Annotated in this window: 51 protein-coding genes, 3 tRNA genes and 1 pseudogene; 17 read left to right on the top strand and 38 right to left on the bottom strand. The window is 66.9% G+C overall.

Going from position 1 to position 53,913, the window contains the following annotated elements; genetic code table 11:
- The 22 genes from ftsZ to RSW2DRAFT_RS14205 all read right to left on the bottom strand — a co-directional run.
- On the bottom strand, positions 1 to 1,389 hold a 1,389-nt coding region (gene ftsZ, locus RSW2DRAFT_RS14310), incomplete at its 3' end, for a cell division protein FtsZ (RefSeq protein ID WP_008032166.1).
- 219 nt (positions 1,390 to 1,608) lie between these two features.
- A complete protein-coding gene (gene ftsA, locus RSW2DRAFT_RS14305) occupies positions 1,609 to 2,943 on the bottom strand; it encodes a cell division protein FtsA (protein WP_008032164.1) in 1,335 nt (444 codons plus the stop codon).
- Positions 2,940 to 3,899, bottom strand: a complete 960-nt coding sequence (locus tag RSW2DRAFT_RS14300; RefSeq protein WP_008032162.1) for a cell division protein FtsQ/DivIB — start codon at positions 3,897 to 3,899, stop codon at positions 2,940 to 2,942. The genes ftsA and RSW2DRAFT_RS14300 overlap by 4 nt, the downstream gene beginning before the upstream one ends.
- Positions 3,887 to 4,810 (bottom strand): D-alanine--D-alanine ligase, encoded by a 924-nt coding sequence (locus RSW2DRAFT_RS14295; RefSeq protein WP_008032159.1) that lies wholly within the window; start codon positions 4,808 to 4,810, stop codon positions 3,887 to 3,889. Before RSW2DRAFT_RS14295 ends, RSW2DRAFT_RS14300 begins: the two co-directional genes overlap by 13 nt.
- 26 nt (positions 4,811 to 4,836) lie before the next feature.
- A complete protein-coding gene (murB, locus tag RSW2DRAFT_RS14290; RefSeq protein ID WP_008032157.1) occupies positions 4,837 to 5,787 on the bottom strand; it encodes a UDP-N-acetylmuramate dehydrogenase in 951 nt (316 codons plus the stop codon).
- A 48-nt stretch (positions 5,788 to 5,835) separates the two neighbouring features.
- Positions 5,836 to 6,186: a hypothetical protein gene (locus tag RSW2DRAFT_RS14285; protein WP_008032155.1), complete on the bottom strand. Its 351-nt coding sequence runs from the start codon at positions 6,184 to 6,186 to the stop codon at positions 5,836 to 5,838.
- 72 nt (positions 6,187 to 6,258) lie between these two features.
- Positions 6,259 to 6,513, bottom strand: a complete 255-nt coding sequence (locus RSW2DRAFT_RS14280) for a DUF2484 family protein (RefSeq protein WP_008032152.1) — start codon at positions 6,511 to 6,513, stop codon at positions 6,259 to 6,261.
- Between the two features lie 2 nt (positions 6,514 to 6,515).
- Positions 6,516 to 7,955, bottom strand: coding sequence for a UDP-N-acetylmuramate--L-alanine ligase (murC, locus tag RSW2DRAFT_RS14275; protein WP_008032149.1), 1,440 nt, complete (start codon positions 7,953 to 7,955; stop codon positions 6,516 to 6,518).
- On the bottom strand, positions 7,952 to 9,064 hold the full coding sequence (locus RSW2DRAFT_RS14270) for a UDP-N-acetylglucosamine--N-acetylmuramyl-(pentapeptide) pyrophosphoryl-undecaprenol N-acetylglucosamine transferase (protein ID WP_008032147.1): 1,113 nt from the start codon (positions 9,062 to 9,064) through the stop codon (positions 7,952 to 7,954). Before RSW2DRAFT_RS14270 ends, murC begins: the two co-directional genes overlap by 4 nt.
- Before the next feature lies 1 nt (position 9,065).
- The gene (locus RSW2DRAFT_RS14265) at positions 9,066 to 10,232 is read right to left on the bottom strand and encodes a peptidoglycan glycosyltransferase FtsW (RefSeq protein WP_008032144.1); all 1,167 of its coding nucleotides are present in this window, start codon (positions 10,230 to 10,232) and stop codon (positions 9,066 to 9,068) included.
- Between the two features lie 261 nt (positions 10,233 to 10,493).
- Positions 10,494 to 10,955, bottom strand: coding sequence for a GFA family protein (locus RSW2DRAFT_RS14260; RefSeq protein ID WP_008032141.1), 462 nt, complete (start codon positions 10,953 to 10,955; stop codon positions 10,494 to 10,496).
- A gap of 3 nt (positions 10,956 to 10,958) precedes the next feature.
- The gene (gene murD / locus RSW2DRAFT_RS14255; RefSeq protein WP_008032139.1) at positions 10,959 to 12,359 is read right to left on the bottom strand and encodes a UDP-N-acetylmuramoyl-L-alanine--D-glutamate ligase; all 1,401 of its coding nucleotides are present in this window, start codon (positions 12,357 to 12,359) and stop codon (positions 10,959 to 10,961) included.
- 132 nt (positions 12,360 to 12,491) lie between these two features.
- A complete protein-coding gene (locus RSW2DRAFT_RS14250) occupies positions 12,492 to 13,913 on the bottom strand; it encodes a hypothetical protein (RefSeq protein ID WP_008032137.1) in 1,422 nt (473 codons plus the stop codon).
- Positions 13,914 to 14,123: 210 nt separating this feature from the next.
- Complete coding sequence (locus tag RSW2DRAFT_RS14245; protein ID WP_008032135.1) at positions 14,124 to 14,342, bottom strand: hypothetical protein; 219 nt, start codon at positions 14,340 to 14,342, stop codon at positions 14,124 to 14,126.
- Positions 14,343 to 14,449: 107 nt separating this feature from the next.
- Positions 14,450 to 15,532 (bottom strand): phospho-N-acetylmuramoyl-pentapeptide-transferase, encoded by a 1,083-nt coding sequence (mraY, locus tag RSW2DRAFT_RS14240; protein WP_008032134.1) that lies wholly within the window; start codon positions 15,530 to 15,532, stop codon positions 14,450 to 14,452.
- Entirely contained in the window at positions 15,533 to 16,969 is a 1,437-nt protein-coding gene (locus RSW2DRAFT_RS14235; protein WP_008032132.1) for a UDP-N-acetylmuramoyl-tripeptide--D-alanyl-D-alanine ligase, read from the bottom strand.
- The gene (locus RSW2DRAFT_RS14230; RefSeq protein WP_008032130.1) at positions 16,969 to 18,450 is read right to left on the bottom strand and encodes a UDP-N-acetylmuramoyl-L-alanyl-D-glutamate--2,6-diaminopimelate ligase; all 1,482 of its coding nucleotides are present in this window, start codon (positions 18,448 to 18,450) and stop codon (positions 16,969 to 16,971) included. Before RSW2DRAFT_RS14230 ends, RSW2DRAFT_RS14235 begins: the two co-directional genes overlap by 1 nt.
- Before the next feature lie 11 nt (positions 18,451 to 18,461).
- Positions 18,462 to 20,249 (bottom strand): peptidoglycan D,D-transpeptidase FtsI family protein, encoded by a 1,788-nt coding sequence (locus RSW2DRAFT_RS14225; RefSeq protein ID WP_008032128.1) that lies wholly within the window; start codon positions 20,247 to 20,249, stop codon positions 18,462 to 18,464.
- On the bottom strand, positions 20,246 to 20,599 hold the full coding sequence (ftsL, locus tag RSW2DRAFT_RS14220; protein ID WP_008032126.1) for a cell division protein FtsL: 354 nt from the start codon (positions 20,597 to 20,599) through the stop codon (positions 20,246 to 20,248). The genes RSW2DRAFT_RS14225 and ftsL overlap by 4 nt, the downstream gene beginning before the upstream one ends.
- Positions 20,599 to 21,603 (bottom strand): 16S rRNA (cytosine(1402)-N(4))-methyltransferase RsmH, encoded by a 1,005-nt coding sequence (rsmH, locus tag RSW2DRAFT_RS14215; protein WP_008032124.1) that lies wholly within the window; start codon positions 21,601 to 21,603, stop codon positions 20,599 to 20,601. The genes ftsL and rsmH overlap by 1 nt, the downstream gene beginning before the upstream one ends.
- Positions 21,600 to 22,106, bottom strand: a complete 507-nt coding sequence (locus tag RSW2DRAFT_RS14210) for a division/cell wall cluster transcriptional repressor MraZ (RefSeq protein ID WP_008032123.1) — start codon at positions 22,104 to 22,106, stop codon at positions 21,600 to 21,602. The genes rsmH and RSW2DRAFT_RS14210 overlap by 4 nt, the downstream gene beginning before the upstream one ends.
- Before the next feature lie 571 nt (positions 22,107 to 22,677).
- Positions 22,678 to 23,739, bottom strand: coding sequence for an Mrp/NBP35 family ATP-binding protein (locus RSW2DRAFT_RS14205; RefSeq protein ID WP_008032121.1), 1,062 nt, complete (start codon positions 23,737 to 23,739; stop codon positions 22,678 to 22,680).
- A gap of 288 nt (positions 23,740 to 24,027) precedes the next feature.
- Here RSW2DRAFT_RS14205 and RSW2DRAFT_RS14200 point away from each other — a divergent pair, with 288 nt between their 5' ends.
- Together RSW2DRAFT_RS14200 and RSW2DRAFT_RS14195 are read left to right on the top strand one after the other, a co-directional pair.
- Positions 24,028 to 24,243 carry a DUF1127 domain-containing protein gene (locus RSW2DRAFT_RS14200; protein ID WP_008032119.1) on the top strand — a complete coding sequence of 72 codons (216 nt, stop codon included), beginning with the start codon at positions 24,028 to 24,030 and terminating at the stop codon, positions 24,241 to 24,243.
- A gap of 466 nt (positions 24,244 to 24,709) precedes the next feature.
- The gene (locus RSW2DRAFT_RS14195; RefSeq protein WP_008032117.1) at positions 24,710 to 25,867 is read left to right on the top strand and encodes a benzoate/H(+) symporter BenE family transporter; all 1,158 of its coding nucleotides are present in this window, start codon (positions 24,710 to 24,712) and stop codon (positions 25,865 to 25,867) included.
- An 88-nt stretch (positions 25,868 to 25,955) separates the two neighbouring features.
- Here RSW2DRAFT_RS14195 and RSW2DRAFT_RS14190 read toward each other — a convergent pair whose 3' ends face one another.
- On the bottom strand, positions 25,956 to 28,508 hold the full coding sequence (locus RSW2DRAFT_RS14190) for an ATP-dependent helicase (RefSeq protein ID WP_008032116.1): 2,553 nt from the start codon (positions 28,506 to 28,508) through the stop codon (positions 25,956 to 25,958).
- A 197-nt stretch (positions 28,509 to 28,705) separates the two neighbouring features.
- Here RSW2DRAFT_RS14190 and RSW2DRAFT_RS14185 point away from each other — a divergent pair, with 197 nt between their 5' ends.
- From RSW2DRAFT_RS14185 to hisH, 5 genes are all read left to right on the top strand, one after another.
- Positions 28,706 to 32,167 carry a pyruvate carboxylase gene (locus RSW2DRAFT_RS14185; protein WP_008032114.1) on the top strand — a complete coding sequence of 1,154 codons (3,462 nt, stop codon included), beginning with the start codon at positions 28,706 to 28,708 and terminating at the stop codon, positions 32,165 to 32,167.
- Between the two features lie 82 nt (positions 32,168 to 32,249).
- Positions 32,250 to 32,324, top strand: a tRNA-Gly gene (locus tag RSW2DRAFT_RS14180).
- An 87-nt stretch (positions 32,325 to 32,411) separates the two neighbouring features.
- A tRNA-Gly gene (locus RSW2DRAFT_RS14175) sits at positions 32,412 to 32,486 on the top strand.
- A 102-nt stretch (positions 32,487 to 32,588) separates the two neighbouring features.
- Complete coding sequence (gene hisB, locus RSW2DRAFT_RS14170) at positions 32,589 to 33,176, top strand: imidazoleglycerol-phosphate dehydratase HisB (RefSeq protein WP_008032112.1); 588 nt, start codon at positions 32,589 to 32,591, stop codon at positions 33,174 to 33,176.
- 3 nt (positions 33,177 to 33,179) lie between these two features.
- Positions 33,180 to 33,827 (top strand): imidazole glycerol phosphate synthase subunit HisH, encoded by a 648-nt coding sequence (gene hisH / locus RSW2DRAFT_RS14165; protein ID WP_008032111.1) that lies wholly within the window; start codon positions 33,180 to 33,182, stop codon positions 33,825 to 33,827.
- On the opposite strand, the gene RSW2DRAFT_RS14160 is transcribed toward hisH, so the two are convergent.
- From RSW2DRAFT_RS14160 to RSW2DRAFT_RS14145, 4 genes are all read right to left on the bottom strand, one after another.
- Positions 33,824 to 34,063: an Ada metal-binding domain-containing protein gene (locus RSW2DRAFT_RS14160; RefSeq protein ID WP_008032108.1), complete on the bottom strand. Its 240-nt coding sequence runs from the start codon at positions 34,061 to 34,063 to the stop codon at positions 33,824 to 33,826. The two genes, hisH and RSW2DRAFT_RS14160, sit on opposite strands and share 4 nt — an antisense overlap.
- A gap of 72 nt (positions 34,064 to 34,135) precedes the next feature.
- Positions 34,136 to 34,519 (bottom strand): DUF2147 domain-containing protein, encoded by a 384-nt coding sequence (locus tag RSW2DRAFT_RS14155; RefSeq protein ID WP_008032106.1) that lies wholly within the window; start codon positions 34,517 to 34,519, stop codon positions 34,136 to 34,138.
- A 75-nt stretch (positions 34,520 to 34,594) separates the two neighbouring features.
- On the bottom strand, positions 34,595 to 36,064 hold the full coding sequence (locus RSW2DRAFT_RS14150) for a sodium:solute symporter family protein (RefSeq protein ID WP_008032103.1): 1,470 nt from the start codon (positions 36,062 to 36,064) through the stop codon (positions 34,595 to 34,597).
- A gap of 4 nt (positions 36,065 to 36,068) precedes the next feature.
- A complete protein-coding gene (locus RSW2DRAFT_RS14145) occupies positions 36,069 to 36,266 on the bottom strand; it encodes a hypothetical protein (protein ID WP_008032100.1) in 198 nt (65 codons plus the stop codon).
- A 169-nt stretch (positions 36,267 to 36,435) separates the two neighbouring features.
- Between RSW2DRAFT_RS14145 and hisA the strand changes: the two genes are divergently transcribed.
- Positions 36,436 to 37,155, top strand: a complete 720-nt coding sequence (gene hisA, locus RSW2DRAFT_RS14140; RefSeq protein ID WP_008032098.1) for a 1-(5-phosphoribosyl)-5-[(5-phosphoribosylamino)methylideneamino]imidazole-4-carboxamide isomerase — start codon at positions 36,436 to 36,438, stop codon at positions 37,153 to 37,155.
- Between the two features lie 62 nt (positions 37,156 to 37,217).
- Here the strand turns inward: hisA and RSW2DRAFT_RS14135 are convergent, their stop codons facing one another.
- A complete protein-coding gene (locus tag RSW2DRAFT_RS14135; RefSeq protein ID WP_008032097.1) occupies positions 37,218 to 38,129 on the bottom strand; it encodes a hypothetical protein in 912 nt (303 codons plus the stop codon).
- Positions 38,130 to 38,273: 144 nt separating this feature from the next.
- Between RSW2DRAFT_RS14135 and hisF the strand changes: the two genes are divergently transcribed.
- Together hisF and RSW2DRAFT_RS14125 are read left to right on the top strand one after the other, a co-directional pair.
- Entirely contained in the window at positions 38,274 to 39,035 is a 762-nt protein-coding gene (gene hisF / locus RSW2DRAFT_RS14130) for an imidazole glycerol phosphate synthase subunit HisF (protein WP_008032096.1), read from the top strand.
- A complete protein-coding gene (locus RSW2DRAFT_RS14125; RefSeq protein ID WP_008032095.1) occupies positions 39,032 to 39,343 on the top strand; it encodes a phosphoribosyl-ATP diphosphatase in 312 nt (103 codons plus the stop codon). Before hisF ends, RSW2DRAFT_RS14125 begins: the two co-directional genes overlap by 4 nt.
- A gap of 53 nt (positions 39,344 to 39,396) precedes the next feature.
- Here RSW2DRAFT_RS14125 and RSW2DRAFT_RS14120 read toward each other — a convergent pair whose 3' ends face one another.
- Positions 39,397 to 39,816, bottom strand: coding sequence for a CoA-binding protein (locus RSW2DRAFT_RS14120; protein ID WP_008032094.1), 420 nt, complete (start codon positions 39,814 to 39,816; stop codon positions 39,397 to 39,399).
- A gap of 160 nt (positions 39,817 to 39,976) precedes the next feature.
- Complete coding sequence (gene rlmB / locus RSW2DRAFT_RS14115; RefSeq protein ID WP_008032093.1) at positions 39,977 to 40,774, bottom strand: 23S rRNA (guanosine(2251)-2'-O)-methyltransferase RlmB; 798 nt, start codon at positions 40,772 to 40,774, stop codon at positions 39,977 to 39,979.
- A 121-nt stretch (positions 40,775 to 40,895) separates the two neighbouring features.
- Here rlmB and RSW2DRAFT_RS18055 point away from each other — a divergent pair.
- Positions 40,896 to 40,979, top strand: a tRNA-Tyr gene (locus RSW2DRAFT_RS18055).
- Positions 40,980 to 41,040: 61 nt separating this feature from the next.
- Positions 41,041 to 41,835 (top strand): dimethylarginine dimethylaminohydrolase family protein, encoded by a 795-nt coding sequence (locus RSW2DRAFT_RS14110; protein WP_008032092.1) that lies wholly within the window; start codon positions 41,041 to 41,043, stop codon positions 41,833 to 41,835.
- 86 nt (positions 41,836 to 41,921) lie between these two features.
- On the opposite strand, the gene RSW2DRAFT_RS14105 is transcribed toward RSW2DRAFT_RS14110, so the two are convergent.
- Positions 41,922 to 42,335, bottom strand: a complete 414-nt coding sequence (locus RSW2DRAFT_RS14105; protein ID WP_008032091.1) for a hypothetical protein — start codon at positions 42,333 to 42,335, stop codon at positions 41,922 to 41,924.
- 82 nt (positions 42,336 to 42,417) lie between these two features.
- Here RSW2DRAFT_RS14105 and RSW2DRAFT_RS14100 point away from each other — a divergent pair, with 82 nt between their 5' ends.
- A complete protein-coding gene (locus RSW2DRAFT_RS14100) occupies positions 42,418 to 43,416 on the top strand; it encodes a hypothetical protein (RefSeq protein ID WP_008032090.1) in 999 nt (332 codons plus the stop codon).
- Positions 43,417 to 43,419: 3 nt separating this feature from the next.
- On the opposite strand, the gene RSW2DRAFT_RS14095 is transcribed toward RSW2DRAFT_RS14100, so the two are convergent.
- Both RSW2DRAFT_RS14095 and RSW2DRAFT_RS14090 read right to left on the bottom strand, forming a co-directional pair.
- Positions 43,420 to 43,995 carry a dual specificity protein phosphatase family protein gene (locus RSW2DRAFT_RS14095; protein WP_008032089.1) on the bottom strand — a complete coding sequence of 192 codons (576 nt, stop codon included), beginning with the start codon at positions 43,993 to 43,995 and terminating at the stop codon, positions 43,420 to 43,422.
- A 102-nt stretch (positions 43,996 to 44,097) separates the two neighbouring features.
- Entirely contained in the window at positions 44,098 to 44,793 is a 696-nt protein-coding gene (locus tag RSW2DRAFT_RS14090) for an SIMPL domain-containing protein (protein WP_008032088.1), read from the bottom strand.
- Positions 44,794 to 44,953: 160 nt separating this feature from the next.
- On the opposite strand from RSW2DRAFT_RS14090, the gene RSW2DRAFT_RS14085 reads away from it, so the two are divergent.
- From RSW2DRAFT_RS14085 to RSW2DRAFT_RS14075, 3 genes are all read left to right on the top strand, one after another.
- Entirely contained in the window at positions 44,954 to 47,518 is a 2,565-nt protein-coding gene (locus RSW2DRAFT_RS14085) for a hypothetical protein (RefSeq protein ID WP_008032087.1), read from the top strand.
- Positions 47,461 to 48,084 (top strand): hypothetical protein, encoded by a 624-nt coding sequence (locus tag RSW2DRAFT_RS14080; RefSeq protein WP_008032086.1) that lies wholly within the window; start codon positions 47,461 to 47,463, stop codon positions 48,082 to 48,084. Before RSW2DRAFT_RS14085 ends, RSW2DRAFT_RS14080 begins: the two co-directional genes overlap by 58 nt.
- Positions 48,085 to 48,240: 156 nt before the next feature.
- The gene (locus RSW2DRAFT_RS14075) at positions 48,241 to 50,130 is read left to right on the top strand and encodes a monovalent cation:proton antiporter-2 (CPA2) family protein (RefSeq protein ID WP_008032085.1); all 1,890 of its coding nucleotides are present in this window, start codon (positions 48,241 to 48,243) and stop codon (positions 50,128 to 50,130) included.
- Between the two features lie 81 nt (positions 50,131 to 50,211).
- On the opposite strand, the gene cobT is transcribed toward RSW2DRAFT_RS14075, so the two are convergent.
- Positions 50,212 to 51,228 (bottom strand): nicotinate-nucleotide--dimethylbenzimidazole phosphoribosyltransferase, encoded by a 1,017-nt coding sequence (gene cobT, locus RSW2DRAFT_RS14070; RefSeq protein ID WP_008032082.1) that lies wholly within the window; start codon positions 51,226 to 51,228, stop codon positions 50,212 to 50,214.
- A gap of 81 nt (positions 51,229 to 51,309) precedes the next feature.
- Here cobT and RSW2DRAFT_RS14065 point away from each other — a divergent pair, with 81 nt between their 5' ends.
- Positions 51,310 to 52,071 (top strand): adenosylcobinamide-GDP ribazoletransferase, encoded by a 762-nt coding sequence (locus RSW2DRAFT_RS14065; protein WP_008032081.1) that lies wholly within the window; start codon positions 51,310 to 51,312, stop codon positions 52,069 to 52,071.
- A 57-nt stretch (positions 52,072 to 52,128) separates the two neighbouring features.
- Here RSW2DRAFT_RS14065 and RSW2DRAFT_RS14060 read toward each other — a convergent pair whose 3' ends face one another.
- From RSW2DRAFT_RS14060 to RSW2DRAFT_RS18385, 4 genes and pseudogenes are all read right to left on the bottom strand, one after another.
- Positions 52,129 to 52,638, bottom strand: a complete 510-nt coding sequence (locus RSW2DRAFT_RS14060) for a CarD family transcriptional regulator (RefSeq protein WP_008032079.1) — start codon at positions 52,636 to 52,638, stop codon at positions 52,129 to 52,131.
- A gap of 306 nt (positions 52,639 to 52,944) precedes the next feature.
- Positions 52,945 to 53,283, bottom strand: coding sequence for a ferredoxin FdxA (fdxA, locus tag RSW2DRAFT_RS14055; RefSeq protein WP_008032077.1), 339 nt, complete (start codon positions 53,281 to 53,283; stop codon positions 52,945 to 52,947).
- 54 nt (positions 53,284 to 53,337) lie between these two features.
- On the bottom strand, positions 53,338 to 53,640 hold the full coding sequence (locus tag RSW2DRAFT_RS14050) for an RNA-binding S4 domain-containing protein (protein WP_008032073.1): 303 nt from the start codon (positions 53,638 to 53,640) through the stop codon (positions 53,338 to 53,340).
- Positions 53,641 to 53,649: 9 nt separating this feature from the next.
- Positions 53,650 to 53,913: pseudogene (locus RSW2DRAFT_RS18385) on the bottom strand (hypothetical protein); the annotation flags it as partial.

Genomic DNA, 53,913 nt, shown 5'->3' with positions numbered 1-53,913 from the left:
TTGCGGCCGGGCGCCGGGGTTCTTGCTGACGGCGGCTTGCAGGCGGGCCATCGCCTCGGGCGACGGTGTGCCCATCGGCCGCGGCCGCGGTGCCACGAAAGCGGCAGCGTCCTGATCAAGGGCGGCGGTCAGCGGGCGCGGTTGCGGCGCCGGGGCGGCAGCTTGCGGGCGATAGGCGGGCGGCGGCATGTCGTCTGCCTCCGGCGCGTCGTCATACTCGGGCTCGGCATAGTCGGCCTGCGGCGCAGCCAGCGCCTGCTCCATGCCGTCAAACAGGCTGGGCGCCGGGGCGGCGGGGGCCGCAGCCTCGTGGCGCGGCTCTTGCCGCAGTTCCAGCCGGGCTTCCGGGGCGCTGAACACCGCCGGTTGCGTCATGGTCGCGGAGCGGCGGGCCACGGCGGGCTCGGCCCGGTTGGCCTGATTGGCGTCGATGCCGGTGGCCACCACGGAAACCCGGATGGTGCCTTCCATCGCGGTATCCAGCGTCGAGCCGACGATGATGTTGGCGTCGGGATCGACCTTTTCGCGGATGATGTTGGCGGCCTCGTCCAGTTCGAACAGCGTCAGGTCATAGCCGCCGGTGATGTTGATCAGCACGCCCTTGGCGCCATGCAGGCTGATCTCGTCCAGCAGCGGATTGGCAATCGCCTTTTCGGCGGCCTGCACGGCGCGGTTCTCGCCCGAGGCCTCGCCGGTGCCCATCATCGCCTTGCCCATCTCGTCCATCACCGCACGCACGTCGGCGAAATCGAGGTTGATCAGGCCGGGGCGCACCATCAGGTCGGTGACACCCTTGACGCCCTGATACAGCACATCATCGGCCATGGCGAAGGCTTCGGTAAAGGTGGTGCGTTCGTTGGCCAGCCGGAACAGGTTCTGGTTGGGAATGATGATCAGGGTATCGACGACCTTCTGCAGAGCCTCGATGCCGTCCTCGGCCTGCTTCATCCGCTTGTTGCCTTCGAACTGGAAGGGCTTGGTCACCACGCCGACGGTCAGCACACCCAGCTCGCGCGCGGCCTGCGCGATGATCGGCGCCGCCCCGGTGCCGGTGCCGCCACCCATGCCGGCGGTGATGAAGCACATGTGGGCGCCGGCAAGCTGGTCAACGATTTCCTCGATGGTTTCCTCGGCGGCGGCGGCGCCAACGGTCGGGCGGGCACCCGCGCCCAGACCTTCGGTGGCTTTCGGCCCCATCTGGATGCGCGACCCGGCCCGGCTTTGCTGCAACGCCTGCGCGTCGGTGTTGGCCACCACGAATTCGACACCCTCAAGGTTCTTGTCGATCATGTTGTTGACGGCGTTGCCCCCCGCCCCGCCGACACCGAATACCGTGATGCGCGGCTTCAGATCTTCGCGCTGCGAGGTCATCGTCAGATTAAGTGCCATTGCCTGTCCGCCTGTTGTTTTTTGATTGCCGCCAAAAGCGCCGCCAAGGTGCCGAATTTTCGGTTTGCATACCTGTCCCGGGCTGCAAATCACGACTTATCCCGGATTCTATCCACAGATCGTGCCGAGGTCACGAAAAAAACAAGGATTGCCCACAAAATATGGGGCATACCCCGCGATTTTCAGCGGGATTTCGCCACAGACGCAGGATATTGCGGGTTACCAGTTGTCCTTGAACCATTTAAGCGCCCTTTTCAGTGACCGCGCCGGGTATCTTTCGGCGGGAATATCGAAATCCCACCACTCGTCTTGCGGGTGTGCCGCAAACAAACACAACCCTACGGCACTACTGAACGCCGGTCCAGTCACCGCTTGCGGCAATCCCTGCACCCGCAAGGGCCGCCCCAGCCGCACCCGCTGGCCAAGGATTCGCGCGGCCAGCCCGTCCAGGCCGGGGATCTGGCTGGCACCCCCGGTCAGCACGATCTGCTGGCTGGGCAGATGCTCGAACCCGGCCGCATCCAGCCTTGCGCGGGCTTCCTCCAGAATTTCCTCGACCCGTGGCCGCATGATGCCGATCAGCTCGGTGCGGCTGACCTGACGGCGGTCCTTTTCCCAGTCGCCGCTGTCGCCCCCCGTTTCGATCATGTCGCGGTCATCCATGCCGGTGGCCTGCACGCCGCCATGCTTGGTCTTGATGCGTTCCGCCACCGCCAGCGGCACCGACAGCCCCTTGGAGATATCCGAGGTCACATGGTCGCCGCCCATCCGCACAGAATCGGCAAAGATCATGTGCTTTTTCATGAAGACCGACACGCCGGTGGTGCCGCCGCCCATGTCGATGCAGGCAGCGCCCAGTTCCTGCTCGTCCTCGACCAGGCTGGAAATGCCCGAGACATAGGCCGACGACGCGATCCCCGCCAGTTCCAGATCGCAGCGCTTGATGCAGTAAAGCAGGTTCTGCACCACCGAGGCATCGACCGACAGCATGTGCATGTCGCAGGCCAGCCGGTTGCCGATCTGCCCACGCGGATCGCCAAGGCCGGAACGATGGTCCAGCGCAAAGTTCACCGGCTGGGCGTGCAGCACCTCGCGGCCCGAACCGATATCGGGCACGTCGCAGGCGGAAAGCACGCGGGCCACGTCCTGCTCGGTCACCACCGAATCCTGCAAGTCCCACTCGCCCGCCAGCCCGTAGCTGCGCGGCTCCGCCCCCGAGAAACAGGCGATCACATGATCGACCCGCACGTTGGCCATCTTCTGCGCCGCCTGCACGGCGGTGCGGATGGCGCGCTCGGTTTCATTCATCACGGTGATTTCACCGAAATTCACCCCGCGCGAGCGGGTGGTGGCGGCCCCGATCACCCGGAAACTGGATTGCCCGGCCATCGGCCCGACGCCATCGACCTCGCGCAGTTTGGCCGCCCCGTCGAACCGCAGGATCAGGCAGGCGATCTTCGACGATCCCACATCCAGAATGGCGATCACGCCGCGCTGCATGGCGGCCCGGCGCATGTTGCGCATCGCCCGCTGGGATTGGTAAAGATCGGTCATAGGGAACTCTCCACGGTTTCAATTCCATTGGCGCGGCGCATTTCGCGCAAGGCGTTGGGGGCAAGGCGCAGCACCGGGCGTTCCTGCAAGCGCAGATCGACCGTCAGAATATCGCGCGCCAGCAGGTTTTCGGCCTTGTCCAGCGCCAGGATGCGCTCCAGCGCCTTTACCGGATCGGTGGCTGGCAGCAGGATGCGCTGGTCACGGTCCAGCACGATGTCCCAGCGCCGGTCGCCCATCCGCACCAGCCCGCGCAGGCGCGGCACCAGCGGCCCGGCAGCGGCGATGATCTGCAAGGCCTCGGGCACCGCCTTGGCAGCCCCGTCGCCCGCCAGCAGCGGCAGATCGGGGCGGTCGGCCCGCGCCAGCACCAGCGCCACCCGGTGCCCGCTGGCATCCAGCAGTTCCAGCGCATCGGGCTTGCGCAAGACCACCGCTGGCACCCGCTCGGTAATGCGGATTTGCAGCACCCCGCCCGATTTCACCCGCACATCGGCGGTGGCCACCGCATCCAGCGTGGCAATCCGGTCGCGCAGCGCCAGCAGGTCAATGTCGAAAGAGCTTTTCGGCAGCGGCACCGCCGCCACCTTGCGGATCGCATCGGCCAGCGCCGGGGTGGCACCGTCGATCGACATCAGGCTGACCATGAATTCCGGCCGCTGCTCCAACGCGGCGCGCAGGTCGGTGAAATGGCCGGTCAGGGCGGCGCGGCGGTCGGCATTGCCCAAATAGAGCCCAAGCCCCATGACGATGACAAAGGCCGGCAGCCCCACCCGCATCAGCGTGCGGAATAGCGGCGTCAGCCACAGCCGGTGCCAGCGATAGGCCGCCCGGCTGGGGGCCGGGTCGCGGCGCGGCGCTTCGGCTTTGGCCTCGGCGCGGGCGGGGGCGGGGGCGGCTTTGCTGGCGACGGCGCGGGTGGCCACAAGCCGCGGCGGGGCGATCAGCGGTTGCATGAGGCGTCCTCCACCATCCAGCGGCACAATTCGGGGAACGAGATGCCACACTGCGCCGCCTGTTCCGGCGACAGCGAGGTGGGGGTCATGCCGGGCTGGGTGTTGGTTTCCAGCAGGATCAATCCCGCCAGCCCCCGGCTTTCGTCCCAGCGGAAATCGGTGCGGCTGAGGCCCCGACAGCCCAGCGCCCGATGCGCCCGCAGGGCGTATTCCAGACAGGCTGCGGTGATTTCCTGCGGCAAGTCAGCCGGCACCACATGCCGCGAGCCGCCGGGTTTGTATTTGGCATCATAGTCATACCAGCCGGTGGTGATGATATCCGTCACCGCCAGCGCCCGCTCGCCCATCACCGAAACCGTCAACTCGCGCCCCGGCGCATAGGTTTCCACCATCACCACCTCGGGCATGTCCGCACCCAGTTGCGGCGGGCTGTTGGCCGCGTCCTGCACCAGATAGACGCCGACCGAGGAGCCTTCGTTGTTGGGCTTCACCACATAGGGCGGCGGCATCACGTGGCGCGCCTTCACCTCGGCGGTGCAGGCCAGTCGGCTTTCGACAATCGGCAATCCGGCAGCGCGGTAAGCCTCCTTGGCCCGCGCCTTGTCCATCGCCAGAGCCGAGGCCAGCACCCCCGAATGGGTATAGGGCAGGCCCAGCCACTCCAGCATGCCCTGGACGCAGCCATCCTCGCCCCAGCGGCCATGCAAGGCGTTGAACACCACATCTGGTTGAATTTCGCTCAGGCGCGCGCACAGGTCGCGGTCGGCATCGACCTCGATCACCTGAAATCCGGCTTCCCGCAGGGCTTGGGCACATTCGCGCCCCGAGACCAGCGACACTTCCCGCTCTGCGGAAAGCCCACCCATCAACACCGCCACACGGGAGCCTGTCTTGCCCGACATGCCCGCCATCACTGCCTCATCGGACCTTTGGCCCGTTATTCTTGTTTTTCGTCGTCTTGTTTTTCCGCGAGCCGTTCACCGACCCGCATGATTTCCCACTCTAGCGTCAAACCGCTGGTTTCGAAAACCCTTTTTCGCACCGCCTCGCCCAAATCTTCCAGATCGGCGGCAGTGGCGCCACCGGTGTTGATCAGAAAATTCGAGTGCATCGGGCTGATCTGCGCCCCGCCAAGCCGCGCCCCCCGCATCCCGGCCTCGTCGATCACCTTCCAGGCCTTCAATTCGTGGCTGTCATCGGCCCGGCCCGTCGAGGAATGGCCGACCGGATTGCGGAACGTCGAGCCCGCCGAGCGGTCCTTGGTCGGCTGGCTGGCGTCGCGCTTGGCAATCTGCTCGGCCATCCGCGCCTCCAACGCCGCAGGGTCGGCCTTTGCCGCCCGGAAGGTCGCCCGAGTGATGATGCAGCCCTCGGGCAGATCGGACTGCCGATAGCGCAGATGCAGGTCGGCGGCGGGGATGGTGATCACCTCGCCCTGCCGCGTAACCACCTGAATTTCCACCAGATGATCGGCAACATAGGCGCCATAGCACCCGGCGTTCATCTTCACCGCCCCGCCAATCGCCCCCGGAATGGTGCGCAAAAAGGTCAGATCAACCCCCGCCTCCGCCGCCCGCCGCGCCACATGCCCGTCCAGCGCCGCCGCCCCGGCGATCACGGTGCCATCCTGCACCGCAATCTCGTTGAACCCCCGCCCCAGCCGCACCACCACCCCGCGCATCCCGCCATCCCGCACGATCAGGTTCGAGCCGACGCCAATGGGAAACACCGGCACGCCCGGGTCAAGCTCCGCCAGAAACCCCCGCAAATCCGCCAGATCGGCCGGCTGAAACACCCACTCCGCCGGCCCGCCGACACGAAGCCAGGTCAGGTCGGCCAAAGGCTTTTTGGCCGTCAAAGTGCCGCGGGGAGTGGGAAGCTGCGTCATGCCCGAGGGATAGCCGCAGCGCCGGGTTCGGGCAAGGGGGTGGGCACGCTACCCCGCCACCAGCCGCAGCATATGGAACACCGCCAGCGCCACGGTGCTGCCGAACAGCGCGGCGGCGGCGGTGGTCAGGCGGAACAGGCGGATCGGGTCGTCCTCGGGCGTGCGGCGGGCTTTCAGGGCCAGCGGCAGCGAGATCGCGGCGGCCAGTGCCCAGATCAGGTAAAGCAGCGGGGTGGACAGGGCGGGGATCAGGCTCGGCAGGCCCAGGCCAAGCCCCGCGCCGCCGCCCAGCAGGATCAGCCGGAAGGCGGCGATCAGCACGATGTTGGGCTTGCCGGGCTGCGGCTGTGGCAGGATCCAGCGGAACAGGCGCAAGGGCAGCGACAGGGGCGGGGTCATGCGGGCAGGCTCCGGGTTGATGTGGCGGCAGCATGGCCGAAGTCGCGCGGCTTGGCCATGCGACTTGCGGGCTCAGGACGGGCGGGTGGGCGTGGCCCGGCCCAGCGCGCGTTTCAGCAGATACATCAACGGCTTGCGGAACATCGAGCCGAAGGCGAACAGCCCGAAGGCGGTCCACCAGATGCCATGCGTCAACCCGATCCAGACCAGCAGCACCGGTGCTGCAAGGATCAGCGCCAGACCCGGAACCATCTGCCGTTTCATCGGCAGCATGGCGGTGATCGCCGCCGCAATCACCCAAAGGCAGCCCAGCACCAAAGGCGTCATCGCTATGCCGCCGCGCCCAGCAGCCTTGCGGGCAGGCCGTTGGCCCAGGCGGAAATTGTGCCCGCGCCAAGGCAGACCACCATGTCGCCGGGCCGGGCCTGCTCGCGCACCAGCCGTTCCAGATCGTCCTCGTTCAGGATGGCGCGGGCGTGGCGGTGGCCGTGGGCGATCAGCCCCGCCACCAGATCGTCGCGGCTGGCCCCGGGGATCGGGTCTTCACCGGCGGCATAAACCTCGGCAATCGCCACCACATCGGCCTCGTTGAAGCAGGTGCAGAAGTCGTCGAACAGGCTGTGCAGCCTTGTGTAGCGGTGCGGCTGATGCACGGCGATCACCCGCGCGCCGGGGGTTCCGGCGGTGGCCTGACGGGCTGCGCGCAGCACGGCGGCAATCTCGACCGGGTGGTGGCCGTAATCGTCGATGATGGTGACGCCGTTCACCACGCCGACCCGGGTAAAGCGGCGGTTGACCCCGGCGAAACCGGCCAGGGCCTCGCGGATTTCCGCCTTTTTCATCCCCAGATGCCGGGCCACGGCAATCGCGGCGAGGGCGTTGGAGACGTTGTGATCGCCCGGCATCGGCAGGGTGCAGCCCTCGATCACCGCAATCTTCCCGGTGTCGTCAGGGCCTTCGCCTTGCAAGGCCACATCGAAATGCGCCACACCGGCGTCATAGGTCAGGTTGATCGCCCGCACATCGGCCTGGGCGTTGAAACCGAAGGTGACGATGCGGCGGTCCGTCACCCGCCCCACCAGCGCCTGCACTTCGGCATGGTCGGTGCAGCACACCGCCAGCCCGTAGAACGGGATGTTGGAGACGAAATCGTAGAACCCCTTGCGCAGGTTTTCGAAGGTGCCCCAGTGCTCCATGTGTTCAGGGTCGATGTTGGTGACGATGGCAATGGTGGCGGGCAGGCGGTTGAAAGAGCCGTCGGATTCGTCGGCCTCGACCACCATCCACTCGCCTTCCCCGGCGCGGGCGTTGGAGCCGTAAGCATGGATCACCCCGCCGTTGATCACCGTGGGGTCAAAGCCGCCTTTATCCAGTAATGTTGCAACCATGGTGGTTGTGGTGGTTTTTCCGTGGGTTCCGGCGATCGCAATGTTCGATTTCAGCCGCATCAGCTCGGCCAGCATCTCGGCGCGGCGCACCACCGGCAACTGGCGTCGGCGGGCTTCTTCAAGCTCCGGGTTGCCCTTCTTGATGGCGGAAGAGATCACCACCACCGCCGCCTCGCCCAGATTGGCGGCGCGCTGGCCTTCAAAGAACGTGGCGCCCAGCGACACCAGCCGGTCGGTGATCTTGCTGGCCTTGGCGTCCGAGCCCTGCACCCGGTAGCCCAGCGTCATCAGCACTTCGGCGATGCCCGACATGCCGATGCCGCCGATGCCGACGAAATGGATGGCGCCCAGTTCGCCGGGCAGTTTGGTGGCAGCGTTCATCGCTTGTCCTTTCTCAGCCCCTCGACCAGCGACACCAGCCGCTGGGTGGCATCGGGCACGCCCTGCGCCAGCGCGTTGCGGGCCATGCGTTCGGCGGCGGGCGGGTTGGTCAACACGGCGGTGATTTGCGTGCAAAGCACCTCCGCGTCAAGCTTGGATTCCGGCATCAGGATCGCGGCCTCGGCATCCACCAGCCCGCGGGCATTGGCAGTCTGGTGGTCGCCGGTGGCCACGGCATAGGGGATCAGGATCGACGGCCGCCCGATCACCGAGATATCGGCCACCGACGAGGCCCCGGCGCGGCTGATCACCAGTTGCGCCTCGGTCAGCCGGCGCGGGATGTCGGTGAAGAACGGCTGCACATCGGCGTCAATCCCGGCCTCGGCATAGGCGCGCTGCACCCGGGCCACATCCTCCAGCCGGGCCTGATGCGCCACCCGCAACTGGCTGTGCACCGCCTCGGGCAGCATCGCCACTGCGGCGGGCACCACGTCCGACAGGATACGCGCGCCCTGGCTGCCGCCGATCACCAGCAGGCTCATCGGATAGTCGCCGGGCGGGATATAGCCCGCCGCCGCCCGCTCCAGCACCGAGGCGCGCACCGGATTGCCGGTGTGGGTGCCCTGCACGCCCTCGGGCAGCGCGGTCGGCCAGGTGCCGCAGGCCACGGCATCGACGCGCGGCGCGAAGATCGCGTTCACCTTGCCCAGCAGGCCGTTCTGTTCATGGATCATCCGCGGCAGCCGCAGCACCGTGGCCGCCGCCAGCGCCGGGATCGACGGATAGCCGCCAAAGCCCACCACCACCGCCGGTCGGTCGCGCAAAAAGCCCGCCACCGCCCCCATCACCCCGCCCATGATGCGGAACGGCACTGCCAGCTTGGCCAGCACCCCGCCACGGGCAAAAGTGGCCGAGTCCACCTCGACCACTTCCACCACATGCGGAAAACCCCCGGCATAGCGCGCGCCGCGGGCATCGGTGGAAAGCCGCACCCGCCAGCCACGCCGCACCATCGCCTCGGCCAACGCCTGCGCCGGGAACATGTGGCCGCCGGTGCCGCCCGCGGCGATCAGCAGCAACGGCTCGCGGGCGGGAATGACCGGCAGCATCTTAGCGCCCCCGCTGGAACAGGATGTCGCTCATCTGGCCCTGCGGTCGCGTGCGCGTCATCGCCAGAAGCATGCCCACGGTGATGCCAGCCGCGATCACCGAAGACCCGCCATAGGACACGAAGGGCAACGTCATCCCCTTGGCGGGCAGCAGCCGCACCGCAACGCCCATGTTGATCATCGCCTGGACGCCGAAGATGCAGGCCAGCCCCGCGCCCGACAGCCGGATGAACGGGTCACGCTCATGCGTCAGCCGCAGCAAGGACCGCACCACCACGGTGGCATAAAGCCCGATGATGCACAGCACCAGGATCAGCCCGTATTCCTCGGCCGCCACGGCGATGATGAAATCGGTATGGGCATCGGGCAGCGACCATTTCACCTGGCCCTCGCCGACGCCGACGCCGAAAAAGCCGCCCTCCTGAATGGCGTTGGTGGCATAGCCAAGCTGGGTGCGCGGGTCGAGATCAGGCGACAGGAAGCCGTCAATGCGCCGGGCAAAGTGTTCCGAGCCGTTGTAGGCCACAAAGCCCGCGCCGCCCACCAGCGCCAGCACCACCGCGATCAGCGCAAATGGCGCACCGCCGACGAAATACACTACGCCCCAGCCGAACAGCACCAGCATGGCCTGGCCGAAATCGGGTTGCAGCGCCAGAAAGCCGGTGATGACGATGGCAATGGCGAAAGACAGGCTGCGGCCGGGCGGGCCGTTCACCTCTTGCGAGGCCGCCATCAGCCAGGCGGTCAGGATGATGAAGCCGGGCTTCAGAAACTCGGACGGCTGCACCGAGGCAAAGCCAAGGCTGAACCAGCGCACCGCCCCCTTGCCGAAATCGGTGCCAAACACCGGCAGCGCCGCCAGCGCCAGGAAGGCCACCAGGAACCCCGCCACCCCCAGCCTGCGCACCATGGCGGGCGACAGCATCGAGCATCCCAGCATCGCCAGCATCGCGAGGCCACCAAAGAACGCCTGCCGCTGCACGTAATAGAATGGCTCCAACCCGTTGCGGGTGGCCAACGGCACCGAGGCCGCCAGCCCCAGCAGGATGCCGATGCCAAACAAGGCCAGCACCGCCGTCATCGACCATTTGTCGATGGTGCGCCACCAGCGGGGAAGAACCGGCTCGCTGACCCTTGCGGGCATGGAGCCATAAACCATCTCTGTCATGGGAAAACCGCCTGATACACGCCGCACTGCCGATTGCCCGGTTGTCCGGGTCTGCGCGCAAGTCTAGCCAAGATCGCAGGCTCTGGCCAGAAAAAACGCGCAGGCGCGGCTGCAATCCCCGCCGCGCCCCCTTGGGCATCTTCTCTGCTTAAATATCCCCCGCGGAGCGTCTGTGCTGGCAGCAGGCGCCTCCGGCGGGGATCTTTGAGAACAGATGAAATCTGCCAGCGAGGACGCCGGTCACGGCGGAGGAGCGGCGGCTCAGCCCTTGGCGCGCAGGGCGGCGAGGCGGTCGAGGCTGGCTTGCGGCCAATGCAGCTTGCGGTCGTAATACTCCGGCACCACCGGTGCCGCACCGTCCAGAACCAGCCAGGGCTGTTTGGTGGAGGTGAAGATATGGATGTCGGGCGGGCAGTCGGCGGGGCGATCCAGAGTGCCGACCCGCACGAAGGCGATCGTTCGCCCGGCCCCGGCGTAGTGGCTGAACAGGGCTGTGCGGCAGGTCGGGCAGCGGGCAATTTCCTGCCCCTTGCCGGAGTTCGAGGGCGTCATCACCAGTTCCGGCGTGCCGCTGACCTCGACACATTCCGTCTCGATCATCGCGTTCAGCGCGAAGGCGCTGCCGGTTTCGCGCTGGCACCAGGAGCAATGGCAGGCATGCACGAACAGCGGTCTGGCGGTCAGCCGATAGGAAATCCGGCCACAGGTGCAGCGTCCTTGCATGACTTATCCGATCAGGGCCTGAACGCGGGCGGTGAAATCCTCGCCGCGTTTCTCGAAGTTGGGGTATTGGTCGAAACTGGCCGCCGCCGGGGCCAGCAGCACCACCTCGCCGGCTTGGGCATCACGGGTGGCGGCGGCCACCGCGCGCTCCATGGTCTCGCAGATCTCGTAGGGCGTGGCACCGAGTTCCAGCGCGAAATCGCGGGCGGAATGGCCGATCAGGTAGGCTTTGGCCACCGAACCCAGATGCGGCACCAGCGCCTTAATGCCGCCGTCCTTGCCCATGCCACCGGCGATCCAGCGGATGCGCGGAAAGGCCTGCAACGCCTTGGCGGCGCTATCGACATTGGTGGCCTTGCTGTCATTCACAAACCGCACCCCGGCCTTTTCGCCCACCGTCTGGCTGCGGTGCGGCAGACCGGCGAAGCTGTGGAATGCCTGTTCGATCAACTTTGGCCCCACCCCAAGGCTGCGGCAGGCCGCGTAAGCGGCGCAGGCGTTCTGGTGGTTGTGCGCGCCCGGCAGCCCCGCCACCCCGCGCAGATCAATCGAGGCCACCTGCTTGCCGCGCCGCCATTCGGCCAGAAACCCCTTGCGGGCGAACACCGACCAGGCAAACTCCTCCAGCTTGGTCCCCGACGAGATGCGGATCACCCGGTCATCCGCCGCGCCTTCGGCCAGTTGGCCTGCCAGATACCGCCCCTCGACCTCGTCCACCCCGATCACCGCCCGGTCCGGCCCGCCTTCGGCAAACAACCGGCGTTTGGCGGCGAAATAGCCGCCCATGCCATTGTGGCGGTCCAGATGGTCGGGCGACAGGTTGGTGAACACCGCCACATCCGGGGTCAGGGCGCGGGCAAGGTCGGTCTGGTAGGAGGAAAGCTCAAGCACCACCACCTCGCCATCCACCGCCGGGTCGATGTCGAGCACGCCGCGGCCGATGTTGCCGGCCATTTGCGTGGGCCGTCCGGCGACCTCAAGAATATGGTGGATCAGCGCCGTGGTGGTGGATTTGCCGTTCGATCCGGTGACGCAGACCACCCGCGGGGCGGTCTCAAAGTTGTCCCAGTCCGGGGTGGCGAAGCTGCGGAAGAACAGGCCGATGTCGTTATCGACCGGCACGCCTGCCTCATAGGCCCGGGCGATCACCTTGTTGGGTGCGGGGTAAAGATGCGGGATGCCGGGCGAGGTGATCAGGGCTGCCACGCCGTCGAAAGCCTGCGCGCGGGTCAGGTCGGTGCAGCTGAAACCCTCGGCTTCCGCCTTGGCACGGGATTCCGGGCTGTCGTCCCACAACAGCGGTTCGGCGCCGCCCGCCAGCAGCGCCCGCGCCGTGGCAAGGCCCGAGCGGCCAAGGCCGAGGACGGCCACCTTGCGGCCTTCATAGCCCTGCACTGGAATCATTTGCCGCACTCCCCTGTTCGCGGCGCAGAATGTCGGCTGCGGGGACGGGGTGCAAGGCAGAAGGGGGCCGTCTGCCCCCTCGCCCGTGCCGGGCTCACCCCCGAGGATATTTGGGCAAAGGAGAAATGTGGATCAGGGGGCTGCGAACCAGGTGAGGGCGGTGCGCAAGGCGTCGCGCTGCGCCTCCAGCGGTTTGAGCTTCAGCGCCAGTTCGCCGTCGAACGAGCCCAGATGATAGGTCTGCTCGGCGCGCTTGAGGGTCCGCTGGTCGAAATCGGGCTTGGCGAGCTTCATCACCCAGCCGACCCAGGCCAGATACTGCGTCTTGTCCAGCGCCTTGATGGTCAGGTCAAAGGCCGACAGGTCGCGCCATTCCTTGATCGCCTTGTGGATCGCGTCGATCTGTTCGGCGATCTGGGCGCGTTGCACCTGGGCCAGCGCCGGGTCGGCCAGCCGCTTTTCGCGTTCCTCCAGCAGCGCCGAAAGCTTTTTCAGGCTGTGGAAATCGCCCATCACCTGCGCGCCGTAATCCCCGGCGGCAATGGCTGCCGAGACATCCGCGATGGTCTTGTCAAAGGCGGCGATCTGGTCCTCCAGCGCCTTTCTGGTCCAGAAGCCACCGCCGGCGCCGGCGATATGCACGGTGAACAGGCCCTGGGTCAGCAGCGCCTCGGCGGTCTCGTAGGAGGCCTGGGTTTCGTCCAGCCGCTGTTGCAACTGGTTGCGGTTGACCCAATCGACCGAGGGGCGGAAGATGCCGAATTCACCCGCTGCGCCCTGCTTTTTCAACTGGTCGATGGCGGCTTCGGTTTCGGCCAGCCGCGCGTCCAGATCGTTGCGGGTGGTGCGGCCGATGCCGGGGATGTCCAGCACGAAGGTGCCCTTGGCAATCTGGTCTTTCACCGCCGCCAGTTCGGCGCGCTGCTGGGCCGCCATGTCGCGATGCACCCGGATCTTTTGCCAGCCAAAGGCACTGTGAAAGCTGTATTCGCCCGAGGTCACGCCCGCCTGGATCTGTTCGATCTCGTCCTTCAGCCCGTCGATGCGGGTCTGCAACGCGCCGCCGGTGATCCAGCCCACGGCGATGATCTGCCAGTTGTCCTTGCCCTCGGTGATGGCATCGCGCAACTGCTTGATTTCCAGCGCGATCGAGGTTTCCAGCGCCGCGGCGGTTTCCAGCGTGACCCAGCCGAAATTCGGCAGGTAGCGTTCCTTCTTCGGGTCCGAGGTCAGGCCGCGCAGGGTGCCGACCATCTGGCTGGCATTGCTGGCGCGGGCTTGCAGGGTTTTTTCCAGATCGCTTTGCTTTTCCTGCACCAGCGCCTGGATGCTTTCCCACCAGCCGATCCACTGCTGCAATTCGTTTATGCGTTCTTCTGCCTGACGCTTGCCTTCGGCCTCCATCGCCTCGGAAAGCGCGATCTTTGCGTCAAGCTGGCTGAGCAGCACGGCGAAGGTTTCGGCGGCAGGCAGGGGTGTCGCGCTGAACGCCAGGGTGGCGGCGAGACTGAACGACAGCAGACTGGAGCGCAGGTTCGAACAGAAGGAAGTCATGGCCACACCCTCCGGAGTGGGCAAGGACGATCATGAGTTCAGGATACCCCTGCGCGGCGGATTTGTCCAAAGCGGCGATGTCGCGGAGGGTGAAGGAAGGGGGCTGTCTGCCCCCTCGCCCGTGCCGGGCTCACCCCCGAGGATATTTATGCAAAGGTGAATGGGGGCGACAGGCTGGTGTGGTTTACCGCACCGACGCCCCCTGGGGTGCTACTGCGAGCAACTGACCTCGGACGCGGTGCTGCTCGCCGCGTTGTTGACGCTGTAGCAGTGCTGCGAGCCGTCGTCGTTGACGCAGGTTTTCCACGAGGTGCCGTTGCCCTGATCCATCCAGTCGGTGCAACTGGGCTCGGCCCGCGCCGCCCCGGCCAGCGTCAGCCCGATGGCCAGTGCCGCCCCGGCAAGCCGCAGATTTTTCGAATGAGTCATGCCTGATCCTCTCTGATTGGGTGAGGTCAGGCTAGGCGCGAATTTATTTCGCCGGTTTGATCCAGCCGCTTGACCGGCCCCGGAAGGGCAGCCAAAGCGGCGGCAGATCACCGCACCTTCAGCGTGGCGAGGCCAATCATCGCCAGGATCAGGCTGATGATCCAGAAGCGGATCACGATCTGCGGCTCGGCCCAGCCCTTCTTTTCGAAATGGTGGTGGATTGGCGCCATCAGGAACACCCGTTTGCCGGTTTTCTTGAAATACAGCACCTGGATGATCACCGACATCGCCTCGACCACGAACAGGCCGCCGACGATGGCCAGCACGATCTCGTGCTTGGTACAGACGGCGATGGCGCCCAGCGCGCCGCCCAGCGCCAGCGACCCGGTGTCGCCCATGAACACCGCGGCGGGGGGGGCGTTATACCACAGGAACCCCAGACCGCCGCCGAACAGCGCCGCACAGAACACCAGCAGCTCGCCGGTGCCGGGGACGTAATAGACCCCGAGGTATTCGGTGAAGTTGAAGTTGCCCACGACATAGGCAATCGCCCCCAGCGTGCCCGCGGCGATCATCACCGGCATGATCGCAAGGCCGTCCAGCCCGTCGGTCAGGTTGACCGCATTGGCGGCGCCGACGATCACGATCATCCCGAAGGGCACGAACAGGATGCCCAGATTGATCAGCGCATCCTTGAAGAACGGCAGCGCCAGTTGGTTGGTCAGCCCCTCGGGGTGGAAGCTGGAGGCGGCATAGGCGGCAAGCCCGGCGATCAGCAGCCCCAGCAGCATCCGGATGCGGCCACTGACGCCCTTGGTGTTCTGCTTGGTGACCTTGGCATAGTCGTCGGCAAAGCCGATCAGCCCGAAGGCCAGCGTCACCAGAAGCACGATCCAGACGTAAGGGTTGTCCAGCCGCGCCCAGAGCAGGGTGGAAAACAACAGCGCCGACAGGATCAGCAGACCGCCCATGGTCGGCGTGCCCGCCTTGGCGAAATGGCTGGCCGGGCCGTCGTCACGGATCGGTTGGCCCTTGCCCTGCTTGCGGCGCAACAGGTTGATCAGCGGCAGCCCGAAGATGAAGCCGAAGATCAGCGAGGTGGCAAAGGCCGCCCCGGCACGGAAGGTGATATAGCGGAACAGGTTGAAAAAATCGCCGCCATCGGAAAACGCGGTCAGCCAATAAAACATCTACTCTGCCCCTCGGGTTTTCGGGCTGACCTGCCCCAGTTTGCGCAAGCCGTCAACCATCAGACTGACCTTGATGCCCTTCGAGCCCTTGACCAGCACGATATCCCCGGCGTCAACCAGCGTTGCTGCGCGGGCGAGCAGTTCCGGTGCGGTGGCCACCCACTCGCCGCGTTGGCGCTTGGGCAGGGCGTCGTGAAGCCCGCGCATCAGCGGGCCGACGCAGTGGATGGTCGAGATCGCCGCCAGATGCGGGTTGGCGGCCACCGCCACATGCAGGGCGGCCTCGCCCTCGCCAAGCTCCAGCATGTCGCCCAGAATGGCGATGCGGCGGCCATGCTGGATGCGGCCGACGCCATCGGTGGGTTGGCTGGCGGCAAGCACTTCCAAAGCCGCGGCAAGGCTGGCGGGGTTGGCGTTATAGGCGTCGTCGATCAGCTCGAACGACAGATCATCCACCGCGTCCAGCACGATGCGCTCGCGCATGCCACGGCCTGCGGGCGGTTGCCAGCGGCCAAGGTCATGGGTGGCGATGGTGGGATCGAGGCTCAGGGCTTCGGCCACCGCAAGGCAGCCCATGGCGTTCATCGCGAAATGCCGTCCGGGGGCCGAGAGTTTCAGCAGCCGGCGCGCGCCGTGGTGGCTGGCCTGCACGATGGTGGCATCCGCGGTCAGCGTGACGTCGAGCATCTGGAAATCGGCGGATTTGGCGGTGCCGAAGGTCAGGCTGCGCACGGCGCTGGCCGCCCGCAGCAGCACGGGCGACACCGCCAGATCGGTGGGCAGCACGGCGATGCCGCCCGGCTCCAGCCCCTGAATAATCGTGGCCTTTTCGCGGGCGATGCCCTCCAGCCCGTCAAACGCCGCCAGATGCGCCGTGGCGATGGTGGTGATCAGCGCCACATGCAGCCGCGCCATCCGGGCCAAGGGGGCGATCTCGCCGGGGTGGTTCATGCCGATCTCGATCACCGCGAAATCGGCGGTGGCGGGAAGGCGGGCGAGGGTCAGCGGCACGCCCCAGTGGTTGTTGTAGCTGGCCTCGGCGGCATGCACCGAGCCTTGGCCCAGCAACATGCAGCGCAGCATTTCCTTGGTCGAGGTCTTGCCGACAGACCCTGTAACCCCGATCACCCGCGCCCGCGCCCGCGCCCGCCCGGCCCGGCCCAAAGCCTCCAGCCCGGCCAGAACATCGGGCACGATCAGCAGCGGTGCATTGGCGGCCACGCCCTCGGGGATGCGGGACACCAGCGCCGCAGCGGCGCCCTTTGCGAGGGCTGCGGCCACGAAATCATGGCCGTCGCGGACATCCTTCAGCGCCACGAACAGATCGCCGGGTTGCAGGGTGCGGGTGTCGATCGACACGCCATGGGCCTGCCAAACGGTCGTGCTGCGACCTCCGGTGGCGGTGGCGGCATCGGTGCTGGTCCAGAGCGGGGCCATCAGATCATCCCATCCAAAGCGGCCACGGCAATCGAGGCTTGTTCAACATCATCAAAGGGATAGACATCGCCCTTGATCACCTGACCGGACTCGTGCCCCTTGCCCGCCACCAGCAAAGCGTCGCCCGGCCCCAGCGCATCGACGCCGCGCAGGATCGCCTCGGCGCGGTCGCCAACCTCGTTGGCCTCGGGACAGGCGGCCATGATCGCCGCGCGGATCGTGGCTGGGTCTTCGGATCGCGGGTTGTCGTCGGTCACATACAGCACATCGGCATGTTCGCGCGCCGCCTGCCCCATCAGCGGGCGTTTCGTGGTATCGCGGTCGCCCCCGGCGCCGAACACCACGACGATGCGGCCCATCACATGCGGGCGCAGGGCTTTCAAAGCCGTGGCGATGGCATCCGGCGTATGGGCGTAATCGACGAAGACCGAGGCGCCGTTGCGGCGGGTGGCGGCAAGCTGCATCCGGCCGCGCACGCCTTCCAGCCGTGGCAGCACCGCGAACACGTCGCCCGCAGGCGCACCGGAACCAATCGCCAGCCCCGCCGCCAGCGCCACATTCTCGGCCTGAAAGCCGCCGATCAGGTTCAGTCGCACCTGATGCGGCTGGCCCTGCCACAGATAACGCACGTCCTGCCCGGTGGCGTCGAACCGCTGGCCCGCGATCTGCAAGTCACACACCTTGCCATGGCCGACACTGATCAGCCGCTGGCCACGTTCTGCCGCCAGCAAGGCTATCTCGGCACCGCGCGGGTCGTTGAGGTTGATCACCGCGGTGCCGTCATCGGGCAGGATGCGGGTGAACAGGCCCGCCTTGGCTGCGAAATAGGCGTCAAAGGTGCCGTGATAATCCAGATGGTCCTGGGTGAAATTGGTGAAACCCGCAGCTTTCAGCCGCACCCCGTCAAGGCGGCGCTGGTCAAGACCGTGGGAGGAGGCCTCCATCGCCGCATGGGTCACACCCGCCGCCGCGGCATCCGCCAGCAGGCGGTGCAGGGTGATCGGCTCGGGCGTTGTGTGCAGGCTGGGGGCCTCCCATGCGCCCTCGACGCCGGTGGTGCCGATGTTGATGGCGGCATGGCCAAGGGCGGACCAGATCTGCCGGGTAAAGGTGGCGACCGAGGTCTTGCCGTTGGTGCCGGTGACGCCGACCATGGTTTCGGGCTGCGCGCCGAACCACAGCGCCGCCGCCCAGGCCAGCGCCTGCCGCGGGTCTTGTGCCACGACCAGCGCCGCCGAACTGCCCGCCAGCACGTCATCGGCAATCTTCGCGCCCTCGACATCGGTCAGCACCGCCGAAGCCCCCATGCGCAGCGCATACTGGATGAATTCGCCGCCATGCGCCTTCACCCCCGGAAGTGCGGCAAACAGGAACCCCGGCTTCACCGCCCGGCTGTCCACCGCAAGGCCGGTGATCCGCGCCTCTTGCCCGGCTTTGGCCGTCAGGCCAAGGTCTGCGAGTGTCTTGACCTGATCCGCCATTGCCGCCCCATTCAGTTGTTGACGGCTACTAGCCCATCCGGGGCCCCAAGTTCAATCTCGGGGCGCAGGCCCAGCAACGGGGCGGTGCGGCGGATGATCTCGGCGGCCACCGGCACGGCGGTCCAGCCCGCGGTGCGACGCGGCTTGGGGCCAGAGGTTTCCACCGGCTCGTCCAGCGTCACGATCAGCACATATTTCGGGTCGTTGGTCGGGAACATGCTGGCGAAGGTGTTCACCACCTTGTCCTTGTAATAGCCGCCCGTGGGCTTGGGCTTGTCGGCGGTGCCGGTCTTGCCGCCCACCGCATAGCCGGGCACGTCGCCCAGACTGGCGGTGCCGCGCGTCACCACCTGCCGCAGCATGGAAACGGCAGCACGGGCGGCGGTTTCCGACATGATCCGCTCGGCCTGCAGCGGGGCATCGCGGCGCAAAAGCGTCGGCTTCACCGCAAGCCCGCCATTGGCGATGGCGGCATAGGCGGCGGCCAGATGCATCGGGCTGTCAGACATGCCGTGGCCGTAAGCCGTTGTAATCGTCACAATCTCTGGCCATTTCGACGGGATCAGCGGCTTGGCGCCCGGCGCCTCGACCAGCTCCACCGGCGTGGCATCGAACAGCCCCAGCGATTTGAAGAACGCCTGCTGCCGCAAACCGCCGATCTGCATGGCGATATGCGCCGCGCCAACGTTGGAGGATTTCACGATGACCTCGGTCACCGACAGCAGCGGGCCATAGTTGTGGCCCTCGAATTCGTTGATCTTGAACTTGCCCCAATACATCGGCGCCTTGGCATCGACCATGGTTTCGGGGTTCACCAGCCCCAGGTCCATCGCCTGCGCCACGGCGAAGATCTTGAAGGTCGAACCAAGCTCGTAAACCCCCTGCACCGCGCGGTTGAACAGCGGGCTGTCGCCGGGGTCGCCGGTCAACAGCGGCTGCGGCCGGTCGTTGGGGTCGAAATCCGGCAGCGACACCATCGACAGCACTTCGCCGGTGTGCACGTCCATCAGGATGGCGGCGGCACCCTTGGCGTTCATCATCTTCATGCCGGCTTCCAGCACTTCCTGCGTGGCCGCCTGCACCGTCAGGTCGATGGAAAGCGCCAGCGGCGCGCCAGCCTGCGCGGGGTCACGCAGCCGCGCGTCCAGCGCCTTTTCCACACCGGCGGTGCCAATCACTTCTGCCGAATCCACGCCCTCGGCACCGAAACTGGCGCCGCCCAGCACATGCGCCGCCAGCCGACCGTTGGGATAAAGCCGCATCTCGCGCGGGCCGAACAAAAGGCCGGGGTCACCGATCTCGTGCACCTGTTGCTGCTGTTCGGGCGACAACACCTTGCGCACCCACATGAAGCTGCGGCCATCGGTGAAACGGCGCTCCAGCGCGGCGGCATCCAGATCGGGGAAAATCTGCGCCAGCTCTGCCGCCACCCGGGCCGGATCGACCATGTCCTTGGGCTGGACGTAAAGCGAGTTGGTCATCAGGTTGGTGGCCAGAATCCGGCCATTGCGGTCGGTGATATCGGCGCGCTGCGCCAGAATTTCCGTGCCCGAAGAGGCCAGTTGCGGCTCGGCGGCGGTGGCGGTGGCCAGTGCGCCCATCCGCATCCCGATCAGCCCGAAGGCCGCCAGAAACGCGAACCCCAGAATCAGCAGCCGCCCCTCGGCCCGGCCACGGGTGCGGGTGCGCATCGCCTCGTGGCGCTGAGCCAGATTCTCGCGCTCGATCACGTCCGGGTTTTCACCGGCGGCACGGGCGGACAGGATACGCGCCAGCGGGCGCAGCGGCGTGCGGGTCACGGAAAGCTCTCCTGTGTGCCGGAAGTATCAACGGGCGAGGTGTCCAGCAGCACCGGAACGTCGGGGGCGGGATAGGCCACCTGCCCGGTCTGGCCAAATTGGGTGGGTTCCAGCGGCAGCAGGCCAAGCCGGTCGAAGTTGATGGTGGTCAGCTCGCGCAGCCGGTCGGGGCGGTTCAGATAGGCCCATTCGGCCCGCTGGATCGTCAGCGCATCGCGCAGGTCGGCAATTTCGGCCTGCAGGCGGCTCACGTCCTTCAGGGCGGCTTGCGTGGCATAGTTCTCGCGGTAGGCCCAGAAGGCGCAGCCGATCACCGCAAGGAAGGTGGCAAGATAAAGCAGCGGCCGCATCAGTGGCGTCCTTTCGGTCTGGTCGGTCGGATCATCGGCACGCCAAGCGCGGCGGGGTCAGAGGTGCCCGCAGGCGCCTCGGTGCGGCGGCCGACGCGCAGCTTGGCCGACCGTGCGCGGGGGTTTTCCGCCAGTTCGGCGTCATCGGGGGCCACGGCGCGGCGGGTGACCAGATCAAAGCGCGGCGCGTCTTCGGCCTTGGCCGGGGCATAGCGGTTGGCATTGGCCTCGTTGCCGGATCGCAACTGGAAGAACCGCTTGACGATGCGATCTTCAAGGCTGTGAAAGGTGACAACCGCCAGCAGGCCGCCCGGCTTCAGCGCCCGCTCGGCGGCGGCAAGCCCTTCGACCAGTTCGGAAAATTCGGTGTTCACCGCGATGCGGATCGCCTGAAAGCTGCGGGTGGCGGCGTGGCTTTGCCCCGGTTTCGGGCGCGGCAGACAGCCCGCCACGATCTCGGCCAGCCGCAGGGTGGTGGTGATCGGCGCAATCGCCCGCGCCGCCACGATCGCCTTGGCGATCCGGCGCGAGGCGCGTTCCTCGCCATAGGTATAAAGGATATCGGCCAACGCCCCTTCCTCGGTGGCGTTCACGATATCCGCCGCACTGTCGCCCTGCTGGCTCATCCGCATGTCCAGCGGCCCATCGCGCAGGAAAGAAAACCCGCGCTCGGGCAGATCAAGCTGCATCGACGACACGCCCAGATCGAGCACGATGCCATCCAGCGGCTCGCCCGCCAGCACATCCAGTTCCGAGAAATTGCCTGCCACCAGCCGCAGCCGGTCGCCGTATTCCCCGGCCCAAGCGGCAGCCATTTGCAGCGCGAGGGGGTCGCGGTCGATGCCGATCACCTTGGCCGCCCCTGCCGCCAGCAACCCGCGGGCATAGCCACCGGCGCCAAAGGTGCCATCCAGCCAGACCCCCTGCACCGGCGCCACCGCCGCCAGCAACGGGCGCAACAGGACCGGGACATGCGGAGCGGCGGGTGCAATCCCGGCCATCATTTCGCCCGGACTGCCGCCGCCAGCAGGGCGCGCGGGTTGAAGTTCGGGCCCTTGGCTTGCAGATAATCGCGGGTGCGGTTGCCACGCTGCACGGTGTAGGTCTCGGGTTCCCAGATCTCGAAGCGCGAGCCCTTGGCGACAAACATCGCCTTGTCGTGCAGGCCGATCTTGTCGCGCAGCACCTGCGTCAGCACGATGCGCCCGGTGTCATCCAGCTGCGCTTCCATCACGTTGGTGAAATACAGGTCTTCCATCGCCTCGCGGCCATCGAAATCATAGGGCAGATCGTTGACCTGGGCCTGCAATTCGGCCAGCCCGTCGGCGGAATAGCCTTCGAGATAGGCCCGCCCCGGCTCGCCATAGGCGATATAGACCGTTGGCTTTTCCCCATCCTTGCGTTCACTGTCGCCCTGTTCGATCACGCGGCGGAACGCGGCCGGGATCGACACCCTGCCCTTTCCGTCCACGACCTGATCAAAACTGCCGACGAAACTGCGCGCCACTTGTCCGCGCTCCTTGTGAACCAAACTGCCTTTTCCCGGCCCTGAAACGGAAATCGGCGGATTGAGCGGCTGCCACTGCTCAATCCGCCGTCCTGTCCCATCGCTGGGTTTGTCCGACTGCGCACGCCACCTGGGGGAGATGTCTGCTCGCCGCGCGCCGGATCTCTTTGTTCAATGAAAGCAAGTGCCTGTATGAAACCTGACGTTTTGCCTTGGGGTCTTGGTCGCCCCTTCTTGTGTCAAGCTCGCCCTCATCTCCGTAGGGAAAGGAATGACATGGTATTTCATGGTAATCAATCCCATTTTGTGGGCCAAACCGGGATATCTTGTTTCAGAACGGGCTGACGCGCAGCATCTTGTGTGTGCAGGCCGCTAATTCTGGCGAAACACGGCTTCGTGACCTACCAGATATGGTGGCGTGATCGGGGCTGTAGCCGAGGACACCGGGATGAAAAAATCTTCACCGCCGCCGTTTGGGCGGCCTGCCGCCCCCCCCGCAACATGAAAAACCCGGGCCAAGACCCGGGTTTCGCAACGTTTTCAGGGTTCAGGTGATTCGGAAATTGCCGGCTCAGGCCATGCCGCCCGCCACCAGCCGTGCGGCCAGCCGCCCGTAAGCCTCGGCCAGCGGCCCTTCGCCTGCCGCCACCGGCGTGCCGGCATCGCCCGCCACCCGCACCTCCAGCGCCAGAGGCAACTCGCCCAGGAACGGCAGGCCCTGTTTCGCCGCCTCGGTCGCCACGCCGCCATGGCCGAAGATATGCGCCTCATGGCCGCAGTTGGGGCAGATATAAGATGACATGTTCTCGATCAGCCCCAGCACCGGGGTTTTCAGCTTCTGGAACATGTCCAGCGCCTTGCGCGCGTCCAGAAGCGCCACGTCCTGCGGGGTGGAAACGATGATCGCCCCGGTCAGATGCGTGCGCTGGCAAAGGCTCAACTGGATGTCGCCGGTGCCGGGCGGCAGGTCGATGATCAGCACATCCAGCTTGCCCCATTGCACCTGGGTCAGCAGTTGCTGCAACGCCCCCATGATCATCGGGCCGCGCCAGATCACCGCCTCGTCCTCGCGCAGCATCAGCCCGATCGACATCATGGCGACGCCATGCGCCATCAGCGGAATGATGGTCTGGCCATCCGGGCTGACCGGGCGCTTGGAAACCCCCATCATCCGCGGCTGGCTGGGGCCATAAATATCGGCATCCAGCAGGCCAACGCGCCGCCCCTGACGCGCCAGCGCCACCGCCAGGTTGGACGAGACGGTGGATTTGCCCACCCCGCCCTTGCCGGAGCCCACGGCGATGATCCGGTCGATGCCGGCAATCGGCTGCGGCCCGGCGGGTTGCGCTGTGGGGTGCTGGCCGATCTTCAGACTGGGGGCCGCAGGCCCATGCGCGGTCATCACCACCTGCACCGAACTGATGCCCGGCAGCGCCCGCAACGCCGCCTCGGCCTGGGCCTGCACGCCTTCCAGCGCCCGCGCCTGGTCGGGGCTTTCGGCCTCGATCACAAAGCGCACCTGCCCGCCGTCCACCACCAGCGCCCGAATCAGATCGCGCGACACAAGGTCGCCACCACCGGGCAGCGGAATACGGGCAAGAGCGGCCAGAACGGTGTCGCGGGTGGGGGTCATCGGCGTCTCCTTCAAATCGAGCGTGCGCGGGTCGCCCATTCCTGTGGCAAACTTGAGCGCTTTGCAACAAAGGGCAAGCCCGGGTTTACCATGTGCTCAAATTTCAGGCGAAGTGTCTGTTTGTCTTGGGATAATTAACCGTTTCAGCCATGCGGGCGCTGCATGGCGGCATTGCGGTGGCGTGCTATTGTGCAGGTGCAGCATTTGGCCCATGTTACCCCTAACAGCGAGACAGACCCGGAACAAACCGATCCCTGCCGCGCCAAGAAACCGATTGAGGCTGATGAGATGGCTTTTCTGCACACTGCACGCACGACGCCGCATGGCCTTGGCGACCGCATCGCCGCGGTGGTGAAGCTGGGCCGCGAAGCCCTGCAACGCCGCCGGGTTTATGGCCGGACCCTGCGTGAACTGGCCGCACTTTCCACGCGCGAACTGGACGATCTGGGCATCAGCCGCGCGATGATCACCCGTATCGCGGCGGATGCCGCCTACGGCAAATAAGGTTTCTTGCTGAACCCCACCTCCTCCCGGGGTTTCTGGCAAACGCGGCGGCACTGATCCTCCTCCCCAGTGCCGCCGCAGCTTCTTTCCGGGGAAAAACCCCGAAACGGCATGTCGGCCCCACCTCCTCCCGGGGTTTGACACTCTGCGGCGACACCTCTCCTCCTCCCTGGTGTCGCCGCATTTTTATTCCGGGGCTTCGGCCCTGACACCGATGCTCGGCCCCACCTCCTCCCGGGGTTCGAGATATCGCGGCGGCACCGCTCCTCCTCCCTGGTGCCGCCGCAACCTTTTCCAAGGCCACGGCCTTGACCCGTCTGTCGGCCCCACCTCCTCCCGGGGTTTGACGATCGCGGCGGCACCGCTCCTCCTCCCTGGTGCCGCCGCACCCTTCCCCCTTGCATCGCCCCCCTTGCATCGCCCCGCATCTGCCCGCATCGTCGCGCCAAATCTGGCAGGACGGAACATGCGGGCATCGTTGTTTTCGGCGGCACTGGTGGCCGCCTTGGTCGGCTACGGCAGCACCATCGCCCTGCTGCTGGCCGCCGCCGCGGCGGTCGGCGCCACGCCCGCACAAACCGCCTCGTGGATTTTCGCGATATGCCTCGCCAAGGCCATCGGCAGCGCCGGGCTGAGCCTCTGGGCGCGGGTGCCGGTGGTGCTGGCCTGGTCCACGCCGGGGGCGGCCCTGATCGCCGCCACCAGCGGCATTTCGATGCCCGAGGCGGTGGGGGCCTTCCTGCTGGCGGGCGGCCTGACGGTGCTGACGGCGGCGCTGCGGCCCTTGGGGCGGGCGGTGGCGCTGATCCCGGATGGCATCGCGGCGGGGATGCTGGCGGGGGTGTTGCTGCCGTTCTGCCTGAAGCTGGTGCCCGCGGCGCAGGCTTTACCTTGGCTGGTGGCACCGATGGTGGGGATGTTCGCGCTGGTGCGGCTGTGGAACCCGGCGCTGGCCGTGCTGGCGGCGCTGAGTTGCAGTGTGGCGCTGGCCTTCGTGACCGGTGCGGCAGCAGCACCCGGGCTGAGCCTGACCCTGCCGCACCTGACCTTCATCGCCCCCGAGTTCCGCGCCAGCGCGCTGATCGGGCTGGGACTGCCGCTGTATCTGGTGACCATGGCCTCGCAGAACCTGCCCGGCTTTGCCACGCTGCGCGCCGCCGGTTACACCCCGCCGGTGCGCCCGGCGCTGGCGGTCACTGGCGGGCTGTCGGCGGTTTCGGCGCTGTTCGGCGCGCATCCGGTGTCGATGGCGGCGATCACCGCGGCGATCTGTCTGGGCGATGACGTGCACCCCGACCGCGACCAGCGCTGGAAGGTCGGGCTGGTCTATGCCGCGATCTGGGTGGCGCTGGGGGTGTTCGGCCCGGTGCTGCTGAGCCTGCTGGCGGCGCTGCCCGCGGCCCTGATCACCGCAATCGTGGCCCTCGCTTTGCTCGGGCCTTTCACCGGCGCCGCCACCGGCGCCTTCACGCCGCCGCTGCAACGCTTCGCTGCGGCGGTGACGCTGACTGTTACCGCCTCGGGTGTCGCGCTGTTCGGCATCGGCGCGGCCTTCTGGGGCCTGCTGGCCGGATTGGCGGTATTCGGTCTGGAACGCGCCGCGGCCCGGCTGCGTGCGGCCTGATCCATTCACCTTTGCTCAAATATCCCCGCCGGAGGCTCCAACGGCGCGACCGGGTGCCTCCGGCGGGGATATTTTTGCAGAGAAGAAGCTAGAACGGCACGTCGTCGGCCTGATGCGCGGGCAGCACGAAGCGGGCGACCAGTTTCTTGACCCCGGCCTTGTCGAAGGCCACGTCGAGCTTGTCGCCCTCGATGCCGACCACGGTGCCGTAGCCGAACTTGGCGTGGAACACCCGGTCGTCGAGCGTGAAGCTGGAGATCGCGTCAAGGTCGATCACGCTGTTGCGGGCCTCGCGCGGTTGCGCCATCGGGCGGGTGGGGGCGCGTTCGGTCATGCGTTTCCAGCCGGGCGAGTTGTAGGCATCGGCCGAGGCCGCACGCTGTTCGATGCCTGAACCGCCGCCGAACCCCGCCTGCATCCCCGCCGCCCCGTAGCCGCCGCCGTATAGGCCGGGCGGGGTCAGCACTTCGACATGTGCTTCGGGCAATTCGTCGATGAAGCGCGACGGCAGCGCCGATTGCCACTGGCCATAGACCCGGCGGTTGGCGGCGAAGGAGATGGTGCACAACGCCTCGGCCCGGGTGATGCCGACATAGGCCAGGCGGCGTTCTTCCTCGACCCCCTTCAGCCCGGATTCGTCCATGCTGCGCTGGCTGGGGAACAGGCCATCCTCCCAGCCGGGCAGGAAAACCACTGGAAATTCAAGGCCCTTGGCGGCGTGCAGGGTCATGATGCTGACCTTTTCCGCCGCCTCCTCGGATTCGTTTTCCATGATCAGCGAGACGTGTTCGAGGAATCCTTGCAGGTTCTCGAACTGCTCCAGCGCCTTGACCAGTTCCTTGAGGTTTTCAAGGCGGCCCGGCGCTTCGGGGGTCTTGTCGGCCTGCCACATCGCGGTGTAGCCGGATTCCTCAAGGATTTGCTCGGCCAGCAGAACATGGTTCCCATCGAGTATCGCGATATCTCTCTCGCAGCGGCCAATTCTCGCGCCGCAGATGACTATTTCCCGCTCAACTGACTCCCGCGCTTCATCATTTTCATCGAGAAGCTCCAGTTCCCTCAAAAGGCGAGAACGCTCTTCGCGCAGAACGAACAGTTGGTCGGCATACCGCTTGATCTCTAGCTCGTTACCTCTGTTCGCAACAAAGTAGTGCCAAGCATCGCAACTCGTCACAAATGTGCGGAGTTGATTGGCCCCTTTGCCGCCGATGCCGCCCTGCGCCAGCAGTTCCCGCGCACCGCCCAGCAAGGAGACTCCCGCCGCCCGCGCCCTGCGCTGGATGTTCTGCTGCGCGGTGTCGCCCAGACCGCGTTTGGGGGTGTTCACCACCCGCTCAAAGGCCAGATCATCGGCGGGCGAGACGGCCAGCCGGAAATAGGCCATGGCGTCGCGAATCTCGAGCCGTTCATAGAACCGCGGGCCGCCGATCACCCGGTAGGGCAGGCCGATGGTCAGAAACCGGTCCTCGAAGGCCCGCATCTGGTGGCTGGCGCGGACCAGAATCGCCATGTCGTCAAGGCTGTGCGGGTCCATCGCCCTTGTGCCGCGCTGCAACGCCTCCAGCTCGTCACCGATCCAGCGCGCTTCTTCCTCGCCATCCCAATGGCCGATCAGCCGCACCTTCTCGCCCGCCTCGCGCTCGGTCCACAGGGTCTTGCCGAGGCGGCCCTTGTTGGCGGCGATCACCGCCGAAGCCGCGGCCAGGATATGCGGGGTGGAGCGGTAGTTCTGTTCCAGCCGCACCACATGGGCGCCGGGGAAATCCTTCTCGAACCGCAGGATGTTGCCGACCTCGGCGCCGCGCCAGCCGTAGATCGACTGGTCGTCATCGCCGACGCAGCAGATGTTGCGATGCGCCTGCGCCAGCAGCCGCAGCCACAGGTATTGCGCCACGTTGGTGTCCTGATACTCGTCCACCAGGATGTAGCGGAACCAACGCTGGTATTGCGCCAGCACATCCGGGTGGGTCTGAAAGATCGTCACCACATGCAGCAGCAGGTCGCCGAAATCGGTGGCGTTCAGGGCGCGCAGGCGGTCCTGATACATCTGGTAAAGCTCGGTGCCGCGGTTGTTGTAGGCGCTGGCTTCCGAGGACGGCACCTTGGCGGGCGTCCAGGCGCGGTTTTTCCAGCTATCGATCAACCCGGCCAACAGCCGCGCGGGCCAGCGCTTTTCGTCGATATTCTCGGCCACAATCAACTGTTTCAGCAGGCGGATCTGGTCGTCGGTGTCCAGAATGGTGAAGTTCGACTTCAGCCCCACCAGTTCGGCATGACGGCGCAGGATCTTGACGGAAATCGAATGGAAGGTGCCCATCCACGGCATCCCCTCCACCTGCCCCAGCATCCGGCCAACCCGGTCCTTCATCTCGCGCGCGGCCTTGTTGGTGAAGGTCACGGCCAGAATCTCGTTGGGACGCGCCTTGCCGGTGGTCAGAAGATGCACGATGCGGGCGGTCAGCGCCTTGGTCTTGCCGGTGCCAGCGCCTGCCAGCATCAGCACCGGCCCGTCGGGGGCCAGCACGGCGGCGCGTTGTTCGGGGTTCAGATCGTCCAGATAGGGCGCAGGCCGCGCCGCCATGGCACGCTGGCTTAACGGCACCGCCGCCTCGAACGCATCGCTTTCACTGTCACCGCTCATCGCCCCACCCTAGCGCGGCTTGGCGCGGAGTTAAAGAAGTGTTCCGCGAATGTTCCAAAGCTTTTTGCCCTGCGGCGCCAACGGCTGTTTGCGCAAACGGAATCTTTCGCTATTCCCGCCGCAGAAGCCCTTGCGACCCTTGCGCCGCAGCGCAGCACCCCTACACTGGCTCATCCCTTAGCCTGCCGGAGATACCCATGGCCGAATTCCGCAAGATCCTGATCGCCAACCGTGGCGAGATTGCCATCCGGGTGATGCGGGCGGCCAACGAGATGGGCAAGAAGACCGTCGCGGTCTATGCCGAGGAAGACAAGCTGAGCCTCCACCGCTTCAAGGCCGACGAGGCCTACCGGATCGGTGAGGGTCTTTCGCCGGTGGGTGCCTACCTGTCCATCCCCGAGATCATCCGGGTGGCGAAGCAGGCGGGGGCCGATGCCATTCATCCGGGCTACGGCTTGCTGTCGGAGAACCCCGATTTCGTCGATGCCTGCGACGCGGCGGGGATTGCCTTCATCGGCCCGAAAGCCGCCACCATGCGGGCCTTGGGCGACAAGGCCAGCGCCCGCCGGGTGGCGATGGCGGCGGGGGTGCCGGTCATTCCGGCCACCGAAGTGCTGGGCGATGATCTGGAAGACACCAAGCGGCAGGCGGCGGCGGTGGGCTATCCGCTGATGCTGAAAGCCAGTTGGGGCGGCGGCGGCCGGGGCATGCGGCCGATCAACGGCCCCGAGGAACTCGCCGACAAGGTGCGCGAGGGGCGGCGCGAGGCCGAGGCCGCCTTTGGCAACGGCGAGGGTTATCTGGAAAAGATGATCCTGCGCGCCCGGCACGTCGAGGTGCAGATCCTGGGCGACAAGCAGGGCCATATCTACCACCTTTACGAGCGTGACTGCACGGTGCAGCGCCGCAACCAGAAGGTCGTCGAACGCGCCCCCGCCCCCTACCTGACGCCCGCCCAGCGCGCCGAGGTCTGCGAGCTTGGCCGCCGCATCTGCGCCCATGTCGGCTATGAATGTGCCGGCACCGTCGAATTCCTGATGGATATGGACGACCAGAAATTCTACTTCATCGAGGTCAATCCGCGGGTGCAGGTCGAACATACCGTCACCGAGGAAGTGACCGGCATCGACATCGTGCAGGCGCAGATCAAGATCGCCGAGGGCAAGACCCTGGCCGAGGCCACCGGCATGGCGCGGCAGGAAGATATCCACCTGTCCGGCCACGCCCTGCAATGCCGGGTCACCACCGAAGACCCGCAGAACAACTTCATCCCCGATTATGGCCGGATCACCGCCTACCGCTCGGCCACCGGCATGGGTATCCGGCTGGATGGTGGCACGGCCTATGCGGGGTCGGTGATCACGCGGTATTATGATTCTTTGCTGGTGAAAGTGACGGCCTGGGCACAGACACCCGAGCAGGCGATTGCCCGGATGGACCGGGCGCTGCGCGAATTCCGGGTGCGCGGCGTGTCCACCAACATCGCCTTTGTCGAGAACCTGCTGAAGCACCCGACCTTCCTGAACAACACCTATACCACCAAGTTCATCGACACCACGCCCGAGCTGTTCGCGTTCAAGAAGCGTCGCGACCGGGCCACCAAGATCCTGACCTATATCGCCGACATCACGGTGAACGGCCACCCCGAGACCGCGGGCCGGGTGAAGCCCGCCGCCGATCTGCGCGCACCCAAGCCGCCGGTTCTGAACGCCGAACCGGCCTATGGCACCCGCAACCTGTTGGCCGACAAGGGGCCGCAGGCGGTGGCCGACTGGATGGCGGCGCAGACCCGCGTGCTGATCACCGACACCACCATGCGCGACGGCCATCAAAGCCTGCTGGCAACCCGCATGCGCTCGATCGACATGATCCGCGCCACGCCTGCCTATGCCGCCAACCTACCCGGCCTGTTCTCGGTCGAATGTTGGGGTGGGGCGACGTTCGACGTGGCCTACCGCTTCCTGCAGGAATGTCCCTGGCAGCGGCTGCGCGACATTCGCGCGCGATTGCCCAACGTGATGACCCAGATGCTGCTGCGCGCCTCCAACGGCGTGGGCTACACCAACTACCCGGACAACATTGTTCGATTTTTCATAAAACAGGCGGCTGAAACCGGGGTGGATGTGTTCCGGGTGTTCGATTCTCTCAACTGGGTCGAGAACATGCGGGTGGCGATGGATGCGGTGATCGAGCAGGAAAAGCTGTGCGAGGGCACGATCTGCTATACCGGCGACATCCTGAACCCCGACCGCGCCAAGTATGACCTGGGCTATTATGTGACCATGGGCAAGGCGCTGAAGGCGGCTGGCGCGCATGTTCTGGGGCTGAAGGACATGGCGGGGCTGCTGAAGCCCGCCGCCGCCCGCGTTCTGATCACCGCCTTGAAAAACGAGGTCGGCCTGCCGATCCATTTCCACACCCACGACACCTCGGGCATTGCCGCGGGCACGATTCTGGCGGCCTGCGATGCCGGGGTCGATGCGGTCGATGCGGCGATGGACGCGTTTTCGGGCGGCACCTCGCAGCCCTGTCTTGGCTCGATCGTCGAGGCGCTGCGCCATACCGACCGCGACACCGGTTTGGACATCGCCGCCATCCGCGGGCTTTCGAACTATTGGGAGGCGGTGCGCGGCCAGTATGCGGCCTTCGAATCCGGTCTGCCGGCGCCCGCGTCCGAGGTCTATCTGCACGAGATGCCGGGCGGCCAGTTCACCAACCTCAAGGCGCAGGCCCGCAGTCTGGGGCTGGAGGACCGCTGGCACGAGGTGGCGCAGGCCTATGCCGACGCCAACCAGATGTTCGGCGATATCGTCAAGGTCACGCCCAGTTCCAAGGTGGTGGGCGACATGGCGCTGATGATGGTGGCGCAGAACCTCAGCCGCGCCCAGGTCGAAGACCCCGCCGTTGATCTGGCTTTCCCCGACTCGGTGGTCGATATGCTCAAGGGCAACCTCGGGCAACCGCAAGGCGGCTGGCCTGCCGGGATCAGCGCCAAGGTGCTGAAGGGCGAGCCTGCCATCACCACCCGCCCCGGCGCCCATATGACGGCGGTGGATATTGACTCCGTGCGGGCAAAGCTGGCGCGCGAATTGCAGGTGGGCAGCGACGAGGCCGAGGGCGAGGTGATCGACGACGAAGACCTGAACGGCTACCTGATGTATCCGAAAGTCTTCACCGACTACCGCACCCGCCATCGCACCTATGGCCCGGTGCGCACCCTGCCCACCCGCACCTTCTTTTACGGCATGGAACCGGGCGACGAGATCACCGCCGAGATCGACCCCGGCAAGACCCTGGAAATCCGTCTGCAAGCCGTGGGCGAGACCACCGAGGAAGGCGATGCCAAGGTGTTCTTCGAACTCAACGGCCAGCCGCGGGTGATCCGGGTGCCCAACCGCGCCATCAAGGCGAAAACCGCCGCCAAACCCAAGGCGCAAGAGGGCAATGCCGCCCATGTCGGCGCCCCGATGCCGGGGTCGGTGGCCTCGGTCGCGGTGACGGCGGGGCAGAAGGTGCAGGCAGGCGATCTGTTGCTGACCATCGAGGCGATGAAGATGGAAACCGGCATCCACGCCGACCGCGCCGCCACCGTCAAGGCGCTGCATGTGCATCCGGGCAGCCAGATCGACGCCAAGGACTTGCTCTTGGAATTGGAATGACGGCGGAAAATTTCCGCAAGCCGCCGTTTTCCCCCTTGCAAGCGCCGCCGCGACTTTATAGATCAGCCGCACTCCAGACGGTGCGGGCGTAGCTCAGGGGTAGAGCATAACCTTGCCAAGGTTAGGGTCGAGGGTTCGAATCCCTTCGCCCGCTCCAATTGGATCAGACGGAAAAGGGCGCCCCATCCGGGCGCCCTTTCGCATTGCATTGACCGCGCGCATCGGCTAGTCAGCGCCACGGAGTGCGGGCGTAGCTCAGGGGTAGAGCATAACCTTGCCAAGGTTAGGGTCGGGCGTTCGAATCGCCTCGCCCGCTCCAGAAGTCCAAAGCGCCTTCGGGCGCTTTTTCTTTTGCCGCAGCGGGCCTTGCCCGAAACCCCCGCCCCGGCCTATAAGGCGGCACCCAGCAGCGGAGCCACCCATGCGTCAGGCCACCATCAGCCGCACCACCGCCGAAACCGCCATTTCGGCCACCCTGAACCTTGACGGCACCGGGTTTTACGACGTGCAGACCGGCGTGGGGTTCTTTGATCACATGCTGGAACAACTGGCCCGGCACTCGCTGATCGACATCACCCTGCGCGCCAAGGGCGATCTGCACATCGACGACCACCACACGGTCGAGGATTGCGGCATCGCCATCGGTCAGGCGCTGGCCAAGGCGCTGGCCGACAAGCGCGGCATCCGGCGCTATGGCGAATGTGCGCTGGCGATGGATGATGCGCAGGTGCGCTGTGCGCTGGACCTTTCGGGGCGGGCCTACCTCGTGTGGAATGTCGAATTTCCCACCGCCAAGATCGGCGCTTTCGACACCGAACTGGTGCGCGAATTCTTTCAGGCGCTGTCCACCCATGGCGGCATCACCCTGCATGTCGATCAGGTGCATGGCATCAACAGCCACCACATTGCCGAGGCCGCCTTCAAGGCGGTGGCACGGGCGTTGCGAGTGGCGGTCGAGGCCGATCCGCGCAAGGGCGACGCCATCCCCTCGACCAAGGGCATGTTGTAACCGATGCTGACGGTTCTGGTCGATTACGACAGCGGCAACCTTCATTCCGCCGAAAAGGCGTTTCAGCGCATGGCCCTGGAGGTCGGCGGCGGCGATGTGCTGGTGTCGGACCGCCCCGAGGATGTCGCCCGCGCCGACCGCATCGTGCTGCCGGGCGATGGTGCCTTTCCGGCCTGCCGCAAGGCGCTGGGGTCGTATGGCGGGCTGTTCGAGGCGATCGAAGAGGCGGTGACGCTGCGCGCCCGGCCCTTCCTCGGCATCTGCGTCGGTATGCAGATGATGGCAAGCTGGGGCCGCGAGTATCAGGACACCCGCGGTTTCGACTGGATTTCCGGCGAGGTGCTGCGGATCACCCCCGCCGATCCGGCCCTGAAGGTGCCGCACATGGGCTGGAATGATCTGGTGCTGGACGCCGGAGGGGCGGCGCATCCGGTGCTGGCGGGCATCTCCACCGGCGATCACGCCTATTTCGTCCACTCCTACCATTTCCGGGTCGAAAACCCCGCCGAACGGCTGGCGCATGTCGATTACGGCGGTCCGATCACCGCCATCGTCGGTCGCGGCACCATGGTCGGCACCCAGTTCCACCCCGAGAAAAGCCAGGCCACCGGCCTGCGGCTGATCGGCAATTTCCTGCGCTGGAAGCCTTAGGGGCAGCAGCGTTTGCAGGGCCGGAACCCGGCTTCAGCCGCCGCCTGAACCGTATCAAACACCACCACATTGCGCCGCAACGGTGCGCGTGCCGCACAGCCGAACCGGCACAGAACCCCGGTGCTGCGCACGCCGTAGAACAGCGGCAGCACCTGCCGCGCCAGCAGCGCCGCCCATTCGGCATCGCCAACCGGACGGCTCGTGGTCCGCACCGACACCCCATCCCTCGCCGCCATCGCAAGCCCCCTGCCCGAACAGGACCAACCCTGCCCCGGCCCGCAGCGTCGCGCCACCCGGAAGCTGCGGGTTCAGTTCACCCGCGTCCAGGTCTGCTTCTTGCAGAACAGCCCGCCCGCGACGCAGCCCGCCAGCTTCATGCTGTTGCCGTTCAGCTCGATCCCGCCGGTGTAGATCTTGTTGTTCGACGGCCGCCAGACCTGCCCTGCATAGCTGCCGTCGCCCTCTGGCACCATGTTGATCACGATCATCTTGCCATGGTTTTCCGACTCGAACGGCGCGCCGTCCTTGAAGCTTTCGCTGATGATGCCGCAGAACGCCGGCCCGCAGGGGGCGATGGTGACATGGGCATAGGCGCCGTCATCCACCTGGGTCTGCCACACCCCCTCCAGCGGATCGGCAAAAGCCGCGCCTGCGGCAAGCATGAACGCGGCGGTCAGTGCGAGTTTTTTCATGGTGGCCTCCTCCCTGAAGCTGCCGCCATCTCGCCATGGCGGCAGCTTTCGCGCAAGCCTGACGTTGGGTAGCGGCTACCAGGCGTTATGGCGGTCCAGATCGGCCCGCAATTCGTCCGCGAAATCCAGCGCGCCCACGCGCGGCTGGCTGATCAGGCTGACCGCCACGAACAGCCCGGTGCTGACCGCCGCCACCGTCAGTGCCAGCGCCGGATTGAACACGCTGACCCCCAGCCCCAGCGCCATGACCACCGCCACCACCGACCCGCCCGCGAGGCACGCCAGCACCCCCGCCGCCGTGCCGCGCCGCCAGAAGAAGGCGCCGATGATCGGCGGCACCGTTACCAGCAGGCCCGCCGAGGACAGCGCCGCCAGTTGATCGACGATCTTCGCGGTATCCAGCGCGAAAGCCGCCGCGAACACGATCACGAGGATCACCACCAGCCGCCCGGCAAACACCTGCATCGCATCGCCGGTCCTTGCCCCCAGAAAGTCGCGCGCCACCATCGAGCCCATGGTCAGCGCGATGGATTCCAGCGTCGAAACCGCCGCCGACAGCACGCCGATCACCAGCAGCACCGCCACAGGCACCGGAATCGCCCCGGATGTCAGCAGCGCCGGGGTGGCCATGGCGGTATTCTCCAGCCCCGGCACCAGATGCAGCGCCGCAAAGCCCCAGATCACCGCCACCAGCGTGAACAACAGCCCGAAGCCCAGCACCCACAGGATCATCCGCCGCATCGCCGCGAAATCGCGGGCGACGAACAGCCGCTGGCTGACCTGCGGGTTGGAAATGGCGAAAAAGAACCACGGGAAGGCAAGCGCCACAAAGGTCGGCAGGCTCCACAGCCCCGGCCCGGGCAGATCGAGCCAGGCGCCATGGTTCTGCACGGTCTGGTCGATGAAGGCGCGCGGCCCGCCGATCGCCGCCACCGCCGCAGCCACCGCCACCGCGCCCGACAGCAGCATCACCACCGCCTGCGCCGCATCGGTCCAGGCCACCGAGCGCAAGCCCGCCAGCAGGGTCCACAGCGTCGCCAGCACCGCCCCGGTGGCAATCGCCTGCGCCAGCGTGATCCCGCCGCCGGTCACGCCCGACAGCAGCAAGCCGACCCCGGCCATCTGCGTCGTGCAATAGGGCAGCAGGAACACCAGCGCCACCGCCGCCATCGCCTTGGCCACCGCCGGGCTGCCATAGCGCGCGCCCACCATCTCGGCCGGCGAGATGAAGCCCCATTTGCGCGCTGCCAGCCAGAACCGCGGCGCAAACACCACCAGCAGGGTCAGCCCGGCGAAATAGATCAGCTCGAACCCCAGTGCGCCGACGCCGCCGCGATAGGTCAGCCCGGTCAGCACCACCAGCATGAAGGCCGAATAGGTGGTGGCGCCATAGGACAGCCCGGCGATCATGCCGCCCAACCGGCTGCCGCCAAGGTAATAGTCGGCGGCGGTGCCGGTGTTGGCCCGCTGCGCCAGCCAGGCGATGATGGCTCCGGCAACGGCGAAAACCGCGATGGCGGCCCAGATGATGGTGCTGGAGATCATCTTCTCACACCTTCCAGCGCGCGACGCCGACGCCGATCACCGCGACCACCGCCAGACCGAAGGCCAACCAGAAGCCGAAGATCGCCATCGACGGCGCACCGCCGGCCAGCACCCGGTAGGGCAGAACAACGCCTACAACTATAAGCAGAGCAACTGTCGCCAGCCAGATCGAAAACCCGCGCCGCCCCGGTCGTTCCTGCATGTTCATCCCCCCTCGGTTGCAATTCCACCGCAGCTACCTTGCACAACCGGCCTTCGCAACTGCGGCGAGACGCCGCGTTACCGCTAACAACACGCCCCGAAGCAGGCTTTGCACCCGCCCCGGTTTCCGGCTATCACCGCGCCACAGCACGAGATCCGGGAAGCCCAAGATGATCCTCTACCCCGCCATCGACCTGAAAGACGGCCAATGCGTGCGCCTGTTGCGCGGCGAGATGGCGGCGGCCACAGTGTTCGGTGACGACCCGGCGGCGCAGGCGCTGAAGTTCCAGCAGGCCGGTTGCGCATGGCTGCATCTGGTCGATCTGAACGGCGCTTTCGCCGGTGCCCCAGTCAACGCCGCCGCGGTCGAGGCGATCCTGAAAGCAATCAAAGTCCCCGCCCAGCTTGGCGGCGGCATCCGCGACATGGCCACCATCGAGATGTGGCTGTCCAAGGGCCTGGCCCGTGTCATCCTCGGCACCGTGGCGGTGGAGAACCCCGATCTGGTCCGCCAGGCCGCCCGCGCCTTCCCCGGTCAGGTCGCCGTCGGCATCGACGCCCGCAAGGGCCTTGTCGCCACCAAAGGCTGGGCCACCGAAACCACCGTGCAGGCCACCGACCTCGCCCGCAGCTTCGAGGATGCCGGTGTCGCCGCCCTGATCTATACCGACATCGACCGCGACGGCGCGATGGGCGGCCCCAACATCGCCGCCACCGAAGCCTTGGCCCGCGCCGTCAGCATCCCGGTCATCGCCTCGGGCGGCGTCTCCTCTATGGCCGACCTGATCGCCCTGCGCGACACCGGCATCATCGCCGGTGCCATCTCGGGCCGCGCGCTTTACGACGGCACCATCGACCTCGCCACCGCGCTGAAAACCCTCAACCCCTGACATTCACCTCTGCACAAATATCCTGGGGGTGAGCGCCCCCGGCGCGAGGGGGCAAAGCCCCCTTACCGCCGCCGCAGCGCGCCAATCACCAGCCGCAACCACAGCACCAGCGCCGCACCGCCCGCCCCCACCGCCACCAGAATGTTCGACGGCACCGGCCCGAACATCCCCCAGCCCGGCACCACCAGCAGCGCCGTCACCAAAGGCGCCAGCAAAAACAACCCGTGCCGCCACACCGGCACCGCCGGGCCAAGTTCGAGCCCCACCGGCCCCGGCCCCAACCGCCGCGCCGCCCAGACCGTGACGCCGATCAGCGCCGGGCAAGCCAGCAGCAGCGGCGATGGCATCGCGGCCAACCGCCCCAGCCAAAGCGCCGCCAACACCCCCGGTGCCAGCAGCAAGACCCAAGGCCGGGGCACCTCCAGCCGCCCCAGCCGGTCCAGCCCTAGCTGCGCCAGCACCACGCTGACCGCCATCCCCGGCAGATAGACCAGCGGCAGGCCAAAGCCCGGCAGATCACTGCGTTCGGTCGGCCAGAACCACCCCCAGACCGCCCCGAACAGCCCCAGCCCCAACAGCCCCACCACCTGCCGCCAAACCCCGCCCCGCGCCAGCCGCCGCGGCAGCGCCAGCACCATCAGCCCGGTGACCAGCGCGTGCCAGGCCAGCGGCGTCCACACCAGTTGGAACGGAAAGGCGTCATACATCGTGGTGGCCACCACCCCCTCAAGCCCGAAGCCCAGCACCGCCCCGCCCAGAAACGCCGCCCGCCAGCCGCTCAGGCCCGACCACAGCACCGCCGACAGCGCCACCGCCGCGACCAGCGAATAAGCGCCCCAGGTCAGCAGCCAGTCCAGCGGCGCAATGCCATCCAGCGGCACCGTCCAGAACAGGTTTTCCGACCCCCAAAGCGCAATCAGCCCCAACGCCAGCGCCGCCCCAAGATACCGCAAACCTGCCCGCCGCTGCGCCATCGCCGCCCTCCTGCTGCTGACCTTCAGCCTGCCACGACGCAGCAGATGCACCAAATCCCCAACCCGGCCCTCGGCGGCAAAAAGCCGACTGGCCAGCACCGCGCCCTGCCACTATGAAGGCTGCACTGCCCGCAAGGATCGCCCATGCTGAAAACCCGCATCATCCCCTGCCTCGACGTCGCCGATGGCCGCGTGGTCAAGGGTGTCAACTTCATCGACCTGCGCGATGCCGGCGACCCGGTCGAGGCCGCCCGCGCCTATGACGCCGCCGGGGCCGACGAACTCACCTTCCTCGACATCCACGCCACCCACGAAAACCGCGGCACCATGTATGATCTGGTCACCCGCACCGCCGAGCAATGCTTCATGCCGCTGACTGTCGGCGGCGGCGTCCGCACGCCCGAGGATGTGCGCGCCCTGCTGCTGGCCGGGGCCGACAAGGTCAGCTTCAATTCCGCCGCCGTCGCCAACCCCGATGTGGTTCGCGAAGCCGCCGACCGTTTCGGCAGCCAGTGCATCGTCGTTGCCATTGACGCAAAGACCGTCAGCCCCGGCAAATGGGAGATTTTCACCCACGGCGGCCGCAAATCCACCGGCATCGACGCGGTGGAGTTTGCCCGCACCGTCGCGGCCAAGGGCGCCGGAGAGATTCTGCTGACCTCGATGGACCGCGACGGCACCAAGCAGGGCTTCAACATCCCCCTCACCCGCGCCATCGCCGATGCGGTGAACATCCCGGTGATCGCCTCGGGTGGCGTCGGCACCCTTGATCATCTGGTCGAAGGCGTCACCCAGGGCCACGCCAGCGCCGTGCTGGCCGCCAGCATCTTCCATTTCGGCACCTTCACCATCCGCGAGGCCAAGGCCCACATGGCCGCCGCCGGCATCCCGGTGCGTCTGACATGAGCGCGCTGGACCGGCTTGCCGCCACCATCGCCGCCCGCAAGGGCGCCGACCCCGAATCTTCCTGGACCGCGAAACTGCTGGCCAAGGGCCCCGAGAAATGCGCCGAGAAATTCGGCGAGGAGGCGGTGGAGGCGATCATCGAAGCGGTGAAGGGCGACCGCGAGCGGCTGACATCGGAGGCCGCCGACGTGCTGTATCACCTGCTGGTGATGCTGGCGTCGCGCGATGTCGCGCTGGCGGAGGTGCTGGCCGAACTCGAACGCCGCGAGGGCACCTCTGGCATCGCCGAGAAAGCCGCCCGAAGTTGAGAAACAGCAAAACTTTTCGAAAAGTTTTGCAAAAATCTTCGAAGATTTTTGGCTTACAATCCCAGCCGTGGAATCTCGATCGCCGGGCAGCGGTTCTGCACCACCTGCACCCCCCGCGCCTCGGCCAAGGCCGCCGCCTCGGCGTTCTGCACCCCAAGCTGCATCCAGATGGTCCGCAACCCCGGCAACTGCGCCAAAGCCTTCTGCACCACCGGCAGCACCGCCTCGGAGCGGCGAAAGATTTCCACCATGTCCACCGGCTCGGCAATATCCGCTAGCGATGCCCGCACCACCTCGCCCAGCGCCACTTGCCCGGCCTGCCCCGGATTGACCGGGATCACCCGATAGCCCCTGGCCTTCAGGAACAGCGCCACATGATTGCTGGCCCGGTCCGGGTTCGGCGACCAGCCGACCAGAGCGATCACCTTGGTATTGTTCAAGATTTCCGTCAGAACCGCATCGGTTTCGCGCATGTTCACACCCCGGAATAAAAAGGCGCCCGAGCCGCAGGGGCCGGGCGCCAGTCGCGGAACGAGGGACAGTGAAGGAAGGCAGGGGCGTTCCGGCCCGGTGCCTGTGCCGTTAACATATGACGCCCGCGCAGGATTTGTAGGGCCGGTCGCGGTTTTGTGATCACGAAACTGCGCGGCCGGCCACCGCATACAGCGCCACCGCCGCGGCGTTCGACACGTTCAGCGAGCCAAAGCCGCCCTGCGCCGGGATGCGCACCAGCCGGTCGCAGGTCTCGCGGGTGCGGTCCCGCAACCCCGGCCCCTCGGCGCCCAGCACCAGACCAATGGGCCGGGTGCCCGCCTCGGCCACGGCTTGCGCCAGCGTCACCTCGGCCTCGCCGTCCAGCCCCAGCAGCACATAGCCCATCGCCTGCAATTCCTGCATCGCATCGGCCAGATTGACCACCCGCAGATAGGGCTGCCGCTCCAGCGCGCCAGAGGCGGTCTTGGCCAGCGCCCCGGTTTCCGGTGCCGAATGGCGTGCCGGCGCGATCACCGCCCGCGCCCCGAACACCTCGGCCGAGCGCAGCACCGCCCCCACATTGTGCGGGTCTGTCACCCGGTCCAGCAACACCACCAAGGGCGCGCCGGTGCCGGAAATGCAGACATCCGCCAGCTTGCCCCAGTTCAAGGGGCGCACCTGCAACGCCGCGCCCTGATGCACCGAGCCTTCGTCGATCGGCACGTCAAACTGCCGCGGCTCAACCACCTCGGGCGCCATGCCACAGGCGGCCACCGCGTCCTCCAGCTTGTCGAGCGCGTTCTTGGTCAGCACCAGCCGCAGCTTTTCCCGCGCTGGATTGAGCAACGCATCGCGCACCGCATGCAGCCCGAACAGCCAGACGGTTTCGCTGGCCGCCGCCCGCTTGGCGCGCTCCTTGTCGATCACCCAGCTCGGTTTCGTTGATCCCGTCGTCATGCCATCCTCGCGCCTGCCCGCGCCCGACAATGCGCCACGGGTCCGCCCGGCTGCAAGGCCAAAACACCCGCACTTTCCGCCTTGACGCCCCAAGGCCGCTGCCGTATTCCCCCGGCCCAGTGGGCGACGAGCTGCAAGGTGCGGCAGCGGACTGTAACTCCGCCGAGGAGACTCGTGCCTGGTTCGATTCCAGGGTCGCCCACCATGTTGCCTTCCGGCTCGCAAGGCGGCCTCTGGCGATGACGCGCATCTGTCAGGAGACCGCGATGACCCAGCGTGCCACCCGTTTCAGCCATGCCATAACCCGCCGCCCCGCCGCCTCGATCACCCATGGCCTGCGCGCGGTCGATACCGGCACGCCGGACCTGGCGCTGATGCGGACGCACCACGCCGACTATGTGGCAGCCCTGCGGGAAACCGGGGCCACGGTGATCGAACTGGAGCCGCTGGAGGCCTATCCCGACAGCGTTTTTGTCGAAGACACCGCCCTGTGCCTGCCCGAAGGGGCGGTGATCATGCGCCCCGGCGCGCCATCGCGGCTGGGCGAGGCCGCCGAAATGGCGCCGCACCTGGCGCAGCTTTACGGCGAAGTGCTGCGCATCGACGGCCCCGGCCATATCGAAGGCGGCGACATATTGGTGACGGAAACCGAGATTCTGGTCGGCCGTTCTGCCCGCACCGATGCCGCAGGCGTGGCCGAACTGGCGCGGCTGGTCGCCCGCTGGGGCCACAAGCTGCGCGAGGTGTTCACGCCGCCCGGCGTTCTGCACTTCAAGACCGACTGCTCGCTGCTGGACGGCGATACCGTGCTGGCCACAAGGCGGCTGGACGCCTCGGGCTGCTTTGCCGGCTACAAGGTGATCCATGTGGCCGAAGGCGAGGAGGCCTGCGCCAATGCTATCCGCTTCAACGATCCTGTGATCCTGCCCGCAGGCTTTCCCCGCACCGCCGAAATCCTTGACAAGGCCGGGTTTTCGCTGCGCCAGATCGGCAACAGCGAATGTGCGAAACTGGATGGCGGCATGTCCTGCCTCAGCCTGCGCTTCACTCCGCGCGCCTGATCGGCTTTTCGGCCGTCACCGGCCTCAGCGCCCCCCCTCAGCGCGCCCCCCCTCAGCACGGACGCCGGGAACGGCGGACAAGCGGCTCAGGGCATCAGCACCTGCGGCCGGGTCACGTCGATGCGGTCCTCGCTGCCATCGTCGTAAACCACCACCACCGCCAGCGTCTGCACCATTCCCAGCGGCAGGGTGATATAGGGCAGATGCCCCTCCAGCTTCATCGCGTTGGGCTGGGCGGTGCCTTCATAGCACGGCTCGACCTCCCAGACCTTGGCCGCCGCCGCCGAATTCACCGAAAACCGGATCTGCGACAGCCCGCAGCGCCAGCTTTCCAGATGGGTGAAATACACCAGATCGTTGCCGTCATATTCGCGCACCGCCACCCAGTTGGCCTTGGTGGCCTGCAGGATCGGCTTCACCTCTGCCGCCGTGGTGAAATCCTGCGCCTGCGCGCCGGTGGCACCCAGCAGCGCCAGCAGCGCGATCCCCTTCAAATCCATGCTGAAAATCCTTTGCAAGTGGTGCTGTTGCCCGCCAATCTTCCGCCCTATAGTTGCCAAAACGGAAACGAGCAGGTGCAGTATGGCAAACCCCCCCGCCGCGCGGCAAGTCTTCAATATCGTCGCCGTGGCACAGGCCGGGCGGCTGCAATACGAAGCCGTGCTGCTGGCCGCCAGCCTGCGCGCCGCCGACCCGGATTTTCCGGGCAAGCTTTTTCTGGCCGAGCCGCAGCCCGGAAAGCTGTGGCCGCAAGACCCGCGGGTGACAGGCCCGGCGCGGGAGTTGCTGGAAAGCCTGGGCGCGGTATTCCTGCCGTTTGACTCGCGGGCGTTTGGCCAAAACTACCCCTACGGCAACAAGATCGAATGTCTGTCAGCGCTGCCCGACGCGCCGTTCCTGTTTCTGGATACCGACACCCTGATCACCGGGTCTTTCGCGGACATCCGGTTCGATTTCGCCCGCCCCTCCGCCTCGATGCGGCGCGAGGGCACCTGGCCCACCATCGAGCTTTACGGCCCCGGCTACGACCGGATCTGGGGCGCGCTTTACGCGCGTTTCGGGCTGGATTTCGCTTCCAGTCTGGATGAAGGCCAGCCCGCAGAGTATTGGCAACGCTACCTTTATTTCAACGCCGGCTGGTTCTTCCACCAAAGCCCGCAGGCTTTCGGCGCGCGGTTTCTGGACTATGCCACCCAGATCAAATCCAACCCGCCGCCGGAACTGGTGTGTCAGCCGCTCGACCCCTGGCTGGATCAGGTGGCGCTGCCGCTGGTGATCCATTCGCTTGGCGGTGGTCGGCCGGGGCCGGACCTCGCGGGGCTGGATGGCGACATCACCTGCCACTGGCGCACCCTGCCGCTGCTTTACGCCCGCGAAAGCGATGCGGTGGTGGCGGCGCTGGAAGCCGTCGCCGCCCCCAACCCGGTGAAGCGGGTGCTGAAGGATTATGATCCGTTCAAGAAGCTGATCTATCAGGGCAAGGGCACCACCGCGCGGGCGCTGTTTGATCGCGAAAACCTGCCCCGACGCGAGCAGTTCATCCGCAACACCCTGAAACGCGAAGGCCTGTGGTTCCGCTAGGGCTTATGGCGCTGCGAAGCTGATCTGCGGCAGCATCATCTGCCAGGTCTCGTCCATCGGATAGGCCTCCGACAGCTTCGGCACCGAGAAATGGCCGTAGCGGATAGAGATCTGCCCTGCGGCCTCGTCCTCGCTGCGCCCGGCGATGCTGGCCAGATACAGCGCCGAGGCCAGCCCTGTGCGATCGGCCCCTTGCAGGCAATGGATCAGGATCGGTTTCGGCATGTCCCGCATCAGCGCGATCAGCGCCTTGGCCTGATCGGCGGTCAGCGCCTTGCGGGCCGACATGCGGAAATCGACATGGGTGATGCCCAGCTTTTCCGAAGCCGCCATCTCGGCGTCATACCAGGGCTTGCCGGGGGCGGCACCGCGCAGGTTCAGGATGCTGGCAATGCCGTGATCGGCCTGATACTGCGCGATCTGCTCGGGCGTCACCTGGGCCGAGCGGTAAAGCTCGCCCTCGATCACCGTGTGGAAGTTGTTGTAGGAATACAGCACCAGCAGATAGGCGATCAGCGCCAGTACCCCCAGCATCAGCAGCCCGAACAGCCGCAGACCGAACCGCACCACCTGTTTCATTCATCGCTCCGCTTGCCTGCCTTGCAGGTTAGATGCACGCCAAACCCCGGCAAGACAAGCCCCGGGCCGCCCGCAACGGCTGCTGCGGGCGGCCCGGCCCGGTTATTGCGCGATTTCCCACGCAATCGTGACCGAGATCGAGGTGGTCACCTCGCCTTCGGCCACCGGCACCGCGGCGGCCATGGCGCTGTCGGCCTTGAACATCGGCGCCGGGGCATAATAGCCGCCGCCTTCGGTGATCGAGATCACCCGGCCCAGCTTTGTCCCCGCCGCCTCGGTCAGCAGCGTGGCGCGGTGCAAGGCATCGGCCACCGCCAGCTTGCGCGCCTCGTCCAGCGCCGGCTCGGGTTTCGACAGGCCGAAGCTGACACCGTTCAGAGTGTTGGCCCCGTCCTGCACCGCGACATCCAGCACCTGCCCCAGCCCGTCCAGCGCCCGCACCCGCACGTTCAGCATGTTCGAGGCGATATAGCCGACGATGCGGGAATTGTTGCCGCTGGAATCGCTTTGCCAGTTCGGGTTCAGCGACAGCCCGGTGGTCTGCAGGTCGCGGTCGGCAATCCCTGCCGCGCGCAGGTTGTCCAGCACCTTGGCCAGTTGCGCCGAATTGGCAGTCATTGCCTCGGCGGCGGTCATGCCTTGCGTGGTGACGCCAAGGCTGATGCTGGCCATGTCGGGGCGGCTGTCCACCCGGCCCTCGCCCGACACCGTGATGGTGGCCGTGTCGGCGGCCTGGACGATTCCCGAAAGCGGCAGGGTCAGGGCGGTGGCAAGGCACAGGGCGGTCAGAATACGCATGATTATCTCCTTCATTGCGGCAAAGTCTCAACCTGTCAGACGTGGCTCGCAAGCATATCCTTGGGGCTTTTCCTTCCCTTCGGCAAAAAGCTGCTGTAAAAAGACGCGGGGCGCGGCAGCAGACTCCCCCCGTCAACGGAACCTGTGCTAGACCCGTGCCATGAAACCAAATTTCGCCCTCAATCTGACAGATGACAGCATCAGCCTGCTGACGCGCACCCCGCGCGGCTGGCTGGAGGTTGGCTCGACCACCTTCGACGCCCCCGATCTGGGGGACGCGCTGTCCTACCTGCGCCGCTCGGCGCTTGGCCTTGCGCCTCATGGGATTTCCACCAAGCTGGTGATCCCGAATTCGCAGATCCTTTACACCGAGGTGGTGGCCCCCGGGCCCGAGGATTCGCAGCGCCGCGGCCAGATCCGGCGGGCGCTGGAGGGGCTGACGCCCTATGCGGTCGATGATCTTGTGTTCGACTGGCGCGGCAACGGCCCCACGGTGCAAGTGGCTGTTGTAGCGAAGGAAACCCTGACCGAGGCCGAGGCGTTTGCCACCGAGCACCGCTTCAACCCGATCTCTTTCGTGGCCAAGCCCGATCCGGCGAAGTTCAGCGGCGAGCCGTGGTTCGGCGTCAGCGGGATGGCCGCCGAACTGGTGCCGGCGGGCGAAAAAGTCGATCGCGATCAGGATGCGATCACCATCGTGTCGCGCGACGGCAAAAGTCACGAATCGGCGCAGGGTGCGGCGGGCAAACCGGGGGCGGGCAAACCGGGGGCGGGCAAGGCCGAAAGCCCGGTTGCGCCTTCGGTCAAGGCCGATGACCTGCCGCCGCCCGAACCCTATCGCCGCCCGGCCGCGCCGGAACCGGTGGTGACGGCGGCGAAAGTCACCGGCGACCCGGCACCCGAGACGCCGCCGCCGACCGGTAGCAAGTCCGCCCGGCAAAAAGCCCGGCGGCAAGCCGGTGCCGCGTCCGCAAGCTCCGCCGAGCCGGTGGCAGCGCCGGTGCCGACGATGGCCACGGACCCGGAGCCGCGTTCCGAAGCCGCGCTCAAAGCCGAAACCGTCGCGCCGCAGCCCCCCGTGGTCGCAGACCCCGACTCTGCGAAAGAGCCTGTTGCGACACCCGATGTCGCCGCCGATACAGGCCAGATCGCGGTGCCGTCAGACGCGGGCGAAAGCAAGACACTGACGGCGCGCGCGGATCTGGCGCCCCGCGCGGATCTGGCGCCGCCGCCTGGCGTGCCATCTGAACCCGCCGCCGCATCGCCGTCCAGTTTTGCCACCCGGCGTGGCAGCGATGGCCCCGCCACTGGCTGGACCGCCGCGCCGCCGCCATCGCAACGCCCCGAGCCGTTGCGGACCTCTGGCATGGAACGGGGTCCGGCACCGTCGATTTCCCCGGCATCCACGCCGGAAAAACGCCCGATGCCCGAGCCGCTTTCTGGCGGTCTTTCGGCCGCCCCGCCGCTGCGCCCGCGCGTCGAGCCGCTGGCCGCGGCCGAAGAACTGGTGCCGCCGCCGCTGAAACCGGCGCGCGACCCGTCGCTGCCGAACGCCTTTGCCGCGGAAAAGGAAGGCCAGGACGATTGGGTCATTCCGCCGTCGCTGCCGCCCGCCGTGGCCGCCCTGGTGGCGCAGAAGAAGGCCCGCGGGCTGTCGGCGCCGGTCACGGCTCCGGGTATTTCGGGGCTGGATCCGCGGCGGCCGAAACCGGCGACCGCCAAGCCGTTGCCGATGGACGACAGCGCCACCGCCAAGCCGCCCTTCGCCCGGCGCGGCGTGCCGCAGCGGGGCAAGCCGCGCTTCCTCGGGCTGGTGCTGACGGTGCTGCTGCTGGTGTTCCTGGCAATTGCCGCGGCCTGGTCGTCATTCTATCTGGCCTCGTCTGACGAGCCGGCCACCGAACCGGCGCTGGCCACCGCCACGCCGGATGTGCCCGCAGCAGAAGGCGGGGCACCAGAAGGCGGGGCAACCAACGACGTGGCGGCAGCGGACGCCCCCGACCCGGCGCTGCCGACGCCCGGCCCGGATGATCCGGTGGTTGCCGATGTGCCCGCCGCCGCTGACCCGGCCGCCACTGACCCGGCAGCCGATCTGGCCACCGCCGAGCCGCTGCCGGAAGCAACCCAGCCGGAAGCGGCGGCACCGGCCACCGCCGACAGTGCGGCGGCCGCGCTGTCGGGTGCGGGCTCCAGTCAGGACGAGATTTTCCTGGCCACCATGGATGCAGCGCCGCCAGATGTCGATGCCATCGCCCTGCCGCAGCCCGACCAGACCGCCGATGTGCTGCCCGCGCCGCAAATGCCGCCGCCGCCGTTCGGCGCCACCTATGCCTTTGACGCCGATGGCCTGGTTCAGCCGACGGCTGAAGGCGTGATGACCCCCGAAGGCGTGCATGTCGTGCTGGGCAAACCTTCGCGCGTGCCTCCGCCGCGCCCGGCTGCCCTTGCCGCAGCCGAAGCTGCTGCTGCTGCGACAGCGCCGGTGGCGCCCGCAGCACCGAAACCCCGGCGCTGCCCGGTGCCGCCGCCGCCATCACGGCCCCCCGATGCGGCAGCACCGCTGCCCGATGCGACAGCGCCCTTGGTTGAGCCGGCAGCCGCCCCCGCCGACCCGGCGCTTGCCGAAGCACGGCCCCGCACCCGCCCCGCCGATCTGGCGCCCCCCCCGTGGTCAGCCCGCCCGATGATGGCGCCTCGCTGGCCATTCCGCCCGGCAGTCGCCTGACCAGCCTGCGCCCCCGCGCCCGACCGGCCACGGTGCTGGCTGCGGGCGAAGCCGCCCGCCTTGCCACCCAGGCCGCCTCTCTTTCCGCCTCTGCCGCCACCGCGACAGAGCCGCAAGCAGAGCCCGCCGGAACCCGGATCGCCCTGAACGGTGTCGGCGTTTCGCGCCGCCCCGCCGCCCGCCCCGGCGATTTCTCCAAGGCGGTCGAGGCCGCCGTGGCCGCCGCCGTGCGCGCACCCGAGCGTCAGGCCGCCGCCGCCGCGCCGTCAGAGCCCGAGGCCCAGGATGAACCCGAACCGACCGCCGCGCCGCAAATTCCCACCCGCGCCTCGGTGGCCAAGCAGGCAACTTTCGTCAATGCCATCAGCCTGTCGGACACCAACCTGATCGGCATCTATGGCCCGGCCAACAACCGCCACGCCCTGGTCCGCCAAAGCAATGGCCGCTTCAAGAAGATCAAGGTCGGTGACCGGGTCGATGGTGGCACCGTGGCCGCAATAACCGCCACCGAAGTGCGCTATCAGAAGGGCGGTCGCATGCTGGCCCTGGCCCTGCCGCGCGGCTAGGCCGCCACTTTCCAAAACGCGACATTGTGACCGGATTCCATGCGTTTGCCGCATGGACATTTCCGACCCGCGCCGCCTATCCTTGGCCCGATCCTTACGCGCCAAACGGTCGCCGCAAGGATCGCCCCCACCACCGCCAGCCCGGAAAGGACGCCGATGGAAGGATTCCTGCTGCAAGCCAGCCTCTACCTTGGTGCCGCCGTCCTGATCGTGCCGATCTCGGTCCGGCTGGGGCTTGGCTCGGTGCTGGGCTATCTGGCGGCGGGCATCCTGCTGGGGCCGGTGCTGGGGCTGGCCGGGTCGGAAACCCAGGACCTGCAACACTTTGCCGAGTTTGGCGTGGTGATGATGCTGTTCCTGATCGGGCTGGAACTGGAACCCCGCACCCTGTGGGAGATGCGGCACCGGCTGCTGGGCCTTGGTGGCCTGCAGGTCGTGCTGACCACGGCGCTGATTGCCGGGGTGATGCTGGCGCTGGGGCAGGCCTGGCAGGTGGCGCTGACGCTGGGGTTGCTGATGTCGCTGTCCTCGACCGCCATCGTGCTGCAAACGCTGACCGAAAAGAACCTGCTGCGCAGCGCCGGTGGGCGGTCGATCTTCTCGGTGCTGCTGACACAGGATATCGCGGTGGTGCCGATGCTGGCGCTGATCCCGCTGCTGGCCAGCCGCCCCGCCACCACCGCCGCCACCCATGGCGTCAGCAACAGCACCGACGCCACGCCGCAAAACGCCGCCGAGCCGCTGCTCAGCTTCGTGCAGTCGCAGCCGGGCTGGGTGGTGACGCTGCTGACGCTGGCCGCGGTGGCGGGCATCGTGCTGGGCGGGCATTTCCTGACCCGCCCGGTGTTTCGGTTCGTGCACGCCTCGCGCCTGCCCGAGATGTCCACCTTCATCTCGCTGTTGATGGTGCTGGGCATTGCCTTCCTGATGATGCTGGTCGGGCTGTCACCGGCCTTGGGCACGTTTCTGGCCGGGGTGGTGCTGGCCAACTCGGAATTCCGCCATCAGCTCGAGGCCGATATCCGCCCGTTCAAGGGCATCCTGATGGGCCTGTTCTTCATGACCGTCGGGGTCAGCATCAACGTCGCCGTGCTGGCCGAACAGCCGGGCACTATTCTGGGGCTGACGCTGGGGCTGATCGCGCTGAAGGCGGCGGTGCTGTATGCGCTGACGCATTTCTTCGCGGTAAAGGGGCGCGACCGCTGGCTGTTCAGCCTTGGCCTGGCGCAGGCCGGCGAATTCGGCTTCCTGATCGTCAGCTTTGCGGTGCAGCAGATGATCCTGCCCGACAGCGTGGCGCAACTGGCGCTGCTGGTGATCAGCCTGTCGATGCTGCTGACCCCGGCGCTGTTCATCGGCTATGACCGGCTGGCCCACCGCATCGCCGCCCGCACCCCCGACCATCACCCCGACGAGATCGACGAGAAGGCGCCGGTGATCATCGCAGGCATCGGCCGCTTCGGTCAGGTGGTCAACCGCATGGCAAGGATGAGCGGCCTCAGCACCGTGGTGCTGGACGCCGACATGGCGGCGATCGAGGTGCTGCGCCGCTTTGGCGTCAAGGGCTTCTTCGGTGACCCCGCCCGCCCCGAACTGCTGGAGGCGGCGGGCCTGGCGCAGGCCAGCGTGCTGGTGGTGGCAGTGGATGATTTTGCCAATACGGTGAAGATCGTCACCTATGCCCGCAAGATGCGCCCCGATCTGCACATCGTCGCCCGCGCCCGCGACCGGGTGAATGTCTATGAACTCTATCAGGCCGGTGCCGACGACATCGTGCGCGAAACCTTCGACTCGGCGGTGCGGGCCGGGCGCTATGTGCTGGAAAACATGGGGTTCACCGACTACGAGGCCGCCAAACTGTCGCAAACCTACTTCAAGGCCGACCGGGTGGCGCTGCGCGAACTGGCCGAGCTTTGGGTGCCGGGCCAGCCGGTGCACCTGAACGAAGCCTATATGGACCGCGCCCGCGAACTGGACCGCGACCTTGAAACCGCGCTCAGCGACGAGTTGGAACAGGCCCGCCCCGAAAGCCGCGCCGCCGAATAAACCCCTGCATTCTCCTTTGGAAAAATATCCTCGGGGGAGGGGTCCGGGGAGGGGGCCGACAGCCCCCTCCCCGGCTTCCTTTCAGCTTTCCGAAACCCCGGCCTCGCCAAAGGTCGCCATGCCGGAATGGCAGGCAATCGCCCCCTTCAGCACGCCAATCGCCAAAGCCGCCCCCGAGCCTTCGCCCAGCCGCAACCCCAGGTCCAGCAGCGGCGCCTTGCCCAGCTTTGCCAGCAGCGCCCGGTGCGCCCCCTCGGCACTGACATGCCCCGCCATCGCGTGATCCAGCGCCCCCGGCACCGCCATTTCCAGCGTCGCGGCGGCGGCACAGCAGATGAAACCGTCCAGCAGCACCGGTATCCGCAGATCATGCGCCCGGGCAATCGCCCCGGCCATCGCCGCAATCTCGCGCCCGCCCAGGCAGCGCAGCACCTGCAACGGGTCGCCCAAGCTGGCGGCATGCAAAGCCACACCTTCGGCCACCACCCGCGCCTTCAGCGACACCCCGGCATCGTCCAGCCCGGTGCCGCGCCCGGCCCAATCCGACGCCGCCCCGCCAAACAGCCCGCAGGCAATCGCCGCCGCCGAGGTGGTGTTGCCGATGCCCATCTCGCCCACCACCAGCAGATCGGCCGCCGGATCGACCGCCTCCCAGCCCGCCAGCAGCGCCGCCACCACCTCGGCCTCGGTCATCGCCGGGGCATGGGTGAAATCCTGCGTCGGGTGGTCAAGGTCCAGCGCCTGCACGGTCATCGTGGCGCCAAAAGCTTTGGAAAGCTGGTTGATCGCCGCGCCTCCGGCCTGAAAATTCGCCACCATCTGCACCGTCACTTCCACCGGAAACAGCGACACCCCACGCGCGGCGATGCCGTGATTGCCTGCAAAAACAATCACCTGCGGATGCTCCAGGCTGGGGCGACCAGTGCCGCGCCACCCGGCATACCAGATCGCCAGCGACTCCAGCCGCCCCAGCGCCCCCGGCGGCTTGGTCAACTGGCCATTGCGCTCGGTTGCCGCCAGAACTGCCGCCGCATCGGCAACGGGCAGCGCTTCCAGCCGTTTGCGGAAATCGGCCAAGGTGGAGAATGCTGCGGTCATCGTCTGTTCCTTCATTGAACCCATGGTCCGCCTTCGCTATCAACAAAGCGGCAGCACTGCCAGCACGGAAGGGGCGACAAAGTGACCACAAACGACAGGCCGGGGAATTTTCTGCGCGATCTGCGCGTGGGCTTCGGCCTGCTGACCCGGCTGCCGCTGGCCATGCCCGCCAACCCGCCGCAAGGTGCAGCCACGGCCTGGAGCTGGCCCTTGGTCGGTGCCAGCATCGGTGGCCTCGCCGCCTTGGTGGCCGCAGCCGGGCTGTCCATCGGCCTGACGCCGGGCGTGGTGGCGGCCCTGGTGCTGGGCACCACCGCCATGCTGACCGGGGCGATGCACGAGGACGGGCTGGCCGACAGCGCCGATGGCCTGTGGGGCGGCTGGGACAAGGCCCGGCGGCTGGAGATCATGAAAGACAGCCGGATCGGCAGCTATGGCGTGCTGGCGCTGCTGATCGTCACGCTGGGGCGATGGTCGGCGTTGAGTGCTGTGCTGGCGGCCGGGGCGCATTGGCCGGTGCTGATTGCGGTGGGGGCGCTGTCGCGGCTGCCGATGGTGCTGCTGATGGCGGCGCTGCCCAATGCCCGCGGCAGCGGGTTGTCGCAGGCGGTGGGCAAGCCGCAGGCAACGGTGGTGCTGGGGGCGCTGGCGCTGGGGCTGGGGCTGCCGCTGCTGCTGGTGGGCGGCATGATGCCGGGCATGGCGGTGCTGGCGGCGCTGGCCTGCCTGGGGCTGGCGGTGATAGCCCGCGCGCGGATCGGCGGCCAGACCGGCGACATTCTGGGGGCCTCGCAGCAACTGGCCGAACTGGCCGCTTTGGCCGTGGCCGCCGCAATGCTTTGACACATAAGAAAAAGCCGCCGCCCGAAGGCAGCGGCTTTTCCCTGAACTCCCGAAAGATCAGGCGGCGCGCGAAGTCAGCACGGTGCCGACGGTCTTCTGCGCCCCGGCCTCGTCCACGCCCGACACGGCGGCGACTTCGCGGGTCAGCCGTTCCAGCGCCGCCTCGTAAAGCTGCCGCTCGGAATAGCTTTGCTCGCGCTGGTCGTCGCTGCGGTGCAGGTCGCGCACCACTTCAGCGATCGACAGCAGGTCGCCCGAGTTGATCTTCTGTTCATATTCCTGCGCCCGGCGCGACCACATCGCCCGCTTCACCCGCGCCTTGCCCTTCAGCGTATCCAGCGCCTTGGTCACGATATCGGGCGAGGACAGCCCGCGCATGCCGATCTCGGTGGCCTTGTGGGTGGGAACGCGCAGCGTCATCTTGTCTTTTTCGAACGAAATCACGAACAGCTCCAGATGCAGCCCCGCGATTTCCTGTTCTTCGATCGAGATGATCTTGCCGACGCCATGGGCAGGGTAAACCACAAACTCGTTGGGACGAAACTCAGGCTTCTTCGATTTGGTCATTCAGTCGCTTCCTCGAAAGGTTCCCCATCATCCGACGAAAATCCACCGTCCGGGGAAAAACCCCGACGATGCAGATGAATTGTCGCTGGAGTATCCTTCGCAGGCAAGCGGCGCTGCCGAAGGGTCCGGTTCCCGTGCTTCTTTGTAACGACATCATAACACAAAATTCGCCTGATTCCAACGACGACAGCGCGATGTCGCAAACCGGCGATGCATTGAATTCAAACAGTTTTTTGCGTCAGGCAAAACACCCGTCGGCACCTGCCGCGGCGAAGCGATTCGCATGCATCCGGAATTACCCGGAAATCAGCCGCCCAGACCGGGCTTTTCCGAAAAATATGTAGCCAGTTTATTGGTTTCGCCGTCACGGGCCTCGGCGTCGGGCAGCATGTCTTTCTTGGTGACGATCACCGGCCACATCTCGGCGTATTTGCGGTTGAACTCCACCCAGGTGTCCATGTCCGGCTCGGTATCGGGGCGGATGGCGTCGGCCGGACATTCCGGTTCGCACACGCCGCAGTCGATACATTCATCCGGGTGGATGACCAGCATGTTTTCGCCTTCGTAGAAACAGTCCACCGGGCAAACCTCGACACAGTCGGTGTATTTGCAGGCGATACAGTTGTCGATCACCACATAGGTCATGGCAGGTGCGGTCTCCCTTGGCGTTTCGCGGTCTTGCTAGACCAACTGTCCCGATCATTCAAGCGGTGACGATGGCGCATCCAGATCGAGATAGAGCGTCTGCGCCTCGATGGAAGGGCCGCGGCGCTGTGCGAGGCCCAGAACCCGCACCAGCCGCAGCCGGTCGGCCTGCACGAAGCCCAGAACATCACCGGGGGTGACGCCATGGCCGGGCTTGCCAACCTTGGCACCGTTCAGCCGCAGGTGGCCGGAACTGACCACGGCCGCGGCAAGGGCGCGGGTCTTGAAGAACCGCGCCTGCCACAGCCAGAGGTCCAGCCGCTGCCTTGGCAATGCAGCGGGATTTCCCTGCCGCACCGCCAGGCCTCAGGTCCGGCCTTTCAGGGCCAGCAGCACGGCAAACGGGTTGTCGGGGTCGATCGGCTTTTCGGCGCGCGGCGGACGCGCCTCGTAGGTCTGCGGCGCGGACTTGCCGTGATCCTTGCCGCCGCGGTCGCCCCGGTCCGGGCGGTTGCCGCGGTCGCCGCGGTCACCACGCTCCGGCTTGCCTTCGGGCTTGCCACCCTTGGGCCGCGGCTTGCCCTTGAAGCCCTCGCCGCGGTCGGCGCGTGGCGGGCGGGCGTCGGCGGC

Source organism: Rhodobacter ferrooxidans (assembly GCF_000176015.1).
GTDB lineage: Bacteria > Pseudomonadota > Alphaproteobacteria > Rhodobacterales > Rhodobacteraceae > Pseudorhodobacter_B > Pseudorhodobacter_B ferrooxidans.
Note: the sequence above shows the minus strand (reverse complement) of the source record. Positions and strands in the feature narration are given on the sequence as shown.

Bases quoted from the DNA above. Each gene is read 5' to 3' on its own strand.
- ftsA (WP_008032164.1), bottom strand. From the start codon at position 2,943: ATGACCGATCTTTACCAATCCCAGCGGGCGATGCGCAACATGCGCCGG.
- RSW2DRAFT_RS14300 (WP_008032162.1), bottom strand. From the start codon at position 3,899: ATGCAACCGCTGATCGCCCCGCCGCGGCTTGTGGCCACCCGCGCCGTC.
- RSW2DRAFT_RS14295 (WP_008032159.1), bottom strand. From the start codon at position 4,810: ATGGCGGGCATGTCGGGCAAGACAGGCTCCCGTGTGGCGGTGTTGATG.
- murB (WP_008032157.1), bottom strand. From the start codon at position 5,787: ATGACGCAGCTTCCCACTCCCCGCGGCACTTTGACGGCCAAAAAGCCT.
- RSW2DRAFT_RS14285 (WP_008032155.1), bottom strand. From the start codon at position 6,186: ATGACCCCGCCCCTGTCGCTGCCCTTGCGCCTGTTCCGCTGGATCCTG.
- RSW2DRAFT_RS14280 (WP_008032152.1), bottom strand. From the start codon at position 6,513: ATGACGCCTTTGGTGCTGGGCTGCCTTTGGGTGATTGCGGCGGCGATC.
- murC (WP_008032149.1), bottom strand. From the start codon at position 7,955: ATGAACGCTGCCACCAAACTGCCCGGCGAACTGGGCGCCATCCATTTC.
- RSW2DRAFT_RS14270 (WP_008032147.1), bottom strand. From the start codon at position 9,064: ATGCTGCCGGTCATTCCCGCCCGCGAGCCGTTGCTGCTGATCGCCGCG.
- RSW2DRAFT_RS14265 (WP_008032144.1), bottom strand. From the start codon at position 10,232: ATGACAGAGATGGTTTATGGCTCCATGCCCGCAAGGGTCAGCGAGCCG.
- RSW2DRAFT_RS14260 (WP_008032141.1), bottom strand. From the start codon at position 10,955: ATGCAAGGACGCTGCACCTGTGGCCGGATTTCCTATCGGCTGACCGCC.
- murD (WP_008032139.1), bottom strand. From the start codon at position 12,359: ATGATTCCAGTGCAGGGCTATGAAGGCCGCAAGGTGGCCGTCCTCGGC.
- RSW2DRAFT_RS14250 (WP_008032137.1), bottom strand. From the start codon at position 13,913: ATGACTTCCTTCTGTTCGAACCTGCGCTCCAGTCTGCTGTCGTTCAGT.
- RSW2DRAFT_RS14245 (WP_008032135.1), bottom strand. From the start codon at position 14,342: ATGACTCATTCGAAAAATCTGCGGCTTGCCGGGGCGGCACTGGCCATC.
- mraY (WP_008032134.1), bottom strand. From the start codon at position 15,532: ATGTTTTATTGGCTGACCGCGTTTTCCGATGGCGGCGATTTTTTCAAC.
- RSW2DRAFT_RS14235 (WP_008032132.1), bottom strand. From the start codon at position 16,969: ATGGCCCCGCTCTGGACCAGCACCGATGCCGCCACCGCCACCGGAGGT.
- RSW2DRAFT_RS14230 (WP_008032130.1), bottom strand. From the start codon at position 18,450: ATGGCGGATCAGGTCAAGACACTCGCAGACCTTGGCCTGACGGCCAAA.
- ftsL (WP_008032126.1), bottom strand. From the start codon at position 20,599: ATGCGGCCGCTGCTTTATCTTGCCACCTTCCTTGCGGTGATCGGCTGC.
- rsmH (WP_008032124.1), bottom strand. From the start codon at position 21,603: ATGATGGCCGGGATTGCACCCGCCGCTCCGCATGTCCCGGTCCTGTTG.
- RSW2DRAFT_RS14205 (WP_008032121.1), bottom strand. From the start codon at position 23,739: ATGACCCCCACCCGCGACACCGTTCTGGCCGCTCTTGCCCGTATTCCG.
- RSW2DRAFT_RS14200 (WP_008032119.1), top strand. From the start codon at position 24,028: ATGGCTTTTCTGCACACTGCACGCACGACGCCGCATGGCCTTGGCGAC.
- RSW2DRAFT_RS14195 (WP_008032117.1), top strand. From the start codon at position 24,710: ATGCGGGCATCGTTGTTTTCGGCGGCACTGGTGGCCGCCTTGGTCGGC.
- RSW2DRAFT_RS14190 (WP_008032116.1), bottom strand. From the start codon at position 28,508: ATGAGCGGTGACAGTGAAAGCGATGCGTTCGAGGCGGCGGTGCCGTTA.
- RSW2DRAFT_RS14185 (WP_008032114.1), top strand. From the start codon at position 28,706: ATGGCCGAATTCCGCAAGATCCTGATCGCCAACCGTGGCGAGATTGCC.
- hisB (WP_008032112.1), top strand. From the start codon at position 32,589: ATGCGTCAGGCCACCATCAGCCGCACCACCGCCGAAACCGCCATTTCG.
- hisH (WP_008032111.1), top strand. From the start codon at position 33,180: ATGCTGACGGTTCTGGTCGATTACGACAGCGGCAACCTTCATTCCGCC.
- RSW2DRAFT_RS14160 (WP_008032108.1), bottom strand. From the start codon at position 34,063: ATGGCGGCGAGGGATGGGGTGTCGGTGCGGACCACGAGCCGTCCGGTT.
- RSW2DRAFT_RS14155 (WP_008032106.1), bottom strand. From the start codon at position 34,519: ATGAAAAAACTCGCACTGACCGCCGCGTTCATGCTTGCCGCAGGCGCG.
- RSW2DRAFT_RS14150 (WP_008032103.1), bottom strand. From the start codon at position 36,064: ATGATCTCCAGCACCATCATCTGGGCCGCCATCGCGGTTTTCGCCGTT.
- RSW2DRAFT_RS14145 (WP_008032100.1), bottom strand. From the start codon at position 36,266: ATGCAGGAACGACCGGGGCGGCGCGGGTTTTCGATCTGGCTGGCGACA.
- hisA (WP_008032098.1), top strand. From the start codon at position 36,436: ATGATCCTCTACCCCGCCATCGACCTGAAAGACGGCCAATGCGTGCGC.
- RSW2DRAFT_RS14135 (WP_008032097.1), bottom strand. From the start codon at position 38,129: ATGGCGCAGCGGCGGGCAGGTTTGCGGTATCTTGGGGCGGCGCTGGCG.
- hisF (WP_008032096.1), top strand. From the start codon at position 38,274: ATGCTGAAAACCCGCATCATCCCCTGCCTCGACGTCGCCGATGGCCGC.
- RSW2DRAFT_RS14125 (WP_008032095.1), top strand. From the start codon at position 39,032: ATGAGCGCGCTGGACCGGCTTGCCGCCACCATCGCCGCCCGCAAGGGC.
- RSW2DRAFT_RS14120 (WP_008032094.1), bottom strand. From the start codon at position 39,816: ATGCGCGAAACCGATGCGGTTCTGACGGAAATCTTGAACAATACCAAG.
- rlmB (WP_008032093.1), bottom strand. From the start codon at position 40,774: ATGACGACGGGATCAACGAAACCGAGCTGGGTGATCGACAAGGAGCGC.
- RSW2DRAFT_RS14110 (WP_008032092.1), top strand. From the start codon at position 41,041: ATGACCCAGCGTGCCACCCGTTTCAGCCATGCCATAACCCGCCGCCCC.
- RSW2DRAFT_RS14105 (WP_008032091.1), bottom strand. From the start codon at position 42,335: ATGGATTTGAAGGGGATCGCGCTGCTGGCGCTGCTGGGTGCCACCGGC.
- RSW2DRAFT_RS14100 (WP_008032090.1), top strand. From the start codon at position 42,418: ATGGCAAACCCCCCCGCCGCGCGGCAAGTCTTCAATATCGTCGCCGTG.
- RSW2DRAFT_RS14095 (WP_008032089.1), bottom strand. From the start codon at position 43,995: ATGAAACAGGTGGTGCGGTTCGGTCTGCGGCTGTTCGGGCTGCTGATG.
- RSW2DRAFT_RS14090 (WP_008032088.1), bottom strand. From the start codon at position 44,793: ATGCGTATTCTGACCGCCCTGTGCCTTGCCACCGCCCTGACCCTGCCG.
- RSW2DRAFT_RS14085 (WP_008032087.1), top strand. From the start codon at position 44,954: ATGAAACCAAATTTCGCCCTCAATCTGACAGATGACAGCATCAGCCTG.
- RSW2DRAFT_RS14075 (WP_008032085.1), top strand. From the start codon at position 48,241: ATGGAAGGATTCCTGCTGCAAGCCAGCCTCTACCTTGGTGCCGCCGTC.
- cobT (WP_008032082.1), bottom strand. From the start codon at position 51,228: ATGACCGCAGCATTCTCCACCTTGGCCGATTTCCGCAAACGGCTGGAA.
- RSW2DRAFT_RS14060 (WP_008032079.1), bottom strand. From the start codon at position 52,638: ATGACCAAATCGAAGAAGCCTGAGTTTCGTCCCAACGAGTTTGTGGTT.
- fdxA (WP_008032077.1), bottom strand. From the start codon at position 53,283: ATGACCTATGTGGTGATCGACAACTGTATCGCCTGCAAATACACCGAC.